59 protein-coding genes (1 of these 59 cut by a window edge) are annotated in these 55,285 nt (G+C 68.8%); 17 read left to right on the forward strand and 42 right to left on the reverse strand.

Going from position 1 to position 55,285, the window contains the following annotated elements; all coding sequences use genetic code 11:
- Nucleotides 1-73: 73 nt before the first annotated feature.
- Nucleotides 74-730, reverse strand: coding sequence for an O-methyltransferase (locus A5730_RS04085; protein WP_067896011.1), 657 nt, complete (start codon nt 728-730; stop codon nt 74-76).
- A 129-nt stretch (nt 731-859) separates the two neighbouring features.
- On the opposite strand from A5730_RS04085, the gene mymT reads away from it, so the two are divergent.
- The gene (gene mymT / locus A5730_RS24155) at nt 860-1,006 is read left to right on the forward strand and encodes a metallothionein MymT (protein ID WP_055401173.1); all 147 of its coding nucleotides are present in this window, start codon (nt 860-862) and stop codon (nt 1,004-1,006) included.
- Between the two features lie 128 nt (nt 1,007-1,134).
- Here the strand turns inward: mymT and A5730_RS04090 are convergent, their stop codons facing one another.
- From A5730_RS04090 to A5730_RS04105, 4 genes are read right to left on the reverse strand one after another with little or no spacing between them, the layout of a single operon-like run.
- Entirely contained in the window at nt 1,135-3,261 is a 2,127-nt protein-coding gene (locus A5730_RS04090; RefSeq protein ID WP_197506143.1) for a glycoside hydrolase family 3 protein, read from the reverse strand.
- Nucleotides 3,258-3,770, reverse strand: coding sequence for a TIGR04338 family metallohydrolase (locus tag A5730_RS04095; RefSeq protein WP_067896014.1), 513 nt, complete (start codon nt 3,768-3,770; stop codon nt 3,258-3,260). The genes A5730_RS04090 and A5730_RS04095 overlap by 4 nt, the downstream gene beginning before the upstream one ends.
- Nucleotides 3,767-4,516, reverse strand: a complete 750-nt coding sequence (locus A5730_RS04100) for a DUF2786 domain-containing protein (RefSeq protein ID WP_067896017.1) — start codon at nt 4,514-4,516, stop codon at nt 3,767-3,769. The genes A5730_RS04095 and A5730_RS04100 overlap by 4 nt, the downstream gene beginning before the upstream one ends.
- Before the next feature lie 36 nt (nt 4,517-4,552).
- A complete protein-coding gene (locus A5730_RS04105) occupies nt 4,553-5,386 on the reverse strand; it encodes an alpha/beta hydrolase (RefSeq protein ID WP_067896020.1) in 834 nt (277 codons plus the stop codon).
- A gap of 82 nt (nt 5,387-5,468) precedes the next feature.
- Here A5730_RS04105 and A5730_RS04110 point away from each other — a divergent pair, with 82 nt between their 5' ends.
- On the forward strand, nt 5,469-6,467 hold the full coding sequence (locus A5730_RS04110) for a sigma-70 family RNA polymerase sigma factor (protein ID WP_067896022.1): 999 nt from the start codon (nt 5,469-5,471) through the stop codon (nt 6,465-6,467).
- Complete coding sequence (locus A5730_RS04115; RefSeq protein ID WP_067896025.1) at nt 6,464-7,876, forward strand: alpha/beta hydrolase domain-containing protein; 1,413 nt, start codon at nt 6,464-6,466, stop codon at nt 7,874-7,876. Before A5730_RS04110 ends, A5730_RS04115 begins: the two co-directional genes overlap by 4 nt.
- On the opposite strand, the gene A5730_RS04120 is transcribed toward A5730_RS04115, so the two are convergent.
- Nucleotides 7,873-9,015, reverse strand: coding sequence for a dihydrodipicolinate reductase (locus A5730_RS04120; protein ID WP_082946707.1), 1,143 nt, complete (start codon nt 9,013-9,015; stop codon nt 7,873-7,875). The two genes, A5730_RS04115 and A5730_RS04120, sit on opposite strands and share 4 nt — an antisense overlap.
- 108 nt (nt 9,016-9,123) lie before the next feature.
- Here A5730_RS04120 and A5730_RS04125 point away from each other — a divergent pair, with 108 nt between their 5' ends.
- The 4 genes from A5730_RS04125 to A5730_RS04140 all read left to right on the forward strand — a co-directional run bounded on the left by A5730_RS04125 (nt 9,124) and on the right by A5730_RS04140 (nt 13,304).
- Nucleotides 9,124-9,948, forward strand: coding sequence for a MarR family transcriptional regulator (locus A5730_RS04125; protein ID WP_156745683.1), 825 nt, complete (start codon nt 9,124-9,126; stop codon nt 9,946-9,948).
- 20 nt (nt 9,949-9,968) lie between these two features.
- The gene (locus A5730_RS04130; RefSeq protein ID WP_067896032.1) at nt 9,969-10,703 is read left to right on the forward strand and encodes a pirin-like bicupin family protein; all 735 of its coding nucleotides are present in this window, start codon (nt 9,969-9,971) and stop codon (nt 10,701-10,703) included.
- A 26-nt stretch (nt 10,704-10,729) separates the two neighbouring features.
- The gene (locus A5730_RS04135) at nt 10,730-12,115 is read left to right on the forward strand and encodes a YhgE/Pip domain-containing protein (protein ID WP_067896034.1); all 1,386 of its coding nucleotides are present in this window, start codon (nt 10,730-10,732) and stop codon (nt 12,113-12,115) included.
- A gap of 79 nt (nt 12,116-12,194) precedes the next feature.
- Nucleotides 12,195-13,304 (forward strand): phosphodiester glycosidase family protein, encoded by a 1,110-nt coding sequence (locus A5730_RS04140; RefSeq protein WP_156745680.1) that lies wholly within the window; start codon nt 12,195-12,197, stop codon nt 13,302-13,304.
- Here the strand turns inward: A5730_RS04140 and A5730_RS04145 are convergent.
- The 14 genes from A5730_RS04145 to fadD5 form a co-directional block, all read right to left on the reverse strand.
- On the reverse strand, nt 13,297-13,971 hold the full coding sequence (locus A5730_RS04145; protein WP_067896042.1) for a YoaK family protein: 675 nt from the start codon (nt 13,969-13,971) through the stop codon (nt 13,297-13,299). The genes A5730_RS04140 and A5730_RS04145 overlap by 8 nt on opposite strands.
- Nucleotides 13,972-13,989: 18 nt before the next feature.
- Nucleotides 13,990-14,688 carry a mammalian cell entry protein gene (locus A5730_RS04150; RefSeq protein WP_067896045.1) on the reverse strand — a complete coding sequence of 233 codons (699 nt, stop codon included), beginning with the start codon at nt 14,686-14,688 and terminating at the stop codon, nt 13,990-13,992.
- Entirely contained in the window at nt 14,655-15,209 is a 555-nt protein-coding gene (locus tag A5730_RS04155) for a mammalian cell entry protein (protein WP_067896050.1), read from the reverse strand. The genes A5730_RS04150 and A5730_RS04155 overlap by 34 nt, the downstream gene beginning before the upstream one ends.
- On the reverse strand, nt 15,206-16,171 hold the full coding sequence (locus A5730_RS04160) for an RDD family protein (protein WP_067896053.1): 966 nt from the start codon (nt 16,169-16,171) through the stop codon (nt 15,206-15,208). Before A5730_RS04160 ends, A5730_RS04155 begins: the two co-directional genes overlap by 4 nt.
- Nucleotides 16,168-17,010 carry an Mce protein gene (locus A5730_RS24895; protein ID WP_197506147.1) on the reverse strand — a complete coding sequence of 281 codons (843 nt, stop codon included), beginning with the start codon at nt 17,008-17,010 and terminating at the stop codon, nt 16,168-16,170. The genes A5730_RS04160 and A5730_RS24895 overlap by 4 nt, the downstream gene beginning before the upstream one ends.
- Entirely contained in the window at nt 16,980-18,530 is a 1,551-nt protein-coding gene (locus A5730_RS04170; RefSeq protein WP_067896056.1) for a virulence factor Mce family protein, read from the reverse strand. The genes A5730_RS24895 and A5730_RS04170 overlap by 31 nt, the downstream gene beginning before the upstream one ends.
- On the reverse strand, nt 18,524-19,675 hold the full coding sequence (locus A5730_RS04175; RefSeq protein WP_067896059.1) for a virulence factor Mce family protein: 1,152 nt from the start codon (nt 19,673-19,675) through the stop codon (nt 18,524-18,526). The genes A5730_RS04170 and A5730_RS04175 overlap by 7 nt, the downstream gene beginning before the upstream one ends.
- A 26-nt stretch (nt 19,676-19,701) precedes the next feature.
- On the reverse strand, nt 19,702-21,315 hold the full coding sequence (locus A5730_RS04180) for a virulence factor Mce family protein (RefSeq protein ID WP_067896061.1): 1,614 nt from the start codon (nt 21,313-21,315) through the stop codon (nt 19,702-19,704).
- Nucleotides 21,312-22,904, reverse strand: a complete 1,593-nt coding sequence (locus A5730_RS04185) for a virulence factor Mce family protein (protein WP_067896064.1) — start codon at nt 22,902-22,904, stop codon at nt 21,312-21,314. The genes A5730_RS04180 and A5730_RS04185 overlap by 4 nt, the downstream gene beginning before the upstream one ends.
- Nucleotides 22,901-23,941: a virulence factor Mce family protein gene (locus tag A5730_RS04190; RefSeq protein ID WP_055405490.1), complete on the reverse strand. Its 1,041-nt coding sequence runs from the start codon at nt 23,939-23,941 to the stop codon at nt 22,901-22,903. The genes A5730_RS04185 and A5730_RS04190 overlap by 4 nt, the downstream gene beginning before the upstream one ends.
- Nucleotides 23,938-25,239: an MCE family protein gene (locus tag A5730_RS04195; protein WP_067896066.1), complete on the reverse strand. Its 1,302-nt coding sequence runs from the start codon at nt 25,237-25,239 to the stop codon at nt 23,938-23,940. The genes A5730_RS04190 and A5730_RS04195 overlap by 4 nt, the downstream gene beginning before the upstream one ends.
- 2 nt (nt 25,240-25,241) lie before the next feature.
- The gene (locus tag A5730_RS04200) at nt 25,242-26,111 is read right to left on the reverse strand and encodes an ABC transporter permease (protein ID WP_067896068.1); all 870 of its coding nucleotides are present in this window, start codon (nt 26,109-26,111) and stop codon (nt 25,242-25,244) included.
- A 1-nt stretch (nt 26,112) separates the two neighbouring features.
- Nucleotides 26,113-26,928, reverse strand: a complete 816-nt coding sequence (locus A5730_RS04205) for an ABC transporter permease (RefSeq protein ID WP_055405531.1) — start codon at nt 26,926-26,928, stop codon at nt 26,113-26,115.
- Between the two features lie 272 nt (nt 26,929-27,200).
- Entirely contained in the window at nt 27,201-28,817 is a 1,617-nt protein-coding gene (fadD5, locus tag A5730_RS04210) for a fatty-acid--CoA ligase FadD5 (RefSeq protein ID WP_067896071.1), read from the reverse strand.
- A gap of 161 nt (nt 28,818-28,978) precedes the next feature.
- Here fadD5 and A5730_RS04215 point away from each other — a divergent pair, with 161 nt between their 5' ends.
- Nucleotides 28,979-29,671 carry a GntR family transcriptional regulator gene (locus A5730_RS04215; protein ID WP_082946708.1) on the forward strand — a complete coding sequence of 231 codons (693 nt, stop codon included), beginning with the start codon at nt 28,979-28,981 and terminating at the stop codon, nt 29,669-29,671.
- A 34-nt stretch (nt 29,672-29,705) separates the two neighbouring features.
- On the opposite strand, the gene A5730_RS04220 is transcribed toward A5730_RS04215, so the two are convergent.
- Nucleotides 29,706-30,146, reverse strand: a complete 441-nt coding sequence (locus tag A5730_RS04220) for an SRPBCC family protein (RefSeq protein ID WP_055405533.1) — start codon at nt 30,144-30,146, stop codon at nt 29,706-29,708.
- A 94-nt stretch (nt 30,147-30,240) separates the two neighbouring features.
- Nucleotides 30,241-30,732: a thioesterase family protein gene (locus A5730_RS04225; protein ID WP_067896073.1), complete on the reverse strand. Its 492-nt coding sequence runs from the start codon at nt 30,730-30,732 to the stop codon at nt 30,241-30,243.
- Between the two features lie 14 nt (nt 30,733-30,746).
- On the opposite strand from A5730_RS04225, the gene A5730_RS04230 reads away from it, so the two are divergent.
- Nucleotides 30,747-31,856 (forward strand): alcohol dehydrogenase catalytic domain-containing protein, encoded by a 1,110-nt coding sequence (locus A5730_RS04230; RefSeq protein ID WP_067896187.1) that lies wholly within the window; start codon nt 30,747-30,749, stop codon nt 31,854-31,856.
- Between the two features lie 18 nt (nt 31,857-31,874).
- Here A5730_RS04230 and A5730_RS04235 read toward each other — a convergent pair whose 3' ends face one another.
- From A5730_RS04235 to A5730_RS04270, 8 genes are all read right to left on the reverse strand, one after another.
- Nucleotides 31,875-32,603 carry an SDR family NAD(P)-dependent oxidoreductase gene (locus tag A5730_RS04235; RefSeq protein WP_067896076.1) on the reverse strand — a complete coding sequence of 243 codons (729 nt, stop codon included), beginning with the start codon at nt 32,601-32,603 and terminating at the stop codon, nt 31,875-31,877.
- Nucleotides 32,600-32,998 (reverse strand): nuclear transport factor 2 family protein, encoded by a 399-nt coding sequence (locus A5730_RS04240; protein ID WP_067896079.1) that lies wholly within the window; start codon nt 32,996-32,998, stop codon nt 32,600-32,602. Before A5730_RS04240 ends, A5730_RS04235 begins: the two co-directional genes overlap by 4 nt.
- Nucleotides 32,995-33,759 carry an HpcH/HpaI aldolase/citrate lyase family protein gene (locus A5730_RS04245; RefSeq protein WP_067896081.1) on the reverse strand — a complete coding sequence of 255 codons (765 nt, stop codon included), beginning with the start codon at nt 33,757-33,759 and terminating at the stop codon, nt 32,995-32,997. The genes A5730_RS04240 and A5730_RS04245 overlap by 4 nt, the downstream gene beginning before the upstream one ends.
- Complete coding sequence (locus tag A5730_RS04250) at nt 33,756-34,724, reverse strand: zinc-binding dehydrogenase (protein ID WP_067896084.1); 969 nt, start codon at nt 34,722-34,724, stop codon at nt 33,756-33,758. The genes A5730_RS04245 and A5730_RS04250 overlap by 4 nt, the downstream gene beginning before the upstream one ends.
- Before the next feature lies 1 nt (nt 34,725).
- On the reverse strand, nt 34,726-35,937 hold the full coding sequence (locus A5730_RS04255; RefSeq protein WP_067896189.1) for a cytochrome P450: 1,212 nt from the start codon (nt 35,935-35,937) through the stop codon (nt 34,726-34,728).
- Nucleotides 35,938-35,954: 17 nt separating this feature from the next.
- Nucleotides 35,955-36,659, reverse strand: coding sequence for an NIPSNAP family protein (locus tag A5730_RS04260; protein WP_067896087.1), 705 nt, complete (start codon nt 36,657-36,659; stop codon nt 35,955-35,957).
- The gene (locus tag A5730_RS04265; protein ID WP_067896089.1) at nt 36,659-37,237 is read right to left on the reverse strand and encodes a hypothetical protein; all 579 of its coding nucleotides are present in this window, start codon (nt 37,235-37,237) and stop codon (nt 36,659-36,661) included. The genes A5730_RS04260 and A5730_RS04265 overlap by 1 nt, the downstream gene beginning before the upstream one ends.
- A gap of 131 nt (nt 37,238-37,368) precedes the next feature.
- Entirely contained in the window at nt 37,369-38,538 is a 1,170-nt protein-coding gene (locus A5730_RS04270) for a CaiB/BaiF CoA-transferase family protein (protein WP_067896092.1), read from the reverse strand.
- Between the two features lie 106 nt (nt 38,539-38,644).
- On the opposite strand from A5730_RS04270, the gene A5730_RS04275 reads away from it, so the two are divergent.
- Entirely contained in the window at nt 38,645-39,331 is a 687-nt protein-coding gene (locus A5730_RS04275; RefSeq protein ID WP_067896098.1) for a DUF427 domain-containing protein, read from the forward strand.
- Here A5730_RS04275 and A5730_RS04280 read toward each other — a convergent pair.
- Genes A5730_RS04280 through A5730_RS04290 form a run of 3 tightly spaced genes read right to left on the reverse strand, consistent with a single transcriptional unit; the run spans nt 39,315 to nt 42,283 of the window.
- Nucleotides 39,315-40,466 carry an acyl-CoA dehydrogenase family protein gene (locus tag A5730_RS04280; protein ID WP_067896101.1) on the reverse strand — a complete coding sequence of 384 codons (1,152 nt, stop codon included), beginning with the start codon at nt 40,464-40,466 and terminating at the stop codon, nt 39,315-39,317. The genes A5730_RS04275 and A5730_RS04280 overlap by 17 nt on opposite strands.
- Nucleotides 40,466-41,386: an LLM class F420-dependent oxidoreductase gene (locus tag A5730_RS04285; RefSeq protein ID WP_067896104.1), complete on the reverse strand. Its 921-nt coding sequence runs from the start codon at nt 41,384-41,386 to the stop codon at nt 40,466-40,468. The genes A5730_RS04280 and A5730_RS04285 overlap by 1 nt, the downstream gene beginning before the upstream one ends.
- Nucleotides 41,387-41,401: 15 nt before the next feature.
- Entirely contained in the window at nt 41,402-42,283 is an 882-nt protein-coding gene (locus A5730_RS04290) for an acyl-CoA thioesterase II (RefSeq protein ID WP_067896107.1), read from the reverse strand.
- A gap of 276 nt (nt 42,284-42,559) precedes the next feature.
- Here A5730_RS04290 and A5730_RS04295 point away from each other — a divergent pair, with 276 nt between their 5' ends.
- From A5730_RS04295 to A5730_RS04305, 3 genes are read left to right on the forward strand one after another with little or no spacing between them, the layout of a single operon-like run.
- Nucleotides 42,560-43,378: an SMP-30/gluconolactonase/LRE family protein gene (locus tag A5730_RS04295; protein ID WP_067896110.1), complete on the forward strand. Its 819-nt coding sequence runs from the start codon at nt 42,560-42,562 to the stop codon at nt 43,376-43,378.
- Between the two features lie 13 nt (nt 43,379-43,391).
- Nucleotides 43,392-44,228, forward strand: a complete 837-nt coding sequence (locus tag A5730_RS04300) for a thioesterase family protein (RefSeq protein WP_067896113.1) — start codon at nt 43,392-43,394, stop codon at nt 44,226-44,228.
- A gap of 28 nt (nt 44,229-44,256) precedes the next feature.
- Complete coding sequence (locus A5730_RS04305; protein WP_067896116.1) at nt 44,257-44,796, forward strand: TetR/AcrR family transcriptional regulator; 540 nt, start codon at nt 44,257-44,259, stop codon at nt 44,794-44,796.
- Here the strand turns inward: A5730_RS04305 and A5730_RS04310 are convergent, their stop codons facing one another.
- From A5730_RS04310 to A5730_RS04325, 4 genes are read right to left on the reverse strand one after another with little or no spacing between them, the layout of a single operon-like run.
- Nucleotides 44,797-45,147, reverse strand: a complete 351-nt coding sequence (locus tag A5730_RS04310; RefSeq protein WP_067896120.1) for a hypothetical protein — start codon at nt 45,145-45,147, stop codon at nt 44,797-44,799.
- A 34-nt stretch (nt 45,148-45,181) separates the two neighbouring features.
- The gene (locus A5730_RS04315) at nt 45,182-46,522 is read right to left on the reverse strand and encodes an FAD-binding oxidoreductase (RefSeq protein WP_067896192.1); all 1,341 of its coding nucleotides are present in this window, start codon (nt 46,520-46,522) and stop codon (nt 45,182-45,184) included.
- A gap of 39 nt (nt 46,523-46,561) precedes the next feature.
- Nucleotides 46,562-47,302, reverse strand: coding sequence for a glucose 1-dehydrogenase (locus tag A5730_RS04320; protein ID WP_067270071.1), 741 nt, complete (start codon nt 47,300-47,302; stop codon nt 46,562-46,564).
- A gap of 16 nt (nt 47,303-47,318) precedes the next feature.
- Nucleotides 47,319-48,419, reverse strand: a complete 1,101-nt coding sequence (locus tag A5730_RS04325) for a diacylglycerol kinase (RefSeq protein ID WP_067896123.1) — start codon at nt 48,417-48,419, stop codon at nt 47,319-47,321.
- A 109-nt stretch (nt 48,420-48,528) separates the two neighbouring features.
- Here A5730_RS04325 and A5730_RS04330 point away from each other — a divergent pair, with 109 nt between their 5' ends.
- A complete protein-coding gene (locus A5730_RS04330; RefSeq protein WP_067896126.1) occupies nt 48,529-49,416 on the forward strand; it encodes an alpha/beta hydrolase in 888 nt (295 codons plus the stop codon).
- Here A5730_RS04330 and A5730_RS04335 read toward each other — a convergent pair.
- On the reverse strand, nt 49,413-50,036 hold the full coding sequence (locus tag A5730_RS04335) for a TetR/AcrR family transcriptional regulator (RefSeq protein WP_055405132.1): 624 nt from the start codon (nt 50,034-50,036) through the stop codon (nt 49,413-49,415). The two genes, A5730_RS04330 and A5730_RS04335, sit on opposite strands and share 4 nt — an antisense overlap.
- Nucleotides 50,037-50,200: 164 nt before the next feature.
- Here A5730_RS04335 and A5730_RS24600 point away from each other — a divergent pair, with 164 nt between their 5' ends.
- A complete protein-coding gene (locus A5730_RS24600; RefSeq protein ID WP_156349705.1) occupies nt 50,201-50,326 on the forward strand; it encodes a hypothetical protein in 126 nt (41 codons plus the stop codon).
- A gap of 6 nt (nt 50,327-50,332) precedes the next feature.
- On the opposite strand, the gene A5730_RS04340 is transcribed toward A5730_RS24600, so the two are convergent.
- The 4 genes from A5730_RS04340 to A5730_RS04355 all read right to left on the reverse strand — a co-directional run bounded on the left by A5730_RS04340 (nt 50,333) and on the right by A5730_RS04355 (nt 53,863).
- A complete protein-coding gene (locus tag A5730_RS04340; protein ID WP_067896129.1) occupies nt 50,333-51,757 on the reverse strand; it encodes an NAD(P)(+) transhydrogenase (Re/Si-specific) subunit beta in 1,425 nt (474 codons plus the stop codon).
- Nucleotides 51,754-52,083, reverse strand: a complete 330-nt coding sequence (locus A5730_RS04345; protein ID WP_055405134.1) for an NAD(P) transhydrogenase subunit alpha — start codon at nt 52,081-52,083, stop codon at nt 51,754-51,756. The genes A5730_RS04340 and A5730_RS04345 overlap by 4 nt, the downstream gene beginning before the upstream one ends.
- A 2-nt stretch (nt 52,084-52,085) precedes the next feature.
- The gene (locus A5730_RS04350; protein WP_055405135.1) at nt 52,086-53,174 is read right to left on the reverse strand and encodes a Re/Si-specific NAD(P)(+) transhydrogenase subunit alpha; all 1,089 of its coding nucleotides are present in this window, start codon (nt 53,172-53,174) and stop codon (nt 52,086-52,088) included.
- Nucleotides 53,175-53,401: 227 nt separating this feature from the next.
- On the reverse strand, nt 53,402-53,863 hold the full coding sequence (locus tag A5730_RS04355; RefSeq protein ID WP_067896195.1) for a nuclear transport factor 2 family protein: 462 nt from the start codon (nt 53,861-53,863) through the stop codon (nt 53,402-53,404).
- Nucleotides 53,864-54,040: 177 nt separating this feature from the next.
- Here A5730_RS04355 and A5730_RS04360 point away from each other — a divergent pair, with 177 nt between their 5' ends.
- Together A5730_RS04360 and A5730_RS04365 are read left to right on the forward strand one after the other, a co-directional pair.
- Entirely contained in the window at nt 54,041-55,261 is a 1,221-nt protein-coding gene (locus tag A5730_RS04360; protein ID WP_067896198.1) for an acyl-CoA dehydrogenase family protein, read from the forward strand.
- Nucleotides 55,254-55,285: the 5' portion of a tyrosine-protein phosphatase gene (locus A5730_RS04365; protein WP_067896133.1), read on the forward strand. 793 nt of this gene lie beyond the right edge of the window; only the first 32 of its 825 coding nucleotides appear in the window; it begins with the start codon at nt 55,254-55,256; its stop codon lies off the right edge, out of view. Before A5730_RS04360 ends, A5730_RS04365 begins: the two co-directional genes overlap by 8 nt.

Raw genomic sequence — 55,285 nt, forward strand, 5'->3', positions numbered from 1 at the left:
CAACGCCGCCACAGCGCACTCGCCGGCCTACCACCCATCAGCCGACTGTGACCAACCTGTTGGCCGAGTACAGCTAGCGCACCGAGGCGAGCGCGAAGCCGTCCCAGCGCTTGGCCCCGACGGTTTGGATGACGGCCGTGTCCAGCCGCGGGTGCTCGCCCATCAGCTCCAGGGTCTGGCGCACGGCCGCCGCCTGGGCGTTGCCGTCCGGCTCCAGGATCCGCCCCTCCCGAACAACGTTGTCCGCCACGATGAGTGCGCCGGGGCGGGCCAGGCGGACCGCCCACTCGAGGTACGCGACGTAGTTCTCTTTGTCGGCGTCGATGAACACCAAGTCGAATGGGGCCCCGTCGAGAACCGGCAAGGTGTCCAGCGCCGCGCCGACGATCACCTCCACCCGGTCGGCCACGCCCGCCCGTTCCAGGTTGGCCCGCGCCACCTCGGCATGCCTGGGCTCGTATTCCAGCGTCACCACGCGGCCCTGCGGGCCCGCACCGCGGGCCAGCCAGATGGTGCTGTAGGCGCCCAGCGTGCCGATTTCGAGGATGCGCCGCGCCTGAATCGCACCGGCCAGCAGGCTCAGAAACTTGCCCTGCTGGGCCGACACCGCGATCTGCGGCAGCCCGGCCGCGTCGCTGGCCTCCAACGCGGTGCTCAGGGCCGGGTCGTCGCCGACCAGGGTGGCGTTCAGAAACTCGTCGACGTCTTGGGGGGTTGGTTCCCGGGTCATGCCACCAACGCTAGTCGCGGCGGTGTCGGAACGGCCACGACTGGTTGCATATACCCATGGGGGGTATATAGTGGGCGCTGTGGTCGATCACAGCCGCAAGAGTCCACGACAAAGAAATGGGTGAATGACATGGCAAATTACGAAGCAGGCACCGAACTGACCTGTGGCCACGAGGGTTGCGGGTGTCGCGTCCGGATCGAGGTGCCCTGCCACTGCTCCGGTTCGGGTGAGCCGTACCGCTGCACCTGCGGCGACGCGCTGACCCCGGTCAAGTAGTCCGCACGCTTTAGGCCCGCATCGAGTGTGCGTCCACCGGCGGCGACGCGCCGGGAACCCCACCTTCCCAGCGCACACCAAAACCGTGAACGCACACTCGATGCGGCCGGCGGCGGCAGCCCGCGGGATCAGCGCCCGAAGGAGCGGCCGGCGAGTTCGACCGTCGCGGTCAGCAGCGGCGTGACCGCCGACGTGCCGACCGCCACCCGGTATTCGCCCGGGCCGATACGCCAGCTTCCCCCGCGGCCGTCGTAGCGGGCGAGCAACCGCGGGTCGGCCTCGATCCGCACGCGGCGGGTGGCGCCCGGATCGAGCTCGACCCGCTCGAATCCCAGCAATCGCAGGCACCGCCCATCGGGGGTGCCGGTCACATACAGCTGCGGGACGTCGGCCCCGGCGCGGTCGCCGACGTTGGTGACGCCGAAGCTGGCGGTCACCGTTTGCCCGCCGCCCACTTCCAGGTCGCGGTATTCAAAAGCGCTGTAGGACAACCCATGTCCGAAGGCGAACATCGGGGTTTGGCCGGTGGCGGCGAACCACCGGTAGCCGACATCGGATCCCTCGGCGTAGGAGATCGTGGTCGGCGTCCCCCATGGTGCGCCCAGGCCCGGCAGCTCCGGTCGCGGCGTCTGGGCCAGATCGACCGGAAAGGTGATGGGCAGCCGGCCCGACGGATTGACCCGGCCGGCAAGGACTTCCGCGATGGCTTGGCCGCCGGCCTGTCCCGGGTACCACGCCTGCACAATGGCCCGCACCGAATCCCGCCACGGCATCGCCACCGGATTGCCGGTTTCCAGCACCACAATGGTGTCGGGGTTGGCGCCCGCTACCGCGGTGATCAGATCGTCCTGGCCCCACGGCAGCGACAGGTCGGCGATGTCGAAGCCTTCGCCTTCGGCGCGGATCGCGAACACGATGACGACGTCGGCGCGCCGCGCGGCCAGCACCGCCTCCGCGGGGGTCACCCCGGGGTCGAATTCGATTTGCGCGTACGGGAATTGCTTCCGCAGTTCGTCCAGCGGGCTCGACGGCAGCAGGTGCAGCTTGCGTATCCCGGCCTCCATCCCCGAGCCGCCGATCGGTATCACGGCGGCGTAGCCGCCGGCCGGGACGACCGCGCTCGAGCCGAAGCCGGCCGGCACCCCGACGTGCGCGTATCCGCCGATGACGGCGATCCGGGCGGTCGACTCCGGCGCCAGCGGCAGCATCCCGCGGTTGGTCAGCAGCACGATCCCCTGCCGGGCGGCTTGCAACGCAATGTCGTTGTGCGCGGCCATGTCCGGCGCGGGCGCGGCGTCGGCCCGGTCGATGCCGACGGCGAACATCGACCGCAGGATCCGCCGGACCATGTCCGAGAGGCGGTCGCCGGTCAGCCTGCCGTCGGCATGGGCGGCCCGCAGGGGCTCGCCGAAGGTCTCCGACTGCCACAGCAGCGCGTCGATCTGCGCCCCGCATTCCTGGTCGAGGCCGGCCAGCGCGCACTCCCAGGACGGCGTGGCGCCCCAGTCGGACATCACCCAGCCGCGGTATCCCCAGGCGCCCTTGAGCACCCGGTTGATCAGGACGTCGTTGGCGGCGGCGTAGGCGCCGTTGACCTTGTTGTAGGCCGTCATCACGGCGCCCGGCTGGGCGCGCTCGATGGCCATTTCGAAGGCCAGCAGGTCGGATTCGCGGTGCGCGTCGGGATCGATCACCGCGTCCAGCCAATGCCGGTTGGTCTCGTTGCAGTTCAGCGAGAAGTGCTTGACCGTCGAGATGACGCCTTGCCGCTGGATGCCGTCGATGGACTCGGCGGCGATCGTCGCGGTCAAAAGCGGGTCCTCGGAAAGGTATTCGAAGTTGCGGCCGTTGCGCGGGTCGCGCGCGAGGTTCATGGCGCCGGCGAGCTGCACGTTGAACCCGCGGCTGCGGGCTTCCCGGCCGATCACCTCCCCCGCGGCGCGCGCGAGCGACGGGTCGAAGCCGGCGGCCAGGGCGAGGCTCGCGGGCAGCGCGGTGGCGGTGTCACCCGGGCGGTAGCCGGGGTTGGTCACGCCCAGGCCGGCGTCGCTCATCAGCAGCGCCGGGATGCCGAGCCGGGGAACGCCCGGGACGTAGGCCGCGCTCATCGGCACGTTCGGCGGGATGCGTTCGTCGCGCACCGGCCACATCTCGCCGGCACCCATCACGCCCACCAGCAGCGAGAAGCGTTCGTCGTCGGTCAGCGCCGCTTCGACCTCGCGCGCCCGGGCGTCCGCGTCGCCGAAAGACGTCACCGCACACCCTCTTTCGCGTACACCACCCGCAGCACGTGCCCGAGCTCGGGACCCATCACCAGCTCCGCCAGCTCACAGAACGTCGCGACGAACTGCGGGCCGTGCGGCGGCCCGGCCTGGCACAGGTGGTGCGCGACCTCGTGGAGCACCACCAGTTCGCGCAGCGCCCAGTCGGCGGTGTCCCGGTCGGGGACGGCGATAACGCCTGCGCCGTCGCGGGATTCGTAGTGCGCCGCGGTGGCGGCCCGGCGCGGGCGCACCCGCAGCGGGGCGACGGAGGGCCAACGCCGGCGCACCGCCGGCAACGCAAGCACCTCGTCAACATAGCGCTGCGCCGCCGAAACCGAGCCGAATCGACCCTCCGGCGGCAGGGTGAGCTGCGCGCCGAAGAAGTCCACGGCGGGTGAGCCGTGCTCGGCGGCACGGTCGAACAGCGTCCGGACGAACTCCTCGGCCGCGTAAACCTTGGCTCGCTGCGAGTCCCGCTTGGCGGATCGCCCCGGGCTCACCGGCCCAGCGGGGTACGAGCGCCCGGCAGTTCCGGGCTGTTGCCCAGCCGCGCCCGCCGGCCGGCCCGGTCCCCCGCGCGCCGCGCCGCCGACGAATAGCCGGCCGTCGCCCGGCTCACCTGATAGGTGCCGCGCGCCTTCGACGCGCTGCGGTAGTAGTCGTGCAGCTCGAGGTCCTTGTCCCGCAGCGCAATAGCCGTGCCCGGGGGGCGGCGGCGGTCCTTGGTCGCCTCGCGGCGGGCCTCCTCGCGGGCCTCGGCCAGCCGTTGCCCCACGCGCGCCCCGAAGGCCAGCTGAAAGTTGAGCCGCGCGGTGATGGTCGGCGTCGGCCGGTGGGCGCCCGACGCGAGGTAGGCGTCCGACGCCCGCACCATCTGGACCACCAGGCTGGCGTACAGCGCGTGGGTGGCGTCGATGTCCTCGGCGAACCCGTAGGCGTAGACGAACGTCGAATTCGAGGCCACGTCACAGCGCACGTCGTTGGCCATGGCGATCAACACGAATAGCTGCACATACGTCCGCAGCCCCTTGGTGCCCGCGTTGCCGATCGTGATGGTCCGCTGGGTGGGGGCCTGCGCCGCCGAGCGGTTGGCCGAGTGCGACCGCGCCACCGCCAGGTCGATCGAGGCCGCCGTCGCCAACCGTTGCGCGGCGCTCATGAACGCGTCCGCCTCGTGCGGGTTGTCGGTGCCTTCGGCCTGACGCAACAGCGCCGCGATGCGGGCCAGCATCTTGTCGTCGCTCATATGCGCCAACCTACGGGAGCGATCCGACACCCGGCCTCAGAGCCGCGCGGTGATCCACGAGACCACGTCGCCCAGCACCTGGTCGCGCTCCGGCTCGTTGAACACCTCGTGGTAAAGCCCGGGGTAGACCTTCAACTCGACGTCGGTGGAACCCACGCACTCGACCAGGCGCCGGCTGCCCGCGACCGGGATCAGCCGGTCCTCGGAGCCGTGCACCACCAGCAGCGGCGCGGTCAGCGCCGCCGCGCGTTGCGGCATGGTCTCGCCGACCTGCAGGAGGGCGCGGCCGATGCCGGCCGGGACCTTCCCGTGGTAGACGAGGGGGTCGCTCTTGTAGGCCGCCACCACCGCGGGGTCCCGGGAGATGGCATCGACGTCCAGCTCCTGCACCGGCAGGCCCGGCACGAGGGCGCCGAGCACCCGGGCGGCCAGCACCATCAGCGGTGACACCTGCTCCTGGGCCGCCACCGCGGGGCCGGACAGGACCATCAGGTCGTAGTTGTCGGGGCGTTCGACGCCGTACGCGAACACGATGCCACCGCCCATGCTGTGCCCCAGCACGATGCACTTCAGGCCGGGATGCTCCCGGGTGGCGATCCGGACCAGGCTGTCGAAGTCGGCGGTGTACTCGGAGATGTCGCGCACCAGGACCCGCTTGCCGCCGGAGCGGCCGTGCCCGCGATGGTCCAGCGCGTAGGTGGCCAGGCCCGCCGCACCGAAACATTGCGCGACGTGGTCGTACCGGCGGGCGTACTCGCCCAGACCGTGCGACAGCACCACCACCGCCCGTGGCGGGGTGTCCGGGGTCCAGACGTCGTAAACGATGCGCACGCCACCGAATCCGTCGAAGCTCCGTTCGGATCGGTTCACTGCGCGGTCCTAGTCATTACGGGCAGCGTAATGGCTCCCGGCGCAGGTCGCCCCGCCGGACACTGTCGTAGGCTCTGTCGTTGTGGGGCTACTCGCACAAAACGCCGCAAACTCCGATCTTGGCGAGGTCGGCGGGGACTTCTCGGCGCATGCCGAGCCGTACCGTCGCGAGTTGCTCGCCCATTGCTACCGGATGACCGGCTCGCTGCACGACGCGGAGGATCTGGTTCAGGAAACGTTGCTGCGGGCGTGGAAGGCCTACGACCGCTTCGAGGGCAAGTCGTCGATGCGGACGTGGCTGCACCGCATCGCCACCAACACCTGCCTGAGCGCGCTGGAGGGCCGCCAGCGCCGGCCGTTGCCGACCGGCCTGGGCGCCCCCAGTTCCGACCCGACCGCCGAGCTGGCGGAGCTCCGCGAGGTGCCCTGGCTCGAGCCCATCCCGGACCTGACGAATGACCCGGCCGACCCGTCGGTCATCGTCGGGTCGCGCGAGTCGATCCGGCTGGCGTTTGTGGCTGCGCTGCAACACCTTTCACCTCGGCAGCGGGCGGTGCTGCTGCTGCGCGACGTGCTGCAGTGGAAGGCCGCCGAGGTGGCCGAAGCGATCGGCACCACCACGACCGCGGTCAACAGCCTGCTGCAGCGGGCCCGCTCGCAGCTGGACGCCGTCGGGCCCAGCTCCAGCGAACGCCTGACGCCGCCGGATTCGCCGGAGGTGCAGGACCTGCTGGACCGTTACATCGCCGCCTTCGAGAGCTACGACATCGACCGCCTGGTGGAGCTGTTCACCGCCGAGGCGATCTGGGAAATGCCGCCGTACACCGGCTGGTACCGGGGGGCGCGCGACATCGTCACCCTCATACATCAGCACTGCCCCGCCGAGTCCGCCGGCGACATGCGCCTGGTGCCGGTGCTCGCCAACGGCCAGCCGGGCGCGGCCATGTACATGCGTGCCGGCGATCGGCACGTGCCCTTCCAGTTGCACGTGCTCGATGTGCGCGACGACGGGGTGTCGCACGTGGTGGCGTTCCTCGACGAGCGGTTGTTCGCGAAGTTCGGGCTGCCGGAGGCGCTATGACCGAGCCGCTCGACGTCAGGCCGGTGCCCGGAAAGGCGCTGCTGCTGTTGGGCGCCTTCGACATCGGCAGCGTCGGCTACCGCGCCGAGGAGTTCTTCGTATCCGGCACGGCCTCGTCCTACGCCCCCCCAGCGTCGTTGGGTCCCGACAGCCGATGGGACGTAAAGCCCTCGGGCACCGCCGATTACACCACGCGCATCGTGGCGCTGACACCCACGGATCCGGCCCGGTTCAACGGCACCGTGCTGGTCGAATGGCTCAACGTCAGCGGCGGCATCGACGCACCGGCCGTGTGGATGATGGCGCACCGCGAGATCGTCCGCTCCGGCTACGCCTACGTCGCCGTCTCGGCGCAGAAGGTGGGCGTCGACGGCGGCGCGAGCCTGCTCGGGATGGACATGTCGCTCAAGACCCAGGACCCGGCGCGCTACGCGAGCCTGAAGCATCCGGGCGACGCCTTCGCCTTCGACATCTTCTCGCAGACCGCCGGCCTGACCCGGGACGGGGCCGTGCTGGGCGGCCTGCGCCCGCAACGGGTCGTCGGCATCGGCGAGTCGCAATCGGCGATGTTCCTCACCACCTACGTCAACGCCGTCGACCCGCTCGCCCGGGTCTACGACGGCTTCCTCGTGCATTCGCGGTTCGGGCCGGCCGCCCCACTGGACGGCGGCTCGTTGATCGAGGGCATGGAGGCGTCCAGCGGTTGGCAGCAGGCGGTGAAGTTTCGGCCGGACCTGCGCGTCCCGCTGATCACCATCATCACCGAGACCGACCTCGTCGGCCATGTGCCGCTGGGTTATTACCTGGCCCGGCAACCCGATAACGCGCGGTTACGGGTCTGGGAGATACCCGGCGCCGCTCATGCCGACAACTACACCATCCAGGTGGCGCCGATCGACTCCGGGGCGGCGCCGATCGCCGACATCGTCGCCGCCTACGCGCCCACCAACATGCTGATGGGCCAACAGCTTTCGCACAACATCAACTTCGCCCCCCAACACCACTATGTGGTGCAGGCGTCGATCGCCGCGCTCGAGGGCTGGGTCCGCACGGGCGAGCCGGCGCCGGCGGCGTCGCCGATCGACGTGCGCGAGACCGAACCCGTGCAGTTGCTGCTGGACGCCAACGGCCTTGCCCGGGGCGGCATCCGGACGCCCTGGGTCGACGTGCCGATCGCCCGGACGTCGGGCGTCACCGCGGACGAGAACATCATGGCCGCGATCTTCGGGTCCGGCGAAACCTTCGACACCGCCACGCTGGACCGCCTGTATCCCGGCGGCGCCGCCGAGTATCTGGAGCGCTTCACCGCCGCGCTCGACGCGTCGATCAAATCGGGCTTCATCCTGCCGGCCGACCGGGCCGAGATCCTGGAACTCGCCGCCGCGACCTATCCCGACGGCCGGCCCTAGAACAGGCGGCTGTCCGGCGGCGGTCCCGGCACCGGGCGGATGAGACCCCTGCCCGGGATCAGCGGCAGGTCCAGCGCGCAGAGCAGCCCCGGCGGTGCCGCGCACACCGCCGGGATCGCGTTGACCATTCGCGACGCGCCCGCGATGCGCGCGCCCAGGTCGTGGTCGTGGTCCTGCGCCATCTCGAATTCGCACCGCACGCTTGGCGATCCCTCGATCTCCACCCGATAGAGGCCGCGGCCGGAGGCCGGCCCGTAGCCCAGGTCCTTGGGCGGGATCGCGATGTTCGGCTGCGGCCAGTCGGGCGCGATGTCGTCGCGCATGCGGGTGACGTGGTCGAGGACGAAAGTCGGCTTGCCGCCGACGTATCCGGTCAGCGTGGAGCGCATGGCCGCGACCGTCCCGGCGGCGATGTGACCGGTCGGAGTGTCGAACGACTCCGCGGCGGGCAGCCGCTCGTTGGTTTCCTCGATGTCGTCGATCACCACGCCGAGGCCGGCGGCCAGCTGATGCAGCACGGGTCCCCACCCGAACGTGAACATTCCCGGCTGGGCGGCGAACGCCTGGTATTCCGGCGGCTTGCCGAACCCGAGGATCTCGTAGACCGCGGCCCGGTCCGGGTAGGTGGCGTAGTTGAACATCTCGGTCACCCGCACCGAGTCGATGACCCGCGATACCCCGGTAAGCGCCAGCGGCAGAACGTCATTGGCGAATCCGGAGTCGATGCCCGTGGTGAAGAATGACGCACCGCCGTCGAGCGCGGCCCGTCGCAGCGGGTCGGTGAGCGTCGCGCCCGCCGGGCCCAGGCCGTCGGGAAACACCAGCGGCACCACCGAGCACGACACCACGTTTTTGCCGGCCCGCAGGACGGCGGCCATGTCCTCGACGGCCTCCAGCGGCCGCAGGTTGGCCCCGGCGGCGTACACCACCGCGTCGGCGTCCCCTGCGAGCAGCGCCGCCGGGGCCTGGGTGGCCGCCACCCCGACCGGTGCGATGCCGCACAGCTCACCCGCGTCGCGCCCCGCCTTGGCGTCGCTGTGCACCACCAGGTCCACCAGCTGCAATTCCGGGTGGTCGATGACGCCGCGCAGGGCGATCACCCCCATCGAACCCGGCCCCCACACTCCCACCTTGATCACGACAAACTATCTCCTAATATTAGGACGGATATGATTACAATTTGGACGGATCGTAGGGAGCTGGACATTAGTACGTCAACCGGCAAATCGCCGCCCACTAGCCGCGTGATGGATGTACTTGCCGCGCTTGCGGATTCCCGCGCGGGGCTGACCTCGGCCGAGCTGGCGAAGGACTGCGCGATCAGCACTTCCACGTGCGCCCTGGTGCTCGCCGAGCTCGAGGGGCGCGCCTGGGTGTCCCGCCGCGAAGATCGCCGCTACGTGTTGGGCAGCGGGCTGTTCGGGCTGGTGCACGGGCTGCGGGTGCAGTTCCCGCTGCTGGACCGGGGGCGCGATGCGCTGCAATTCCTGCACGAGACGCTCGGCGCGGGGTGCTCGATGTCGAAGATCGGCGGCCGGCACCTGATCACCGTCGACGCGGTCGGCCACGGAACCGACGGCGGGCGCGCCGTCGGTCAGCGCTTCCCCATCGACCCGCCGTTCGGATTGGTCGCGATGGCCTGGCGCGACGACGATTTAGTCCGGGCCTGGCTGCACGGGGTGATGCCGCGGCTGACCCGGGCGGAAATCGCGGAGCACCAGCGGGTGCTCGCCGACATCCGCGAGCGCGGGTACGGTGCGTGGCGGTTCGACGACACGCACCAGTCGCTGCACAACCGGCTGGCGGAGGTGCTGGCCTCCCTGGAGCCGACGGCGCGCGTCACCCGCCAGCTCACCACCCTGATGACGATGGTAACGCTGCAGTCGGTCACCGCTGAGCTCGAAACCGGTTTGGCTGCAGCCGAATTCGTGGTGCTGCCCATCTTCGGGCCGGACGGCCAGCCCGAGTACCAGATCGAGATCCACCTCGCGCGCCCGGACGCGCTGGCCCTGCCGGAGCTCGACGCCGCGCTTCGGCACGCGCAGGGGCTGCTCGCCGCGACGGTGGCCTGACCCCCGATTAGGCTGAACACATGTCTGCCCACGCGGAAGTCCGGCGTGCGGCGACGCGGGCCGTCACCAGGACTCCGTGGCTGACGTCGCGGCACTCGTTCTCGTTCGGCGACCATTACGATCCGGACAACACCCACCACGGGCTGCTGCTGGTGAACAACGACGACATCGTGGCGCCCGGAACCGGATTCGACACCCACCCGCACCGCGACATGGAAATCGTGACGTGGGTGCTGCGCGGTCAACTGGCGCATCAGGACTCCATCGGCAATCGCGGCGTGATCTATCCGGGCCTGGCCCAGCGCATGTCGGCGGGCAGCGGGATCCTGCACTCCGAGAAGAACGACTCGTCCACGGAGCCAGTGCATTTCGTTCAGATGTGGGTGGTGCCCGATGAGACCGGAATCAGCCCGGGCTACCAACAGCACCAGATCGACGCCCAGGAGCTGGACGGCACGCTTGTGCCGATCGCCTCGGGGATCGCCGGCCGCGACGGGGCGATCGCCCTGCACAACCGCAAGGCCGCGCTGCACGCCGCGCGGTTGGGAGCCGGCGACGCGGTCGGCCTGCCGGACGCGCCCTTCTTGCACCTATTCGTCACCCGGGGCGAAGTCGAGTGCGAGGGAGCCGGCGCGCTGCGCGAGGGCGACGCCGTCCGCTTCACCGACGGCGGCGGAGCGCGGGTCACGGCGAACGAGTCGTCGGAGCTGTTGGTCTGGGAGATGCACGCGAAACTGAGCGGCGCAAGCCCATAGAGTGTGCGTGACAGACAGGAGCCGGCATGTCTCAATCGCGGCCGCAGCACGCGGCGCCCAACCCGAACCGGAACATCAAGGCGGTCCGGACCGTGCGGTTCTGGGCGGCGCCCCTGGTCATCACGCTGGCCCTGATGTCGGCGTTGTGCGCGCTCTATCTCGGCGGCATCTTGAACCCGATGACCAACCTGCGGCACTTCCCCATCGCCGTGGTCAACGAGGATGCGGGGCCGGCGGGTGCGGAACTGACCGGTCGATTGGTCAACGGCCTGGACAAGAACAAGTTCGACGTCCGCGTGCTCACCCGCGACGCCGCCAAGCATCAGCTCGACACGGGCCATGTGTACGGCTCGGTGCTGATACCGCCGAGCTTCTCGTCGAAGCTGCGCGATCTGGGCGCCAGCGCGGTGCAACCCGGCCCCGCCGAACGGCCCGTGATCACCATTTCGACCAACCCGCGCGCCGGCACGCTCGGCTCCAGCATCGCCGCCCAGACGCTGAACATGGCGATGGGCCAGGCGAATGGTGAAGTGGGCGAACGGCTTCTGGCACAGGTCAAGGCGCAGACCGGCGGCGCCCCGCTCGCCGGGGCCGCGGAGGAGGGGCTTTCCACGCCGATCGAGATCGAGTCGACGGTGTACAGCCCGCTGCCCAACGGCACCGGCAACGGGCTGTCGGCCTTCTACTACGCGCTGCTGCTCCTGCTCGCGGGGTTCACCGGCAGCATCGTGGTCAGCACCCTCGTCGACGCGTTGCTTGGCTACGTACCGGCCGAATTCGGGCCGGTGTATCGCTTCGCCGAGCAGGTGCGAATCTCGCGCTTCCAGACGCTGCTGCTCAAGTGGGCCATCATGGTCCTGCTGGGGCTGCTCACGTCCGCGGTCTACCTGGCGATCGCGCACGGGCTCGGCATGCCGATCGACCTCGGCTGGCAGCTCTGGGCGTTCGGTGCCTTCGCGATCGCCGCGGTGGGGATCACGTCCAGTTCGTTGCTCTCGGTGCTGGGCACGGGCGGGCTGCTGGTCAGCATGCTGATCTTCGTGATCCTCGGGTTGCCGTCGGCCGGGGCCACCGTGCCGCTGGAGGCGACCCCGCCCTTCTTCCGCTGGCTGGCCGAGTTCGAGCCCATGCACCAGGTCTTCCTGGGCACCCGGTCGCTGCTGTACTTCAAGGGGCACGCGGATACCGGGATATCGCAGGCGCTGCTGATGACGACGCTCGGCCTGGTCATCGGGCTGCTGCTGGGCGGCATCATCACCCACCTGTACGACCGCAAGGGTTTCCACCGCATCCCCGGGGCGGTCGAGATGGCGATCGCCATGGAACACCAGGCGCAGCACAAGGCGCGCCAGGGCGGCAAGCACGGACAGGCCGACCTGACCGAGCCCGAAAGCGCAAGCGACGAAACGTAATTCGAACGCCGCCCGACCGTCATGGGCCCGTTATCAAGTTTGACGGTGTGACGGATGTGACAGATGATGTTTAGGTTGCATCCCGCTCAGGACGGAAAGGGCGATCGTGCTGACCCGACGCGCCAGCTTGCGCCGGCTGGTGGCCGGCTGCACCGCGGTGCTCGCATGCGTCGCCCTGGCCAGCACCGCGGGCCAGCCGGTCGCGCACGCCGCCGACGGCCGCGACCTGCTGGCCAACGCCATCAACACCACCAAGGGCTCTTACCTGGTCTACAACTTCGGGCCCGGCCACCCCGCACCCATGCTCAACGCCGGCGGCAGCTGGTACGAGATGAACAACGGCGGCCACCTGATGATCATCAAGAACGCTGCGGGACGGCTCTCGCCGCACCTGCTGGTCGACACCCACCAAGGCGATCAGGCGCGCTGCGAGAACAACCCCGGGGCCCGCACCGGTGAGGGACTCTGGCAGGCGTCGGAACTCTATGCGCCCCTTCAGGCGTGGCAGCGGATGGGCCAACCGACGATCGCGATCAACGCCAACTTCTTCGACGTGCGGGGGCAGAAGGCCGGCTCATGGCGCCAGACCGGCTGCAGCTCACCGCTGGGCGCCTTCGTGGACAACACCCACGGCCAGGGCCGCGCCAACCAGGCCGTCACGGGCACCGTCGCCTATCCCGGAAAGCAGGGCCTCTCGGGCGGCGGCGAAAGCTGGAGCGTCCTGACGACGATGATCCTGCCCTCCGGCGGCGCGCCGTATGTGGTGTGGCCGAAGACCAAGAGCGACTACGACTCCGCCACTCCGGTGGTCGAGGATCTGCTGAACAAGAACGAGCGGTTCGTCGCGGTGTCCGGCATCGGGCTGCTGGCACCCGGCAACACCGGGCAGCTGCGCGACGGCGGACCCAGCGCCGCGCGAACGGCTTTGGCGTACTCGAGGCAGAAAGACGAGATGTACGTCTTCGAGGGCGGCAGCTACACGCCGGACAACATGCAGGACCTGTTCCGCGGCCTGGGCAGCGACAACGCGATCCTGCTCGACGGCGGGGGGTCGTCGGCCATCGTGCTGCGCCGCGACACCGGCGGCATGTGGGCCGGCGCGGGCTCGCCGCGGGGATCGTGCGACACCCGGCAGGTGCTCTGCGATTCGCACGAACGGGCGCTGCCCAGCTGGCTGGCCTTCAACTAGCCGGCCCGAAGCGGAAGATCAGCAGGCTGGCCGCCACCACCGCCGCGGTCACCGCGAACACCGGCGCGACGACGAACCGTGACATCGTCGCCCCCAGGAAGGCGCCGGCGCACATCGTCAACACGACGCCGATGCGCAACGCCTGACGGTCGCCGGAGCCGCCGGCGAGCCGGCTGTCCAGGCCGAGGCTGACGATCGTCGACGTCAGCACCGTGGTGGACAGTTCCTGGATGCCGAACTGGCGGGCGCTCGAATGCTGCAGGCCGAACGTGACCGCGAGGATGCCGATCATGATCAGCTTGGTGTTGCTGTGGTAGTGCAGCGCTCCCGTGCCGCCCAGGATCGCCAGGGTCACCAAAAGGGTTATCTCCGTTGCCAATACGGTGGTGATCCAGTCCCGTGTCCGGTCCGCGAAATGCCGTGAGATGCGGCCGCTGACGATCGTGGTGCACACGAAGGTCGGCAGGGCCACCACGACCGCGGTCATGTCGATACTGGTCCGCGGCGCAAGCCAAAAGCCCAGGAAGATCACGTTTCCGGTCATGTTGGCGACGAACACATGGCCGAGCACCAGGATGCTGATCGAGTCCGCCAGCCCGGTCGCGAAGGTCAGCAACAACAGCGCAGCGACCGTCGATCGCTCCGACACCGGGGACGTAACGGCCATGGGTCGCAGCAGACCGCGCTAGACGTGCGGCGTCAAATCCAGCGACGTGATCGTCGTCATCCTGGTCACCAGCCAGCGGTTCTGCGCGCGCTTCAGGAACAGCCGGTAGGACAGGTACTTCAGCGACGGCACGTTCTTGGTCAACGGGCTGGTGGACGTGGTGTTGGTGTACACGATGACGACGGCGTTGGCGTCGTCGATCGATTCGACCGCCGCTCCGGTGACCTCGGTGTGGTTGGTGATCTTGGCCTGCTTGTTGGGGGCCACGATGGCGTCGACGAACTTGCGGTACTGGGCCTCGAAGTCGCCGCTGAGGTAGCCCGAGGCCCGGTCCGCGAGGGTGTCCATGTTCTCGGGCGTGTAGGTCCACAGCGTGGTGATGGCGCTGGCCGCGGTGCGCGCCACTTTGAGTTTCGTTGCGGCGGCGGCACGATCGCTCAGGTACGGCTGTACCGTCGCGCCGGCGAACGCGGCCGAACCGACGAACACCGCGGCGGCCACCACGACCGTGATGGCCAGCCGCTTGCCGGCCAGCCATTTGCGCCTCTTGCGGCCCGCGGGTTTCGCCTCGGCGTCGCCGGCCTCGGATTCCTCGGCGGCGGAAGCGGTTTCGTCGCCGGCCGGCGAGTCCGCGCGCTCCTCGGCCGCCACCTCCTCGGAGGCGTCGGTGCCCGCGTCGGCGGTCAGATCACCTGTTGCAGGTTGCTGATCTTCCACTGATTTCCTTCCTGCGTGGCGGTCGCCGTCCACCGATTGGCGTTCTCCCAAACCTGTTTGCCGTCAGGGGATTTGCTGCTGACCGCGGTGGCCACGATGACGGTCGCGCTGCCGTCGTCGTTCCAGCGCTCCACCCCGGCGTCCAGGACGGTGCCGGTGGCCGGTTCGGCCCGGGCCACCTGCAGCAAGATTTCGTTCGCCTTGTCGCGGTACTCCTTGGCGAAGTCGCCGGTCGCCTGGCCCAGCACCCGCGTCACGTAGTCGTTGGCGTGGAATGGATCGATGGAGGTGAACTGCGTCATGAAGCCGGTCACGTAGCTGAGCACCTCGCGATTCTTCGACTCGGCGCGCTCGCGGGATTCATGGTTGATCAGCATCAGCGTGCACACCGTGATGGCCGCCGCCATCAGGATCGCCGCGACCGCGCTGGCCAGCGGCAGGCCCCACGGACGCCCCGGCGGCACCCCGCTCGGGACCAGCAGCGGTCCCTCACCGGGCTGAAACTTGCGGCGTGGGCTCACTTTCCGCCCCCCGGCTTGGGCTTGGTCAGCACCGTGAGGTCATCGACCAACCAGCGGTCCCCGTCCTTGACGAACGTCACCCGCACGGTGGCGGAGATGTAGCGCTGGTCGGGCCCCGCCCCGCGTTGGCCCTGCATGAACATCAGCATCGTCGCGCGGTCCGGCGCCGCGGACTGGATCCCGCTGTCGGTCACTCGATACTCGTTGATGACCGGGTTGCCCTTCTGCACCATGTCCTGCTGGGCGGCCAGCTGGGGCCGGTATTTGGCGGTCGTCAACCCCAGGGCGCGCGTGAAATCGTCGTGCAGGGACTTGGGGTCGTAGGTCAGCATCTGCGCGACGATCTTCGGGCCCTGCGTGCCGAGCTCCGCCCGCGTATGGTCGGTCTCCCGGTCCGGTCCGAACACCACCGCATAGCTGATCGCCGCGCCGGCGAGGCACACGGCGGTCGCGCCCAGCACCACGGCCACCGCCGACCGCCGCACGGGGAACCCCGGGTCTGCCGGCTCGTGACGCCGCACTTCGGTGCCGACCAGCATGTCGGCGAAGGTGCGTCGGTCCGAATCCCACAGCGGCCAAAACCATCCCACCACTGACAGGGTGTCGAGCAGGTGCGCCAGGTCGCGCAACAGCAGTCCCCATGGCCCGATGGGTTTGCCGTCGCGGCGCCCCACCGCGATGCCGAAGAGCGCCCTGCCCACGCTGAAGCCGGTGACGGTCGGCAGCAACGACCGGTTCGCCAACATCAACAGGATCGCCACGCCGCCGACCGAAATGCACACCCACGACCAGATCGATTGGTGGCGCACGTTGACCGACACCAGCGCCATGGTCGCCACGACCGCAACGCCCGGCAGCACGTCGACGGTCAGGGCGCCGGCGCGAAGATGCCAGGACCCCAAGGCATTCCGTGGGGACTCCTGGGCGGCCGCGGCCGGTGGCTTCTCGACCACCACCGTCACTTCGTCACCTGGTCGAGCTTGGCAATCTTGTATTGCCCTTCGGCCATCGCCATTTTCACCCGCAGGCGGTAGCCGGTTTCGTTCTGCGTCTGGTCGTTGGCGACCTTGACCCGAACGGCGACAAGCACGTCGACCGAACCGTCAGGGTTGTTGCGCTCGACCGCCGCCCGCATGTCGGACACCTGGACGTGGACGTTGGCCGCCTGATAGGCCTGAACGAGCATGCTGGTGTAGAGCAGGGCCTGCGAGCGGAAAGCGTCTGTGCCGCAGTCGATGATCTTCTGCTCGCTCGCCGCCATCGCGTTGGTGTCGGGCGCCTGGGTCGCGGAAACGCAGTCGACGGCCGCCTTGAGCGCCGCGGCGTTATTGCGGGCGATCGCCTGGCTTTCGTGGTGGTAGCGCAGCGCCAAGTACCCGCCGGCGCCGACAGCGGCGGCGCAGAGCACGAGCACCGCGGCGATGCCGGCCAGCCAGCCGCGACCCATTCGCGACGGACGGCGCTCGACGCCCTCGTCCGGCACGGCCTGCGCGTCCGACGGCTCCTCGGCGGCGGCCTCGGGGCCGCTTTCCTCGGCGGCGGCGGCGGGCTCCGACGGCTCCGCCGTGGCCTCTTCGGCCGCACTGGCTTCCTCGGCCGGCGCGGTCTCCTCGGCCGAGGGCTCCTCGGCCGTCGCGGCCGGCTCGATCGAGGGTTCGGCGGACTCCTCGGCCGTCACTTCCGGGTTGGCCGATTCGGCGGTGGGCTCCGGGTCCTGGTTCTTCGGACGCCGTCCGCGCAGACGACGAAACTTCGGCATCGGTGGGGGGTTCAGCCGGCTGGCGCCAGCATCTCCTTCCATCCGTCGTCTCCTGTTCTGGCCGAGTTTTCGACGGAGTACTTAACTCCGTCTGGCCCTACCAGTTCACCGCTTTGGGGACTGTAGACCGCCGCGGGCGGCCCGCCGGGAGTATAGACACACGGGTTGGGCTGCTGGCCGTTGCACTGCACGGTACCCGACCCCGGCCGCGACAAGGGGTCGCTGGTCGGCGGTGGGGTCCCCGCCACCCGGTCGGAGGGGGCCGGGTTCAGGCCGGTGTCGATCGACGGCGCCGGTATCACCTGGCCCGGTTTCACCGGCTGGTCGCAGCGCGCCGCCGGCGCGGGGCAGGTCACGATCTGGTTGGGGTCGCCATACCAGGGGTTGGTGCCCGCCGGCACGTACGGCCTGGGGTCACGGCACTCCCGCGGCGTGGCCGCCCGCTTGCCCTCGACGTCGGTACACGGGATGTTGCGCGAGCCGCGCACGCTGTTGGCCGGGGTTTCCATCGGGATCTTGCAATAGGTGCCCGACGGCAGCGGCTGAATGCTGGTGTCGGCCGGGGACCGCCACTCGGACGCCGGGATGAACCCGGTGAGGCAGGGCGGCGGCTGGTTGATCGACAACGCCAGGTCCAGGGCCGCCATGTTCGGGAACGGCGCGGCCACCGTCTGGGCGATCGACGCGCCCTGCGGCAGGAACACCAGCACCTGCTCGACGCCGGTGTGGTACCGCTTGAGCAGGTCGAAGACCACCTCGAGGTTCGCCAGCGTCTGCGGCAGCGAGTCCCGCACGTCGTTGAACACGTCATTGACCTGGTCGGCCGTCGGCGCCGCCTGGCGCAGGATGCTCTTGACGTGCTGGTCTTCCTGCGCGGACTGCGCGCCCAGCCTGTTCAGGTTGCGGGCCCAACGTTCGATGGCGTCACCGGACTTGACCTGGCTGTCCAGCACCGGGCCCGAGTTCTGGATGATGTCGTTGACGTCGTTGATGTTGGTCTTGAAGTCCCCGACGATCGCCTGTGTCGAGTCGACCAACCGCTGCAGCGCGGGGCCCAGCCCGCCCACGGATTGCGCCGTCTCGTCGAGCAATTGAGCGATCTTGTCCTTGGGCAGCACGGCCAGCCCGCGGTTGGCCGTGTCCAACGCCGGCCCGATCTCGGCGGGCACCGTGCCCTTCGTGATCGTCTGGCCCTCCGACAGGAACTTGCCCGGATTACCGGTCGACTCCAGGTCCAGGTACTGCTCACCGACCGCCGACACCGAATGCACGTTGGCCGTCGCGTCGATGGGGATCTTGTAGCGGCTGTCGATGCTCATCGTCGCTTGGGCGCCGCGCTCCGTCGGCTCGACGTCGGTGACCTTGCCGATGGTGATGCCTCGATAGGTCACGTTCGCCGTCGGGTACAGGCCGCCCGACGCGGGCAGGTCGGCCTTCAGCGTGTATCGACCGATTCCCACCAGGCTCGGAATCTGCAGGTAATAGATGCCGAGCACCGACAGCGCAATCACCGTGATGATCCCAAACGCGATCAGCTGGCGCCGGACAAAGGGAGTCAGCAATTCCTGTCCCCCCTTTCCACCAGTGGCCCACCGGGCGCGTCGTTCGGGTTCGGCGTGTAGCGCACGTCCGGGATCATCGTCTCGGGGTCACGCCCGAACGACTGCTCGAGCGCGCGCAGCGCCCCCGACAATCCGGTGCCGGTGAGGAACGCGTTGTCCACGGAGCTGTACGTCACGTCGAGCGTCAGCGAGATGTTGATGTAGTCACCGCGGAAGATCTTCGGCACCGTGTCGATGTCGAACGGCTGCGTCAGGATCAGCTTCAGCGCGCCGATCAGGTACGGCGAGGCGCGGCCCAACTCCTTCAACGGGCATTGCAGCGCCTGCAGGTCGGTGTGCAGCGGCCCGCGCGCCTCCGACAGGTACTGGTCGGCGGCCTGGCTGAGCCGTCCCACCGCGTCGACGGCGTTGATCAGCAGGTTCTTGGTGTCGGCGAAATGCTTGACCAGCGGCGGGATGTCGGTGAGCACCCGGTCCAGGACGTCGGCCCGCGCACCCACGTAGGTGAGCAGCCGGTTGGTCGAGTCGATCGCGTGCGTGATGTCATCGCGCTGCTGGTTCAGCTGGTTGGTAAAGGTGTCCAGCTTGCCGAGGAACGACCGGATCTGATCGCCCCGCCCGTTGAAGATGTTGTAGACCTCGTTCTGCAGCACCTCCAGGTTGGGGATGCCGCCGCCGCGCAGGATCAGCGACAGGCTGGCCAGCGTCTGCTCGGTGGTCGGATAGGACGACGAGTTCTTCAGCGGGATCGTGTCGCCGCTCTTGAGCAGCTCCTGCGACGGGTTCGGTGGCGCGGCGAGCTCGATGTGCTGGGAACCCAGCAGCGAGGTCTGGCCGATCCTGGCGATGGCATTCTTCGGCAGCTTGGTGTTCTTGTCGACACCCAGCGTCAGGGTGGCGACCCAGTTCTTCAACTCGATCTTCTTGATCGCCCCGACGAAGACGTCGGCGACCATCACCTTGCTGTTGCCGTTGATCGCCAGGGTGTCGGGCACCTGGACGTAGATCGTCATGGCGCCCGAGCCGCTGCCCGGCCCGCCCGGGATCGCAACGTTGGAGATGCCTCGCCAGCCGCACGAACTCAACACCAGCGCGGCCACCAACAGCACCAGCGCCTGCCAGGCCCCGCGGCGGAACAGCCTCATAGCGCGTACCGCGCTCGTCCCGCGCCTCACTGGCCACCCCCGATGTCAGCGGGCACCGCGGGCCCACCGGCGTTCGGCGCGGGCGCCGCGACCGGCGCCGGCGTCGGGGCGACCGGGCCCGGGGCCACGTTCGGCCCGGGCGGCGGCGGCTGGATCGGAACCGGCGCGTTCAAACCGATGGGCGGCACGATCGGGTTCTCGTCGTAGGCGTTCGGCGGTCCCGGCGGCGTCTGCAGGTTCGATTGCACGGGCGCGATGTTGGGGCCTCCCATGAGCTCGGCCAGCGAGTCCGGGGTCATCAGACCCGCGGTGATCGGCCCGACCTGCTGCCCCTGCATACCGGGCGCGACGATCCAGCCGGGCTGGGTGTTGCGGTGCGACGTCGGTGTGTCCGGAACCCAGATGCCGGGCACGGTGGTGTCCTTGTATCCGTTCGGCGGATGCAACCGATCTTCCGAATACGCCACTTCCTTGGGCAGGGTCTCGGCCGTGCTGAACAGGTTCGCCCCGAACGGCAGGTAGTTGAACTTGATGGCGTCGAGGATCGGCGCCAGATACTGCGCGCACAGTTCCGCCGACTCTTGGTAACCGAGCCGGCTGCCCGCCTGGATCGAGCTGCAGATGAACTGCATCGGGTTGGCGAAGTTGGTGATCGCCGGGATGGCGACCACGGAACCGTGCGACGGGTGATAGATCTGGTTGATGTTCGCCGCGGCCGTGGGCAACACGTGCAGCGCGGTCTCCAACCCGTTCAGCGGGTCCGGCTGCAGGATCGTGTTCGTCACGGTCGCCAGGTTGTTGATGTCGTAGGTCAGGACCTCGCGGTTCTTGTCCAGGAACGGACGGACCGTGGACAGCAACCCGTCGAACTGCTCGATCGCGTTCGACAGGTCACTGTCGTTGTGCGCCAGCCGGGTGGTGAAGTCCGCCAGGTTCTGATTCAGCGCGACGAACTGCTGGTCGTCCTTGTGCAACGCGTTGACGAACAGCGCCAGGCTCTTGACCACCGCGAAGAAGTCGCCGCGGCCCTCGTTCAGCGCGTTCAGCGCCTGCGAGAGGTTGCTCAGCGTCGTGTTGATCTCTTTGCCCTTGCCGGCCAACCCGTTGGCGTAGGACTCGATGACCTCACCGAACGGGCCCGTCGGCTGCTCCGGCGTCGGCCCCAGCTTGGAGATGATGTTGGTGATGCTGTTGCGCAGCTGGTCCCACTCCACCGGGACCTGGGTGCGCTCCTCGGGGATCACCGCGTTGTCCGACAGCACCGGCCCGCCCTTGTACGGCGGCTCCAACTGGATCGCCCGCGACGCCACCAGCGTCGGGTTCAGGATCACCGCGTTGGCATTCGCGGGCACCCGGTACTTGTTCTGGTAGTGGAAGGTGACCTTCATCTTGTCGCCGGCCGGCTCGATCTTGTCGATCGCGCCCACCCGCAACCCCATGATCTGGACCTTGTCGCCCGGGTACAGGGCGTTGGCCGCCGGGAAGTAGGCCACCACGGTGTTGTTGGTCATCTTCTCGTAGAGCTTCCAGCCCACGAACCCGACGACGAGGGCGAGCACGATCACCAGCGAGCCGATGATCACCGTCGCGCGGGTCAGCCTCGGCAGCCGGATGTTGCGGATGTCAAAGGCGGTGCTCAATTCTGGCTACCTCCCCCCGCAGCGCCGCTGCCTCCGGTTCCGCCCGGGTTGATGAACGGCGCGGGCAATTGGTTACCAGGTCCGGGTGGCGCGGCCGGTCCCGGCGGGAAACCAGGCGCGAACGTCGACGGTGGCGGCGTCGGTCCGGCGGGCGCCAGGTTCTCGGTGCGCGCGCCCGGCGGGGCCTGCGCGGGCAGCGGCACGGGCGTCCCCGGAACGTCCGGCGGCGGGTCGCCCGGGCGCCCGGCGATCGGGATGCCCGGCGTCGGCGGCAGGCCGTTGGGGTTCGGCGGGGAGGTCATCACGTCGACCGGCGCGGGGAAGCCCGGGCCGCCGAACGGTCCGATGGCACCACCGGCGCACGGCAGCGGGTTCCACGGCCGCGGCAGCCCCTCGTCGCCGACGGTGACGTTGCCGCCCGGGTTCGCCGGCGTGTACGAGCACGGCGATCCGGGTGGGACGGCCGGGCCGGGGTGCTCCGGCGTGCCCTCCAGCACCGGGGGTGCGGGCGGCGGCGCGCCGTTGGGCAGACGGGTGCCGTTGGGGTCGGGCCACCGGAACTCGGGCAGGCCGGCACTGCGCCAGAAGTTCTCCGGGTCGATGCCGCGCTTCTTGAAGGCGGCGTCCACCCACGGCTGGATGATCTGGTAGAGCGCGAGGTTGTGCAGGACCACCTTGAAGAACGGTCCCGACGCGATCGCCTCGTTCAGCGACGGCAAGAACTTGCCGACCTCGGTGAGGCCCGCGGCGACGTCGTCCTTGCGCTCCTTGAGGATGTCGCTGACGGTGCGCAGCTGCTCGAGGACGTGATTCAGGTTGGGGTTGTCGTTGATGAAGCCCTTGACCTGTTCGGAGAAGGCGGCGACGTTCGACAGCAGCGCGTTGATGGCCTGGCCGCGTTCGTTGAAGGCGACCAGCAGCGTCTTGGTGTTGACCAGCAGGCGGTCGATCTGGTCGCTGCGGTCACCGAGGATGCTGGCCACCTGATTGGCCTGGGCGAGCAGATGCTTGACCTGCTCGTCGCGCTTGCCGATCGTGTCGGAGAACTTGGCCACGCCGTCCAGCGCCGCGCTCAGGTGCGGGTAGGTCTGGTCGATGGTCTGCGACAGCACGTGCAGCGATTCTTTGACCGTGTCGATGTTCCAGCCCTGGGCGGCCTTGGTGACGTCGAAGAACGCGTCGTAGATCTGATAGGGCGTGGTGCTCTGGCCAATCGGCAACGAGTCTCCGGGCCGCAGTTGCTTGGTGCCCCGGTTCTCGACCTCGAGGATCTTCTTGCCCAGGATCGTGTCGGTCTTGATCGCCAGGCGGCTCTCCGTGCCGATGGTCGCGGTGCCGAGGTTGAACTTGACCAGGATGTGGTCGTTCTCGATGTTGATGGCCTCGACCTTGCCGACGTCCACGCCGGCGATGCGCACCTTGTCGCCGACGCCGACGCCCCCGGTGTCGCTGAACTGGCCGTAGTAGTGCGGCTTGGCCATCAGCATGGGCACGCTGGTGAAGCTTTGACCGACGCCGATGACGAGCAGCGTCACGATGATGCCCATCAACCCGATGCGAACCCGGTTGGGTGGCTCCAGTGTTCTCATTGCGGCGTGCACCTACCCGTCGGCTGCTGGAATAGCCGGACCGTGCGGACCGGGCCACCGGCCTGCAAACCGTTGATCTTGAGCGTGATGTCGCAGGCGTAGAAGTTCACGAAGTCGCCGTAGGAACCGATGGCGCGCCCGATCATGTTCAAGGCGGTGGGCACCTTCTTGAGGTAGTCGTTCAGCTGGTCGCGCTGGTCGATGAGCGGCTGTTGGATGGCGTCCAGATAGTTGAGCGTGCTGTGCAGCAGGCCGCGGTCCTCGGCGAGCAGGTCGGCGACCGTCCCGGCGGCGTTGCTGATGTGCGCTGTCCCGCCCGCCAACTGGTCCCCGTGGTCCTTCAGCCCGGTGATCAGCACCTCGAGGTTGTTGACCGTCTGATCGAACTGCTGGCGGTGGCGAACCGTGGTGTCCAGCACGATGTTCAGGTTCTTGATGACCTCGCCGATCGCCTGGTCGCGCTCACCGAGCTGGTTGGTCAGCTGCGCGGTCTGGTCGAGGATGTCGTTGATGGTGCCGCCCTGGCCCTGGAACACCGTGATCAGGGCCGTCGCGATGGTGTTCACCTTCTGCGGGTCCAGCGCCCGGAACAGCGGTTTGAACCCGCCGATCAGGGCATCCAGGTCCAGCGCCGGCGAGGTGCGCGACATCGGGATGAAGCCGCCCGGCGGCAACACCTTCTGGGCGCCCTCACCCTCGCCGCGCTTGAGCTCCAGGTACCGGTTGCCGATCAGGTCGAGGTAGCGGATCTGCGCGGTCGTCGACTGATACAGCGGAACCGAGCGGTCGACGTTGAACTTCACCCGCGCCCGCTTGCCGCCGTCGGCCAGCTCGACCGTGTCGACCTTGCCGATCTCCACGCCGGAGGCGCGGACGAACTGGCCCGCCCGCAGGCCGCTGGCGTTGGCGAACTCGGCCGAGTACGACTGCGTGCTGTCGAAACGCATCTGACCGAAGACGACGACGATCATCACAGTGAAGATCAGCAGCACCAACGAGAAGATGCTGAGCTTGACGATGGTTCCGGAGATTTTCATGGGTTGATCGTGTTATCCCCTACTTGGCGGCCCCAGACGTACTCGATCGCATATGGCGATCCGGTGTCGACGTGGTTGTACGGCGCGATGCTGTTGCCGCTGTCTATCACCAATTCCGGTGCGGGCCAGAGGTCGTGGGTGATCTGCTGCCAGCAGCCCGGGGCACCTCCCGGCCCGCCGCGCGCGTTCACCCGCGGCAGGTTCTCCGGATAGGTGTACGGGTTGGGCGCGCCGCCGACCACCCCGGCGAGCCCGCCGAACAGGCTGGCGAGGGCCGCCACCGCCGACACCGGGTTGGCCAGCAACCCCAACCCGGACAGCGCCTCGGTGTGGGCGACCAGCGAGTAACCGTTGCCGCCCAGGAACGAGGACGCCTTCGGCTCGATGTCGTGGTAGTTGCGCACCGTGCAGAAGAGCTCCGGGCTGTAGGTATCCAGCAGCTGCGCCGTGGGCACCAGGTCTTGCGCCCCGCGCGCCAGGTACGGGCCGCCCCGGTTGAAGATGTCGGCGCCGGTGTTGCCGAACCCGGCCGCCGACAACAGCGCCTGGTCCAAATCCTTCTGCTGCGCGTTGATGGTGCGCGAGGTGACCACCGCGTTGTTCAGGAAATCGATCAGGTCGGGTGCGGCGTTGGCGTAGGTGTCGCCCAGCCCGGCGAGCTGCTGAATGTCGTGGCGCGCCTGCGGCATCTGCGGATTGACGTCATCGAGGATCGCGTTGGCGTTGACCACCGACTGTCCGAACCTGTCGCCCAGCCCGGTCAGTGCCTGGGCCGCCGCGCTCAGCGTCAGGTTCAGCTTGACCGGATCCACCTTCTCCGCGATCGAGGTGACGGTCTGGAACAGCGTGTTGATCTCAGTGGTCACCGACCGCGCGTCGATCACGGTGTGCGAGTTGAGCTTCTGCGGCGACGGGTTCTTCGGCGTCGTCAACGACACGTACTTGCCGCCGAACACCGTGGTCGCCTTGATGTCGGCGTTCACGTTCGACGGGATCAGATTGAGATACCGGGGATACACGTCCAGGGTGAATTTGGCGGCGGGCTTGCCGTCGCGCACCGTCTCGGAGATGTCGGCCACCCGGCCGATCTCCACGCCGTTGTAGGTGACCTTCGAGCCCGGGTCCATCACCAGGCCCGCCCGCGACGCCAGCATCGTCAGCTTGGTCTTGGGAGTGAAGTTGCCGCGGAACTGCCCGTAGACCAGGACCAGAGCCACGAGGGCGATGATCAGCGATGCGACGCCCGCCAGTTTGTAGGGCGGGTTCCTGGGCTTGTTGACCTTCACTGGGGATGACATGGCTACACCGTCAGCGCGAAGTTGGGGTTGACGCCGTAGAGCGCCAACGCGGCGGCCAGAACGACGACCTGCACCGACACCAGCGAGAAACGCATCGATCGGCCGACGGCCTCTCCGACGCCGACGGGTCCGCCGCCGGCGTTGTATCCGTAGAAGCAGTGGGTGATCATCACGACCGCCGTGATGATGATGGCCTCGAGGAACGACCAGAACACGTCGTCGGGGCGCAGGAACGTCCGGAAGTAGTGCTCGTAGGTTCCGTTGGATTGCCCGTAGAGCACCGTGGTGGTGATCTGCGGGGACAGGAACGACATGATCATCGCCAGCGAGTACAGCGGAATGATGACGACCAGGCCGGCCATGATCCGGGTGGTCGCCAGGAACGAGATCGACTTGATGCCCATGACTTCCAGGGCGTCGATCTCTTCGCTGATGCGCATGGCGCCCAACTCCGCCGTGGCGCCGGCGCCGACGGTGGCGGCCATCGCGATTCCGGTGACGACCGGGGCGGCGATGCGCACGTTGATCAGCGCGGCGAAGAAGCCGGTGAACGCCTCGACGCCGATGTTGCCCAGCGAGGCGAAGCCCTGGATGGCGACCAGGGAGCTACCCGACAGGGTCACGAAGCCGACGATCGCGACGGTGCCGCCGATGACGGCCATGGCGCCGGTGCCCATGCCGATCTGCGCGATCAGCCGCAGGGTCTCCTTGCGGTAGTTGCGCAGCGCGTGCGGGATTTGCCCGAGGGCCACCACCCCGAACCAGGCCATCTGGCCGACGTCGTCGATCCCGCGGGCGGCGGCACCGCCGTAGCGGTTGAGGTTTTCGGCTGCCCGTGGGAAGCGGGCGCGCAAGACGGCAGCGGTCGACATGTCAGTGGCCCGTTCCGAATCGGACGCCGATGGTGGTCAGCACCACGTTGACCGCGTACAGCGCGACGACGCAGAGCACGACGGTCTCGTTGACCGCCGTGCCCAGCCCCTTCGAGCCGCCGCGCACGGTCAGCCCGCGGTAGCAGCCGACCAGCCCGGCGATCAGGCCGAAGGTCGCGGCCTTGACGGTCGCGATGACCACCTCGGGCAGGCCGGTGATCGTGGTCAGCGTGGCCAGGTACGCACCACCCGAGACGTTTTGCAGGTAGACGCCGAACAGGTAGCCGCCGACCAGGCCCACGGTGATCACCAGGCCATTGAGCAGCGTGGCCACCAGGGTCGCGGCGACCACCCGGGGAACCACCAGCCGGTGGATCGGGTCGATGCCGAGCACCTCCATGGCGTCGATCTCCTCGCGGATGGTGCGCGCGCCGAGGTCCGCGCAGATCGCCGTCGAGCCGGCGCCGGCGACCACCAGCACCGTGGTCAGCGGGCCGAGCTGGGTGACGGCGCCGATCGCCGCGCCCGCGCCGGACAGGTCGGCGGCGCCGAACTGGGCGAGCAGCACGTTGAGGGTGAAGATCAGCAGCACGGTCAGCGGAATCGAAACCATGATGGTCGGCAGGAATGCCACCCGCATGATGAACCAGCACTGCAGGACGAATTCGCGCCACTGGAACGGCCAGCGGAACAGCGCCCGCCCGGTCAGCACGCACATCCGGAAGAATCCCCCGATGAGCGTCAGGGGGGTGTCCAGTTGGTCGCGCAGGTAATTGACGAGGTAGGGGCCCTGCCGACCGGTCGACGTTGACGTCACCGCTGCCCCCTCCAGCTGGTGCCGCGCGCCTGTCGGCGACCCGGCAGATCGTGTAGCAAGCCTCGCCCCCTCGCCGCAACGCGGCTGGGGATGCCCCCGCCTCGCCCCAACCCAACGTGTGTGACCATCGGCTCCCTACTGACAAGTAGTAACGGAGACCACAGGAATGTACCCGATGGCCTTGCACGTGTGAACTGCATCTGCACAATTAACCCTTCGCCAACAGCGGGCAAACGTTACAGTTTCCGTCAGCCTTCCTCTCACCCCGTGAATCATGTTGCCCTAGAACGGTTCTCGTCGATATTTGCGCTTCCGTAACGGATCCGTAGCTCAGTCTTGAGCACCTTGCCGGCCGGATTGCGCGGCAGGGCATCGACGATCTCGAGCGCCTTGGGATGCTTGTAGCGGGCCAACCGCTCGGTGAGGAATTCGTCCAATTCGTCCAGCAGCAGCTGATCGCCGGCGATGGCCGCGACCGCGATCGGCACCTCGCCCCACTTCTCGTGGGCCCGTCCGATGACCGCGACCTCGACGATGTTGGGGTGGCCGGCCAGAACGTTTTCCACCTCGGCGCAATAGATGTTCTCGCCGCCCGAGATGATCATGTCCTTCTTACGATCCACCACCCAGACGTAGCCCTCCTCGTCCATCCGGACGAGGTCGCCGGAGTGGAACCATCCCCCCGCGAACGCCTCCGCCGTGGCCTCCGGGTTGTTCCAGTACCCGCTCATCAAAGTCGGTGCGCGGTAGACGATTTCGCCCACCTCGCCGATCGGTACGTCGTTCATGTTCTCGTCGACCACGCGGGCAGCAACGGTCGGGATCACCTTGCCCACCGAGCCACGTTTGCGGATCGCGTCTTCGCCCAGCAGCATGCAGGTGACCGGCGACATCTCGGTCTGGCCGAACGCCGCGAGGATCTGGGTCCCGGGGAAGACCACCGACATCTCGCGCAGCAGCGCGTCGGGCGCCGGCGCGGCCCCCCACGACATCACCCGCAACCTCAGGTCGCGCGGACGCGCCTGTTGCTCGCCGCACACCGCCTGCCATTGCGCGGGAACCAGGAAGATGCCGGTGACCTTCTCCTCGGCCAGCACGTCGAGCAGCTGGCCCGGCTCGAACGCGCCCAGCGGGTAGATCACCGTGGGGATGCCGAGCAGCAGCGACGTCAGCATGTTGCCGATGCCGGCGATGTGAAAGAACGGGACGCCGACGAAGCCGACGTCGCTGTTGATGTCGGCGCCGTTGGTGTACAGGCCCGTCATGGTCTGACCGGTCAGGTTGGTGTGGGTCAGTACGGCGCCCTTGGGGCGGCCGGTGGTGCCCGAGGTGTACATGATCAGCGCCGGCGAATCGTTCGGGACGTCGACGGGCTCGTGCGCGCGGCCGGTCTCGTCGATCAGGTCCTCGTAGCCGAGCACGCTGTCGTCGTCGGCGCCGCCGGCCACCACGATCGTTTCCAGCAGTGGCTCGACGTCGCGAACCCCGGTGGCCACCGGGGCGAGCACCGATTCGGTGATGAGCACGCGGGCTTCGCAGTCCTGTACCAGGAACGCGATTTCGGCGGCGGTGAGCCGGAAGTTGAGCGGGACCGCGATGCCGCCGAGCATGTTGATTGCCAGCACCGACTCCATGAATTCGGGGCGGTTGAGCATCAGCACCATGACCCGATCGCCGAAGCCGACTCCCCGACGGCTCAACGCATCGGCCAGCGCCGAAACCCGGCCGTGCAATTCACCCCACGTCGTGGTCTTCCCCAGGAAACGCAGTGCTGCCGCGCCCGGCTGCATGAGGGCATGCCGTTCGAGCTGGTTCACCCAGTTCTGGCGCCGGGCCAGATACGGCTGCTCGGTCGCCTGCGCCAGATGGCTCGCTAATTGCGCGGTCAACTCAAGCCTTTCCCTTCACTCGCGCACCGCTTGCGCCAGGTTGATATTTGATAAAACATGGTGTTGTCTGGGTCACATTATGGCCTTAACGCCCAGCTGACAAGCCCCGACCGAAGTTTCAAACCAACCTCCGCGACGCCCCGAAAGCCCTGGCAGCCCACGTGAACGCACCGATATCCACGCGACTGAGGAGCCGACGGCCACTGCGCCGGGCGCAGCTGTCCGATGAGGTCGCGGGCCACCTTCGGGCGGCGATCATGTCCGGGGCGTTGCGGCCGGGAACGTTCATCCGCCTCGACGAGACCGCGGCCGAGCTCGGCGTGAGCGTCACGCCGGTGCGCGAAGCGCTGCTGAAGCTGCGCGGCGAGGGGATGGTGCAGCTCGAACCGCACCGGGGTCACGTGGTGCTGCCGCTGACGCGCCAGGACATCGAGGACATCTTCTGGCTGCAGGCCACCATCGCCAAGGAGCTGGCGGCCGCGGCCACCGATCACATCACCGACGCCGAGATCGCCGAGCTCGAGCGCATCAACGAGGCGCTCGCCGCGGCGGTGGGGTCCGGCGACGCCGAGACGATCGCAGGCATCGAGTTCGCGTTCCATCGGGTCTTCAACCAGGCGAGCGGGCGGATCAAGCTGGCCTGGTTCCTGCTCAACGCCGCCCGCTACATGCCGGTGCTGGTGTATGCCGCCGACGAGCACTGGGGCGCGGCCGCCGTCGACAATCACCGGCAGCTGATCGCCGCGCTGCGCCGGCGCGACGCCGCCGCGGTGATCGAGCACACCGTGTGGCAGTTCACCGACGCGGCGACCCGGCTGACCGAGCTGCGCGACCGGACGGGAATCTTCGACTAAGGCGACTCTCCGTCCAACGTCGCCGTGCGAACGATCAGCCGGAGGCAAGCTGCTCGGCGCGCCGCTTCAGGGCTTCGGCGAGGTGGTCCAGCACGTTGCCGACGAGCTGCTTGACCATCGGCGCGGGAACCGGCATCGAGGTCTCGACGTCTAAGTCCACGGTCAGCAGGCTGGAGTTGCCCATCTCCACCACGCTGAACAGCTGCTCCTGCTTGGTGAACAGGTCGCCCTGCTGCAGGACGGTCTGGATCTGGTTCTCCCCCGGGTAGTACACGGCCTGGATGAACATGCTCTGCATGCCCTGGTAGTCGGTGTCGAGCCGCAGCTGGCTGGGGCGCCCGTCGTCGTAGCGGGCGAGCACCCAGAGCCCCTTGATCTCCTCGTTCCACTGCGGGTAGGCCTCGAAGTCGGCGACGATCGCCATGATCGAGGCGGCGTCGGCGTTGACCTCGACGGTCTTGCTCATAACGGGCATTGGCGAAGCATAGCCGGGCGCTCGACGCGTCCCGAGTGCGCAGGTAGCGCGGCGGTTTCGCGCGAAAGCCCCGGTGCCGCGGGCGATCTCGGGATTACCGGTCCACCTTCGCCGTCGACAGCAACGAGCGGATGGCGTCGGGAATCTCGACCGGCTTGCGACTGGTCCGGTCGACGTAGACGTGCACCCAGTGGCCCAGCGCGGTGATGGGCTGGGCCGGCCCGCCCTGAGCCGACCGGAAGACGGCGAGCCGGTAGGTCACGCTGCTGCGGCCCAGCCGGGTCACCGCCAGGCCCACAGCGAGGTTTTCCGGGAAATGCAGCTCGGAGAAGTACCGGCAGCCGGACTCGGCGACGATGCCCAGCGCGGGCGTGGTGAGCGGGTCCAGCCCGGTGCTGGTGTTGATCCAGGCGTTGATGGCGGTGTCGAACAACTGGTAGTACACGGCGTTGTTGAGGTGGCCGAACATGTCGTTGTCGGCCCACCGGGTTCCGACCGGCCAGATGACCGGGAAGTCGTCGCTGGTGAGCCCGTCCGGCGCCGGCGGTACCACCGGAGCCGGCGAGGCCGGCGGTTGGCGAACCATGGTTGTATTCCAGCATGGTTCGGATTCGGGGTGCCGTGCTGGACCGGATCGGTCTGGCCCGCCCCTACGCCGAGTCCCGGCCCATCCGCGTCGTCGATCTCGAGCTGGACCCGCCGGGCAGCGGCGAGGTGATGGTCCGCATCGAGGCGGCCGGCGTGTGCCACTCGGACTTGTCGGTGGTCGACGGCAACCGGGTGCGCCCGGTGCCGATGCTGCTCGGTCACGAGGCGGCCGGGATCGTCGAGCAGGTCGGCGACGGTGTCGCCGACCTCGCGATCGGTCAGCGGGTGGTGTTGGTCTTCCTGCCGCGGTGCGGTCATTGCGCCGCCTGCGCGACCGGGGGCCTGACGCCGTGCGAACCGGGCAGCGCGGCCAACGGCGCCGGGACGCTGCTCGGCGGGGACATCCGGCTCAGCCAGGCCGGACACCGGGTCTACCACCACCTCGGCGTCTCGGGTTTCGCGACGCACGCGGTGGTCAACCGGGCCAGCGTGGTGCCGGTGCCGCCCGACGTGCCGCCCGAAGTCGCCGCGCTGCTGGGCTGCGCGGTGCTGACCGGTGGCGGTGCCGTGCTCAACGTCGGCGACCCGCGGCCGGGGCAGACGGTCGCCGTGGTCGGCCTCGGCGGTGTCGGCATGGCCGCGGTGCTCACGGCGCTCACCTACGACGGCGTGCGCGTCGTCGCCGTCGACCAATTGCCCGAAAAGCTGGCTGCCGCAAGGGCCCGGGGCGCGCACGAGGCATACACCTCGCAGCAGGCCCTCGACGTCGGCGTCAAGGCCGCCGTGGTCATCGAGGCCGCCGGCCATCCCGCCGCGCTCGAGACGGCCATCGCCCTGACCGCGCCTGGCGGCCGCACCATCACGGTCGGGCTGCCGCCACCGGCCGCGCGAATCACTGTGTCGCCGTTGGGTTTCGTGGCCGAAGGCCGATCGCTGATCGGCAGTTACCTGGGTTCGGCGGTGCCCAGTCGCGACATTCCCCGGTTCGTCGCACTGTGGCAGTCGGGCCGGCTGCCGGTGGAGGCGCTGGTGTCCTCGTCGATCCGGCTGGAGGCGATCAACGAGGCGATGGACAACCTCGCTGACGGCACCGCCGTGCGCCAGCTCATCAGGTTCGACTAGCGCCACCGCGGGCGCCGCTCAGCGGATCTGCACGCATTGGCCGCCGTCGACGACCAGTTCGGCGCCGGTGATGAACGACGCCGCCTCGGAGACCAGGAACGCGACCGCGTCGGCGATCTCGCGGGGCTGGCCGATCCGCCCGAAGGCCGACGACGCGGCCAGTCGTAGTTGGGTGGCGTCGTCGAGCATCGGCGTCGCGATCGGCCCGGGGAAGACGGCGTTGACGCGAATGCCGAGGGGCGCCAGTTCGGCGGCGGCGTTCTGGGTCAGGCCGCGAAGCGCCCACTTCGCCGAACCGTAGGCCGCGTGGTGCGGGAAGGGGCGGATGGCGCCGGTGCTGCAGATGTTGACGATCGCGGCGTTGGTCGCCGCGCGGAGGTGCTCCAGTGCCGTGTGGATCCCCAGGAAGGCACCGAAACAGTTGACCCGCCAGGAGGTTTCGAAGGCATCCGCGGTCTCGTCCGCCAGCGACGCCCGGTGCAACACGCCGGCGTTGTTGACCAGCGTGGTCAGCGCCCCGAACCGGCCGACCACGGTGCGCACGGCCTGCTCCCACACCGATTCGGACCTGACGTCGAGTTCGACGGCGATCACCTCGTCGTCGCTCAATTCAGCGACCAGGGCGGTCAGGTCGCCTGCGCGCCGATCACACGCGGCCACCGAATAACCCTCCGCCCGGAGCCTTTTCGCGATGGCCCAGCCCTGTCCCCCGGCCGCCCCGGTCACCAGTGCGACGCGTTCATTCACGACGATGTGACCTCGGGGGTGTCGGAAAGGCCTCGGCTGGTGACGAATTGGCATCGGCGCCGGCGGAAAAGCCACCGCCCGTCGATGCGGACGAGGTCGTCGTCGTACAGCGCGGGTCGGAGGTGCTGGTCGACCGCCCGGACGAACAGCACCTGCGACCGGGCCGTTGCCGTGTCGTCGTGGACGTCGATGCGGGACACCCCGGTCAGGTGCAGGCCCCGCGGGGCATCCCGGAACATCTTGCCGATGCCGTCGTGCCCGGCGAACGAGCGCCCGTAGACAAGGAATTCGGCGTCCGGGGTGAACAGGCGCAGGCACGCGTCGATGTCGCCGGAGTCCAGCGCCAGGGCGTAAGCGTCTACCACCTCACGGATCGCGGTCCGGTCATCCGTCATGTTTTCGCCTCGCGCAGGTGCTCCGCGGCTCCCCGCCGCAGCGCAACCGATTCGGCCGCCAGGGTGATCATCGAAAACCCCAGCTTCGCCATGGCGCGGCCGGTCGGGCCGTCCCCCGCGTGCACCCCGGTCACCAGACCGGCCGCTCCTGCCGCTCGGTGAACTCGCACGATGGCATCCAGGACAGCCGGATCCTTGTGCGCCGCATGCACATCCACGCCCAGCGAAAGGGCGAGGTCGGCGGGGCCGACGTAGAGGCCGCCGAGCCCGTCGACGGCGCAGATCTCGTCGATGGCGCCCAGCGCAGCGGCCGTCTCAATCATCGCGAACACGCTGACCCGGGCTTGCAGCGCCGCGGTGTCGCGGCCCAGGTCGGCGCGCAGCGGGCCGAAGCTGCGGATGCCCGCCGGCTGGTAGCGGGTGGCGGCCACGGCCGCGGCGGCCTGGTCCGCGGACTCGATCATGGCGATGACGACGGCGTCGGCGCCGGCGTCCAGCACGCGCCCGATCGGTGCCGCATCAGGGTTGGGCAGCCGCACCACTGTGCCGATCGGCAGGTGTTCGGTTCGGCGCAGCATGCCGGCGATGTCGGCGTCGTCGAGGTAGCTGTGCTGGGCGTCGAAGCCCACGTAATCATAACCGGCCCTGGCGAATTCCTCCGCCCCGAGCAGCGTGGGCGCGGTGATCCAGCCGCCCCAAATAGGGGTGCCCCGGTCCAGGGCCCGCTGCAAGGGGCTCCGCGAATCGTCGACCACGCTCATTGCGCGATCGCGATCTTGACGCGGTCCGGAACGGGCCGGCAGGCGAGGTCGAACGCGCCCTGCACGTCGTCGACGCCGAACGTGTGGGTCAGGTAGGTGGCGAGCAGCCCGGGATGTTCGGCGGCGAACTTGCCGGCGAGCTCCAGCATGCGACGCCGGTCCAGCGTCACACCGGATTTCAGCGTCAGGTTGTTGCGCAGCATGCTGCGCATGTCGATCGGGTAGGCGTCGTCGTTGGCGACGCCGAAATAGAACACCGTGCCGCCGGGCGCCGCGGCGGCGATGGCGTGGCCGAGCGTCGCGACCTGGTGACCGACCGCCTCGATGACGATGTCGGCGCGGTCGACGGCCGCCAGCCGGCTCACCCACCGGTCGCTGGTGGCGCGCACCGGGTCGTCGACGCCGAAAGTGCTCGCGACACTTGACCGGTCGATGGGATCCACTCCCGTGACGCGCCGCGCGCCGGCCGCCTTTGCTACGTAGGAGAACAGCAGGCCGATCGAACCCTGGCCGATGATCGCCACCTGCCTGCCGGTGAGGTCGGGCAGCTGCTCGAGGGCGTAGAGGACGCAGGCCAGCGGTTGCAGGCCGACGGCTTGCGCGGGGGTCAGCGCCGGGTCGTACGGCGCCAGGCCGTCGCCGCTGCTGACCACGCGTTCCATCATGCCGTCGAACCCCGAGGCCCAGCCGACCACGTGATCGCCGGGGCGGTGGTCGGGATGCCGGCTGGCGATCACCTCCCCGGCGATCTCGTGGATCGGGAAGCCGTCCTTTTCGGCCGCGCTGGCCCCGTCGTCACCGGGTAGCCGCCCGCGCGCGCCGCGGAAGGCCGGCAGGTCGCTGCCGCAGACACCGGCCGCCATGAACCGCAACAGCACCTGCCCGTCGGCCAGGGACTCCGGCGTCTTGTCGGCGATCGTTGTGCGCTCGAACGCATACGGCGCGACGATCCGGTAGGACCACACGTCAGACCTCCACCGGAATGTTGTTCCATCCCCATTGGAAGCTCGACGGCAGCCGCCGGGCGGCTTCGGTTTGGATCGCGAACTCGGGCACCCTACGTAGCCATTCCTGCAGCAGCACAGCGACTTCCAGCCTGGCCAGGTGGTAGCCGATGCAGAAGTGTTGGCCGCGGCCGAACGCCAGTGAGCGGTGAATCGGCCTGTCCCAGATGAATTCGTCGGGTTCGGGGTATTCGCGTTCGTCGCGGTTGGCCGACGCGAGCAGGGTGATGACCCGCTGGCCGGGCCGGATGGTCTCGCCGTGAATCGTGAAGGGTTTCCGCGCGGTGCGCGCGAACCACTGGGCGGGTGCGCAGAACCGGATCATCTCCTCACGTGCGACCGGCACGGTGTTGGTGGGGTCGGCACGCACCGCGGCCATCTGCTCCGGCCGCCGGCCGAGCTCCCACAGCCCGTGGGCGACGATCTTGGGCACCGTCTCGGTGCCGCCGATGAAGATGCAGAGCATCTGGGTCGCGACCTCGACGTCGTCGAGCGGGCTGCCGTCGGGCAGCCGGTAGCCGAGCAGGCCGTCGACCACCGGCAGCGTGTCACCGGCCCGGTCGGCGCGGCGGCGCCGAACCGATGGCAGCAGGTAGTCGAAATAGTTGGGCCGCGCTTCGGCGGTGTCCACGCCGACACCCGGCTCGGCGAGGCTGCCCGCGTTGACCGCCGCCAGCACCTGCGGGGCGAGACCGGTTGAAATACCCAACAATTCGCAGACGACGGACGCCACGACGATGCCGCCGTAGTCCTGGGTCAGGTCGAACGAACCGCGCGGCAGCAGCTCGTCGAGACGCTCGTTGGCCAGCTCGCGGATTCGCGGCTCCCAGCCGGTCACGGCGCGGGGGCGCAACGGCTGGGAGTGCGCGCGGCGGATCTCGGCGTACAGGTCCGTGTCGAACACCGCGTGAAACGGCAACGGGTGCAGCGGTGGATCGTCAACCGGTCCGGTGTTGTGCTTGGCCAGCACCGAGGCCGCCGGCAGGGTGCCTTCCGACGCGACGAACGTTCCGTCGTTCACCTCCAGCACCTGCCAGATGTCCTCGAATCGGGACAGGGCGAAGGTGTCCCACTGTGGCATGTAGTAGACGGGGTGGCGGTCGCGCAGGATCCGGTAGTACGGCAGCGGATTGGCCATCACCTGCGCGTCGAAGGGGTCGTAGGCGAAGTCCACGTCTTCCGACTGGTTCGTCACTGCAGCGGCGACGGCGGTAGGGCCTGCAGGATCGAGTCCTCCCAGCCATCGCGCAGGGCGGGCGCCACGCTCATCCACGTGACGATCTCGGGAGGCGGGCTCTCCTTCCACGAGGGGTAGTGGTTGGCGAAGCATTCCCAGCCGCCGTCGAGCGCCCAGTAGTGGATGACCTCGTTGTAGCGGAAGGTCGTGGTGAACGAGCCCAGCCAGCGTTTGCCGGTCCGTTCCGACCATGGAACGTAGAGGCGCTCCAGTTCGCGGATGTAGTCGTCCTGACGCCCGGGCTTGGTCTGCATGATCTCCTGAATCACCAGCGGCGCCGTGAAATTCGCGTCGCGCAGCTGGGCGAGGGTCTTGTTGCTGGGCCCGGGGTACATGATGCGGCCCTCCCCCGCCGCGCCGGCGTCAGCCAGGAACGCCGACCATTTTCCGGCCGCGGCCTCGTGGCTGCCGCCGCGGGCCTGCGCCGCGCCGATGCGCGCGTAATCGGCGAATCCGTCGATCTCCCAGATGATCGTCACCTGCGGCCAGTGGCCGTTGTACGGCGTCGTCTCCCAAATCGCGAACAGCCGCGCGCCGAGGTCCTCCATCATCGGCCGGTAGGTGTCGGAGAAGACCTCGGTGAAGCGATCGCTTCGGCCGGTGCCCAGCGAGATGGTCTCGTGCAGGTAGAGAAGCGTGTGCCGGTAGTACTTCTTCATCAGTCGAGCCGGACCAGCCCCGAGTCGCCGCGCCCACAGGTCGCCAGGTCACAGAGCAAGGTCTCGGTGGAATAGACGGTGGGACAAGCCATCCCGGCCGCGGCCAGCGCGTGGCCCTTGAATCGGCGCGCGGCCGCGCTGAGCGCGTACTGTGCCCGGGCCACCCCGCGATCCACCCGCAGGGGCCAACCGGACGGCGCGTGGCCCCACAGCGTGACTTCGGTCAGCCGGTCGTCCAGCGACGCGAGCACCCTGTCGCGCACGCGCGCATCCGCGGTGAAGGCGTCGGCGCTGACCGCGAGGCTCTGGCTCGCCGGGCCGAGCATCGCGAATTGCTCCTCGAGATCCAGCGCCCGCACACCGAGGATGCGTAGGCATCGGTCGTCACCCCCGTCGGGCAGCAACACCGTCACCTGCCATCCGGCCATGGCGCGGTCGTACAGCCAACCCCCGGCCGATTGGACGACGTCGAGGGCGCTCACCGCGATGACGTCGAGCCGGTATCCCAAACGTTCCCGGCTGGCTCCGGCGGCATCGACCCGGGCGCCTTGGCTGATGTCGAACGTTGACGTGACCATTCAATCCGTTCCTCACCGCCGCGCGGGGATTGGCGCTTACGGCAACGCTTGTCCTGGGCTGGGTGCCGCCTTGCGCGGCTCACCGGACAGCGTGACACTTAGGACGATATTTGTAAAGGAGCGACCGGTGGTCACAAGCCGCGGCGAGCCTTGAGCTCCGCGAGCACTTCCTCGGTGTGCTGCCCGAGTTCCGGTGCCGCAGAACGGGGTGCCCATGGGGTGCCGTGGAAATCGGCCGGGGTGGCCACCATCGGAACGATGGATTCACCGTCCGGCACGTCGACGATGCCGCCCGCGGCGTGGAATTGCTCGTCGGCCACGACGTCCTCGAGCGAGTTGACCGGTGACCAGAAGAAGTCCGGTTCACCGGAAAACGCCTGCGCCCATTCGTCGAGTGTGCGGGTGGCGAAGATGGCGTCGAGTTCGGCGATCAGCTCCGCCGCGTTGACGAAGCGCGCGTACGCGTCGCCGAACCGGGGATCGGTCAGCCACTCCGGATGGCCGACGACGCGACACAGCGGGGGCCAGTGCCGGTCGCCTTCGAGCCCGACGATCCAGAATCGGCGCCCGTCGGCGGTCGCGTAATTGTTCATGCACGGGTTGCCCATCGACTCGCGTTGCCCGACCGCGATCGGCTGACCGGTCAGCAGATAGGTGTTCAGGTCGAAGCTCACGGTGTAGGCGCCCTGGCGGTACAGCGAGGTGCTGACCAGTTGGCCGGTTCCGGTGCGGGCGCGGGCGACCAGCGCCGCGCAGATCGCCGCGGCCAGCGTCATGCCGGCCGAATGATCGCCCATGCCGCCGCGCTGGAACGGCGGCGTGTCGCCGGGCCGGGTGAGCAGATGCGCCACCCCGGCCCGCGACCAGAACGCGGCGACGTCGTATGCGGCGCGGTCGGCATCGGGCCCGGTCTCGCCGTACCCGGTGATCAGCCCGTAGACCAGGCGGGGATTGCGCGCCGACACCGACTCGAAGTCCAGTCCGAGGCGCGACAGCGCGCCGGGCCGCACGTTCGTCACGAAAACGTCGGCGTCGGCGAGCAATTCGAACGCGGTCTCGCGGCCCGACTCCTGCGCGAGGTCCAGCACGACGCTGCGCTTGGAGCGGTTGTCCATCTCGAAAGGCGGGTTGACGCCGAGGTCGCAGCCCAACATCCTGCCGAACAACCGCCCCGGGTCCCCGCGCGGCGGTTCGATCTTGACGACGTCGGCGCCCCAGTCGGCCAGGATGCCGCCGGCGGCCGGCCCGGCCACCCATACCCCGAGCTCGACGACCTTGACGCCCTCCATTGGTCCCGCCATGGCTAAGTCCTACTCCGCGCTCTTCGAATGTCACGCCGGCGTGACCGTCCATTGCCAGTGCCACGCTAGCGTGACGGTCGAAGGCGTGGGCGATGGAAGGAGCACCATGAGCCTCGTTGCCGGACGTGGTCCGCTCAGCAGTGATCCGGCCGGGCGGTTCTCGCCCGCCATACCGGACGGCGTCGTGTTCGTCGAGCCGCACCCACGGCGCGTGCAGGCGATCCAGGACGGGCGCCTGGTGATCGACACCGAGCGGGCTTTGCTGGTGCACCGGCGGGGCCGGCCGCTCAGCTACGTCTTCCGCGCCGAGGATGTCGGTGACCTGCCCACCGAACCCGAGCCGGAGGCGCCGGGCTTCGTGCACGTGCCGTGGGACGCCGTCGACACCTGGCTGGAGGAGGGCCGCGAGCTCGTGCACTATCCGCCGAATCCCTACCACCGCGTCGACTGCCGGCCGACGAGGCGCCGCCTGCGCGCCAGCGTCGCGGGCGTCACGCTGGTGGACACCGATGACACCGTGATCGTGTTCGAGACCGCTTTGGAGCCAAGGCTTTACGTCGGCCCGACGCACGTGCGCACTGACCTGCTGCGCCGCACCGACACGGTGACGTATTGCAACTACAAGGGCTTTGCCACCTACTGGTCGGCCGTCGTGGGAGATCACGTGATCGACGACATCGCCTGGAGCTATCCGGATCCGCCACCGGAAAGCCTGCCCATCAAGGGCTTTTTCAGCTTCGACCTGGCCCGGGCCGACGTCGTGACCGACCTGCCGCTCACCCGCCGTAGCTAGGGCGTCCCAGGTTCAGCTCGTGCTGGGCGATCATGTTGCGGAACACCTCGAGGGTGCCGCCATAGATGCCGAGCGGCAACGAGAGCCGGTAAAGGTGTTCCGCCGCACCGTCGGTGGCGGAGCCTTCGGTTTCGGTCGGCAACGCCGAGGCCGAACCCATGATGTCCATCAGGTCCGGGGTGATGTCGCGCATCGTCTGCGCGACCGCGACCCGCCCGAACATTCCGGGCGTGGACAGCGCCGCCTCCATGCGCGCGACGGCGCGGCCGAGCCGGTACTTCACCGACTCGTCGTCCGTCGCCGAAGCGACGGCCGCGACGGCGTCGACCACTTCGGCCATCAGGTCGCCGTGCGCCGCCATCGCCGCGACGTATTGCAGCCCATGGTCTTCCGGGTCCACGATGCCGTGCTCGGAGTCCAGCGCCGCGCGCATCACCGTCCAGCCGCCGTTCACCTCGCCGATGCGGTAGAGGTCTTCGACGCGGACGTCGCTGTAGTAGACGATGTTGGTGCGGTCGCCGTCCAGCGTCCGGATGCCCTGGATCTGGATGCCCGGCGTGTCGAGGGGCACCAGGAACATCGTCAGGTTCCTGTGCTTGGGGCCCTGGGGGTCGGTGTTGGTGAGCAGGAAGACGTACCTGGCGTTCTGCGCGTTCGACGTGAACATCTTGGAGCCGTTGATAATCCACGCGTCGCCGTCGCGTACCGCGCGCGTCTTGCAGGTGGCGACGTCCGAGCCGCCCTCGGGCTCGGTGTAGCCCAGACACAGCCGGATCTCGCCGGCCAGCACGCCCGGAATGACCTTGTCGGCCAGCTCGGGCGCCCCGAATTGCCGCACCAGCTTGGCGACGACGGACGTGGTGCCCCAGTGATACCAGGGGGTGTGGGCGCGGGCGATCTCGAGCTGGAATATGCGTCGGCGCACCGGGCTGAAGCCGCCCTCGGACTCCAGCTTCCAATCGGATGCCAGGTAGCCGGCCTCGCCGAGCGCCAGATGCACGTCCTCGTCGAAGTTTTCGCCGAACTTCAGCTGCCGGTGCAGCACCTCGTCGGTGACGTGCTTGGCGATGAACGCCCGCGTCTCGTCGCGGAAGGCCTGGTCCTCCGGCGAGAGTTGGACGCGGGAGAAGTCCATCAGGCCGCGTCGATCACGAGGGTGCGGAATCGGTCGAGGGTCTCGAGCGCGTGGGTGATGCTGTCCCCGGGCAGGTGCACGCTCACCCAGGTAACCCCCACGCCCGCAAGCCTTTCCAAGCCGGCGAGATAGGCGTCGGGGTTGAATGAGTCGTCGGCGGGGCTGCCGCCCTCGAAGTTGGCGAAGGTGATGTCGATGGTGGACCAGTCGCGGCCCGCGGCATCGCACCGGCGCCGCAGATCGTCGATGCCTTCGGTGAGCCGCGCCACGGAGTCGATCACCGCGGTGCCCGCCGTCTGGGCCAACTGGGGAGGGGCCGGGAATGGGCACCAGCCGTCGCCGTATTGCGCCACGCGCTGGCGCGCCGACGAGGTGTTGCCGCCGATCCAGATCGGCGGGTGCGGGTCGCTCAGCGGGCGGGGGTGCGCGGTGATCCCCCGCGCGCTGAAATGCTTACCCTCGAAGGTGATGTCGTCGCCGGTCCACACCGCCCGGATCACCTGCAGTGCTTCCTCGAACAGCTCGGCTCGCTCGTCGTAGCTGACACCGAGCGCGGCGAATTCCCGCTTCAGATAACCCACACCGACCGCGAGCGTGAAGCGGCCGCCGGAGAGCAGGTCCAGCGTCGCGCCGGACTTGGCCACTACGAACGGGTTTCGATACGGCAGCACCACGATGTTCGGGATCAGCCGCAGCGTCGTCGTCGTGGCCGCCGCGAAACCCAGCGCGACAAAGGGATCCAACGCGTCATGCCCACCGGCTTGTAGCCACCGCTGCGACGGCGCCGGGTGGTCGGTGAAGCCGAACCCGTGAATGCCGGCCGCCTCGGTGGCCGCGGCCACCTTCGCGATGCCGTCCCCGCTGACCAACTCCGGGTTGTACGGGTGACTGTGCATGGGATGGGTGATGGTGAAGTGCATGACCGCGGCCCGCCGTCAGAACCGCGCGCGGGAATCGATCGCCGTGTCCGTGGTGCGCAGCGGCCGGATCAGCGCCTCCTGGGCGAACGAGCACAGCAGCTCGCCCGCCTCGGAGTGCACGGTGCCGCGCACGTACGACATCCCCGCGCCGACCTGGGTGCTCTCGTGGGTGTAAAGCAGCCAGCCGTCCCAGCGCACCGGTTCGTGGAACGCCACCGAGATGCTCATCGGTGCGGTGGACACGGTCAGGTGCGCCTGGGCGGTGCCGATGCCCTCGTGCGGTCGCATCGTCGTGGAGATGCCCAGGTGGCCGGTGAAGTACGCGAGCAGCGCCTTGGCCAGGTCGTCCCGTTCCGGGATCGGGTCGTAGTGCAGCCACGCGTACAGCTCGGGTGGCCCGACCTCGTCGGGGCTGTTCACGTCGACGACGTCGACCAGGCGCAGTTCGCGGCCCACCATCGGCATCGGCGAGGGAATGGCGTCCGCGGGCCCGGTCACGTCGGGGCGCGGCAGATGGTGGCGGATGACGTCGCCGGTCGGCACGTCGGCCAGCACCGTGATGCTCAGGCAGCGCCGCCCGTTCTGGTGGACGGCGACCACCGCCGTGGCGGTGGACCGGCCCTCGGCCACGACGTCGAGGACGAGTTCGATCGGCGGGCCGACGGTCACCGCGCGGGAGAACACCGCGTGTGCCGAACGCACCGACTTGTCGCCGAACCGTTTGGCCACCGCCACAATCGCCTGGGCGAGCACCTGGGTTCCCTCCACCACCTGACGTTCGTCGCCGCCGACGATGCCGGTGTCGCCGGTGAACCGGTCCTGCCCGTCGGCCCGCACGTCGAACAGGTCCAGCAGGCCCTGCACGGTCCACTCGGTCTGCTCAGATTCCGTGGTCAAGTCGGGTCCACCTCTCGCGCTAGCAGCTCACGGCTCAGCGTGACACTTTGCGTAGGATTTGTAAAGCCTGGCTAACAAGGTGCCGGCTCGGTGGTCCGCCGGATCGATGGGACATCCAGGGGCGGAACACAATTGGGCGACGCCTCCCGCGCTTGCGCATCCGCCTTCATCGGGTCCGCGGGGACCGGCCGTCGCGAGATTGACACCGGCACCCACGGTGCATGACACTTTGGCGGTGTTTTGTAAAGCGGAAGCCGTGGTCAAAGGCGTGACCGGATGATTCCCGAACCGCTGGCCAACAGCTTCTGCTTCGGCGAGGGGCCACGCTGGTTCGAGGGGCTGCTGTGGTTCTCCGACATGCTGGGCGAGGCGGTCCACACCTCGACCATGGGTGGCTCGCTCACGACCTTGCCACTGCCCGGGCACGCGCCCTCCGGCCTGGGCTTCCGGCCGGACGGATCGCTGCTGATCGTCTCGGCCGACGACCGCAAGGTGCTGCGCTACGACGGTGAAACCGTGGACACCATCGCCGATCTCACCGAACTCGCGCCGGAAAACCTCGGGGACATGGTGATCGACGACGCGGGGCGCGCCTACATCGGGTGCCAGGCGTGGCACGGCGGGCGCATCATCCGCCTCGATCCCGACGACAGCGCGACCGTCGTCGCCGAGGACCTCGACTTTCCCAACGGCATGGTGATCACCCCGGACCGCGCCACCCTGATCGTCGCGGAATCGATCGGCCGCCGGCTGACCGCGTTCAGGATCGACCCGGACGGCGGCCTGGCCGACCGGCGTGTCTTCGCCGAGGGCCTGGACGGGCCGCCCGACGGCATCGCGCTCGACGCCGACGGCGCGGTGTGGGCGTCGATGACGCTGGCCCACCAATTCGAGCGGATTGTCGAGGGCGGGGCGGTGACCGACCGCATCGACATGGGTGAGCGCGTAGCGATCGCCTGCGCGCTCGGCGGCCCAGAGCGGCGGACGCTGTTCCTGTTATCGAGTACGGACGCCTATCCCCAGCGGCTGGTCGGCACCCGGCTGTCCCGGCTGGATGCGGTCACGGTGACGACTCCCGGTGCCGGCCTGCCCTGACGAAAGGTTGACGATGTCCGACTCCTACTACGAGCTCGTCGACGGCGCCGATCCGCTGGGCGAGAAATTTCGGGCCACCGATTTGGCGCGGGGCACGTGGTCGGCCGCGATTCAGCACGGCGGGCCGGTGTCCGCGCTGCTGGTGCGGGCGCTCGAGCGGTGCGAGCAGCGCGACGACACCCGCCTGTCGCGCGTCGTCATCGACCTGTTGGGCGGGGTGCCGGCCGAGGGGGACCTGTGGGTCGGCTCGCAGGTGCAGCGGGGCGGCAAGCAGATCGAACTGGTCACCGCCGAGATGCTGGCCCCCGGCCCCGATGGCGAGCCCCGGCCGGTGGCGCGCGCCAGCGGCTGGCGGTTACAGACGCTGGACACGAGCGCCGTGGCCCACGCCGCGCCCGAAATGCCGCGGCCGCGCAGCGAGGCGCGCAACCGCAACCTGAAGGCGCGGGATTGGGACCGCAACTACGTGCACAGCCTGGACTGGCTGTGGCTGACCGAACCGCTGAGCGAGGGGCCGGGCGAATCGTGGATCCACCCGACCGTAGACCTGGTCACCGGCGAGAGCATGACACCGCTGGAGCGGCTGTTCGCGGTGGCCGACTGCGCCAACGGCATCGGCAGCAAGTTGGACATCACCCGGTGGACCTTCCTCAACACCGACCTGGCCGTGCACGTGTTCCGGGTTCCCGACGGGGAGTGGATCGGGATCCGCGCCGAGACGAACTACGGCCCGGACGGCATCGGGACCACGGTCGGCACGTTGTTCGACGAGCAGGGGGCGGTGGGCGCCATCCAGCAGTCCGTGTTGGTGCGGCCGCGGCCGCCCAAGCCTGGCCGGGAAGCGAAATGACGGTGAACGACTTCGTAGAGTTGCACTTATGAGCAGTCCGGCCCAGACCGCAGAGCCCGACACCTCGACGCGGCAGCGCATCCTCGATGCCACCGCCGAGGTGCTGGGCCGCAACGGCAAGACCAAGCTCAGCCTGTCCGACGTCGCCGCGCAGGCCGGGGTCTCGCGCCCGACGCTGTACCGCTGGTTCGCGTCGAAAGAGGAGTTGCTGTCGGCCTTTTCGAGCTACGAGCGGCAGATCTTCGAGAGCGGGCTGGTGCGGGCCACCGCGGGGTTGAAGGGCGTCGACAAGCTCGACGCCGTGCTGCGGTTCATCGTGGAGTACCAGCACTCCTACTCCGGGGTGCGCATGGTCGACGTCGAGCCCGAACACACCATCGCCCAGTTCGGCGGGGTCATCCCGCAGATGCGGGAGGGCCTGCAGCGCCACCTGCCGGGCCCCAACGCCGCGGTGAAGGCGGCGACCGTCATTCGGATCGCGATCTCGCACTACATCGTGCCCAGCGACGACGCCGACCAATTCCTCGCGCAGCTGCGGCACGCGGTCGGCATCAAGGGCAGTTCCTGATCAGTCGAGGTGCACCGCGACCTTGACGCGGCCCTTCTCGTCTCGGCTGGCGATCGCGTGTCCGGTGTGGTCGGCGCCGTCGAAGTTGAGCAGCGTGATCGGACCGCCCTCGCCGAGGAAGTTTCGCCACCAGGTCTTGCTGTCGGGCGACATGACGTTGATGACGACGCCGTCGCCGGAGCGGCGATACCCGACCGGGGTCTCGATCGTCTTGCCCGAACGCCTGCCGACGTAGCGGATCTTGATCAGCCCGCGTCGTACCAGTCGCCCGACGACGGGCGCGTCGATCATCCCGTTGAAGAGACTGTTGATGATTCCGACGATGGGCGTGTCGAAGATCCCGGATGCCATGGACCCCAGCGTATGTCAGACGGCGCTAGAACGATCAGTCGAACAGCACCGCGGCGTTGAGGTAGCCGGTCGGGTCCAGCGCGGCCTTGATGGTCCGCATCGCCGCGATGTCCGCCGGCTCGCGGGACATGCCCAGGTAGTGCCGCTTGCGGGTGCCGACGCCGTGCTCGGAGCTGACGTTGCCGCCGGATCGCGCGATGAGTTCCATCATCGGCTCGTAGAGCGCGCGCTCCCGATCGACCGGGCAGCGCAGCACGTTGAGATGCAGGTTGCCCTCGCCGATGTGGCCGAACAGCACGGGTAGCGCCTCCGGCGCGTGCGTCCCGACCAAAGCGACTGCGGCTGGGGCGAATTCGTCGATCGACGACAGTGGCAACGAAACATCGAACTTCAGCGGCGGCCCGTACACGCCGAGCACCTCGGCGAGCGACTCACGCACCTGCCACAACCGTTGCTGCGCAGCCACATCCACGCCGACCGCGGGCTCGGAGCACATCCGCGCTCCGTCGAGCAGGTCGGCGAGTCGGTCCGTCTGGTCCTGGTCGGCGGCGAGTTCGATCAGTAGCAGCCAGTCGCCGTCGACCGGGGCACCCACGCCCAGGTGTTCGCCCGTCAGCGCGGCGGCCCGGCCGTCGATCAATTCCAGCGCCGCGATGCCGTCGGTGTCCCGGAACGTCCGGCCCGCGTCCACCAGCGCCGCCAGGTCGTCGAACCCGCACACCGCCGTCACCCGCCGCGCGGGGGTGGGGTGCAAGCGCAGATCCAGCGAGGTGATCGCGCCGAGGGTGCCCTCGGCGCCGACGAACAACGCCGACAGGTCGTAGCCGGTGTTGTCAAGGCGCACCCGGCTGTGGCGGCGCAGCAGCGACCCGTCGGGCAGCGCGACCTCGAGGCCGAGGACCTGTTCGCCCATGTTGCCGTAGCGGACCGTGCGCAGCCCGCCGGCGTTCGTCGACGCCATCCCCCCGACGGTCGCCGTGTCCCGGGCGGCCAGGTCCACCCCGAACAGCAGGCCCGCGGCGCCCGCGGCCCGCTGCACCGCGGCCAGTGTGGCGCCGGCGGCCGCCCGGACGCGGCGCTCGACGGTGTCGACGTCATCGAGGGCGTGCAGTCGCTCGGTGGACAGCAGCACGTCGTCGTGTTCCGGAACGGTGCCGGCCACCAGCGAGGTGCGGCCCCCCTGGACGGTGACGTGCGCGCCCGCGTCCCGGCAGACCCGCAGCGCCTCGGCGACCTGCTCGGGCGAACCCGGGCGCACCAGCGCGCTGGCCCGGCCCCGATACCGGCCGGTGTGGTCGACGCTGCGGCCCGCGAGGACGTCGGGATCGGTGACGACGTGGTTCGGTCCCACGACGTCGGCCAGGCTACGCAGCATCGACACCATCCCCTACGCCGAACGTGCGACGAACCGAGCCTAGAACTCCTTGTGCGGCACGTCGGTCACGAGCCCGCCGTCCATGACGAACTCGCTGCCCGTCGAGTAGGACGACTCGTCGCTGGCCAAAAACAGGATGAACGTCGAGACCTCGCGCGACTCGGCCGGGCGGCCGAGCGGAATCGTCACCATGTCCTCGGGCAGATGCTGGGTCATCGGGGTGCGGATGAAGCCGGGGTGCACGGAGTTGACGCGGATGTTGTGCGGCGCCAGCTCCAGCGCCGCGGACTTCGCCAGCCCGCGCACCCCCCACTTCGAGGCGACGTACGGGTGCACCATGGGCGCGCCGCGCAGGCCCTCGATCGAGGACACGTTGATGATCGAGCCGCCGCCCGCCGCGATCATCGGCTCGACCGCCGCGCGCATGCCCAGGAAGGTTCCGGTCAGGTTGACGTCAATCACCTTCTGCCACTTGGCCAGATCGAAACTCTTCAGCGGCCCCAGCGCGACGGTCCCGGCGTTGTTGACCAACACGTTGAGCTTGCCGAATTCGCTGACCGCGGTCTCGACGGCGGCGTCCCACTGGTCGGGCTGGGTGACGTCGAGATGGACGTAGCGGACCGAATCACCGATCTCGTCGGCGACGGCCTTGCCCTCGTCGTCGAGGATGTCGCCGATCACCACCTTGGCGCCCTCGGACGCCAGCAGCCGCGCATGCTCGGCGCCCATCCCCCGGGCGCCCCCGCTGATCAGCGCAACCTTGCCTTCTACCCGTCCCACAGGGACTCCTTTCGATTTAGGTGCTCACCAAAGTGGTTGGTGCGTATAGGCCTTTGCCGGTCACCAGCGGCAGGTCCAGCGTCGTGCGGATGCCGGGCGGTGCGGCGATGACGGCGGGAATGGCGTTGACGATGCGACCCGCGGCGCCGGCGATCGCGGCGTGGTTGTGGTCGCCCTTGCGGCTGCTCGGGATGATGTCGACGGCATAGGACGGCTCGCCGGTGATCTCGATGCGGTAGGAGCCGTCGCCGGACGCGGGCTGGGGCAGATCGGGTCGCAGGTCCGGCCGCAGCCGGGTGACGTGCTCGATGACGATGGCGGGGTGGCCGTCGACCATGCCGCGGATCTCGAACTGCAGCACGGCCACGGTGCCCTTGGCGACGCGTCCCACCGCGATGTCGAAATCCTCCGGCGCCGGCTCGCGCTGATAGGACTCGGTGATCTCGTCGACCTCGATGCCCAGGCCGGCCGCCAGCTGGCGGATCGCGGTGCCCCACGCGATGGACAGGATGCCCGGCTGCAGCAGCATCGGGATTTCGTCCATGGGTCGGCCGAATCCCATGTAGTGCATCACCTCTGCGCCGGCGTAACTGGCGTAGTCGTGAATCTCCATGCAGCGCACCTGCTCGACGCGCTGGCAGGTCCCCGCGAGCGCGAACGGGATCAGGTCGTTCGCGAATCCGGGGTCGACACCGCTGATGAAGATGCTCGAATTCCCTTGCCGGGCAGCGTCTTCGACCCGGTCGATGTACTTGTCGGGCATCACGCCCCACGGGTATTGCAACAGCCCGGGCGAAGAGCCGACGACGTTGACGCCGGCGGCCAGGATGCGCATGACGTCGGCCATCGCGTCGGGCAGTCGGGTATCGCCCATGGCGCAGTAGACGACACACTCGGGCTGGGTGGCGAGCAGCGCGTCGAGGTCGGAGACGGCCGTGACACCGGTGACGGCACCGGGCTCCAAACCGACGCCGCACAGTTCGCCGGCGTCCTTGCCCACCTTCTCGGGGGCGGAGACACACACCGCGGTCAACTCGAACTGGGGGTTGGTGATGAGTTCGGCGAGCGCCAACCCTCCGACGTTTCCGGTACCGACGTGCGCGACGCGGATCGCCATGAGAGTCTCCGTTCGTTGAGCGCTCAAAACTTTTCTAGACAGTAGTCCATTAAATTCGTGGCGGATACCGGCGGACCGGTCGCGGTGACGCGGGCAGAATGACTGGCTGATGACACAACGCGAAGACGTCCAGTTCCCGTCCGGGGGCGATCTGATCAGTGCCTGGCTCTACCGGCCGCCGGGCAGCGGGCCCGCGCCGCTGCTGGTGATGGCGCACGGCCTCGCCGGGGTGCGGACCATGCGACTGGACGCCTACGCCGAACGCTTCAGCGCGGCCGGCTACGCCTGCCTGGTGTTCGACTACCGCAACTTCGGCGACAGCGAGGGCCGCCCACGCCAACTGCTCGACATCGGGCTGCAACTCGCCGACTGGGCCGCGGCCGTCGCCTACGCCCGCACCATCCCCGGAATCGACACCTCTCGAATCGCGTTGTGGGGCACGTCTTTTAGCGGCGGCCATGTGATCGCCACGGCGGCCTCCTACCCCGACATCGCCGCCGCCGTGGTGCAATGCCCCTTCACCGACGCCAGGGCGTCGATAGGAACGCTGAACCCGCTGATCTTCATGCGCGTAGGCGTGCTGGCCGCCCGCGACCTGCTCGCCGCGCGGCGCGGGAAAGCACCGGTGATGATTCCCGCGGTGGGGCGACCGGGCGAGGTGGCGCTGATGACCACACCCGACGCGTACCCGGGCTTTTTGCGACTGGTGCCCGACGGCGCGGACATCCCTTCGGACGTGGCGGCCCGGATCGCGTTGAAGATCATGACCTATCGGCCCGGGCGCCGCACCCCCGACATCGGCTGTCCGATCCTGTTCTGCGTGTGCGAGGCCGACTCGGTGGCCCCCGCGGCGGCGACGCTGCGGCACGCTGCCAAGGCCCCGCACGGGGAGATCAAGCTATATCCCGAGGGACATTTCGCGATCTACGTCGACGAGGCCTTCGACCGCGTGGTGGCCGACCAGCTCGCCTTCCTGGACAAGCACCTGAAAATCTAGGGCCCGAGCGGTGAACTCGTGCGGATCCCCTCATCCCGGATCAGGCCGCGCAGTAGCGCGGTGCTGAATTCGGCGGCGATCTCCTTGGCGCTGCGACGGCCACTCGGCCGCAACCACCGGTAGGCGCCGAGCGTCATGCCGATGTAGCCGAGCGCCAGGACGTGCGAATCGCACTGGTAGAACTCGCCGCTGGCGATGCCGCGATCGATGAGCCCGTGGACGTGCTCGTAGACCTGGGTTTCCTTCTCCCGGACCGCGGCGACCTGCTCCTCGGTGAACCACTCGGTGATGTAGGGCGCCTCCTGGAAGTAGACGGCGGCCCGCTCCGGGTTGGCCGCGATGCCGGTGAGCAGGCGGACCGTGTACTGGTAGAGCGCCTCACGGGCCGTCCAGGAGGGATCGTCGTGAACGGCGGCCAGCGTGCCCTCGGCGGCCTGCTGATAGATGTCGTAGAGGATCAGCGACTTGCTGGCGTAGTAATGGTAGACGGTCGCCTTGTTCAGGCCGATCACGTCGGCGACGTCATCCATCCGGGTGCCGTGGTAGCCGCGGGCGGCGAAGAGCTTGGTGGCAACGGCCAGCAATTCCTCGCGCCGGGTCAGTCCGTTCTCGGATGGCATTTGTACTCGCAATCGTCACTGCCGGGCGGACGCTGGGGTGCCGGGCAAGCCCAATTATCAATCAACTGGTTGGACAGTTTAGGCAAACGCCGGGTGTCACCCCGACGAGGATGGGATTAGACTCGCCTGAAGAAAGCTCAAGTCGCGACTGGAGGGGTGTCTTCATGGATCCGAGCCCGGACTATGACATGAGCGACGAGATCGAGTTCTTCTTCCGCTACGTCCCGTGGGGCCTGCGCGGCGTCGTCGACGGCAACGGCTACCCGCCGCCGGCGTACCCGCCGGTCTAGGCCCTTTTAAAGCGCCTTGAGTTCCTCGGCGACCTCGGTCACCGACTTCTTCGCGTCCCCGAACAGCATCGTCGTCCCGTCGGCGTAGAACAGCGGGTTGTCGATCCCCGCGAACCCCGAGTTCATCGACCGCTTGAGCACGATCACCGACTTGGCCTTGTCCACGTTCAGGATGGGCATGCCGTAGATCGGGCTGGATTGCTCGTTGCGGGCCGCCGGGTTGGTGACGTCGTTGGCGCCGATGACGATCGCGACGTCGGTGCGCGCGAACTCGTCGTTGATGTCGTCCATGTCCTTCATCGCGTCGTAATCCACCTCGGCCTCGGCCAGCAGCACGTTCATGTGCCCGGGCATCCGGCCGGCGACCGGGTGGATCGCGTATTTCACCGGCACGCCCTTGTCCTCCAGCAGCGACGCCATGTCCTTGACCGCATGCTGCGCCTGCGCGACGGCCAGCCCATAGCCGGGCACCACGATCACCTGGTTGGCGTAGGCCATCTGGATGGCCGCGTCGGCGGCCGACGTCGCCTTGACGTGCTTGTCGCCGCCCCCGTCGGCGCTGGGCGCCACCCCTCCGCCGCCGAAGCCGCCGGCGACGATCGCGGGAATCGAGCGGTTCATCGCCTTGGCCATCAGGTTGGTCAGGATCGAGCCGGACGCGCCGACGATCATGCCGGCCACGATCATCGCGGTGTTGTTCAGCGCCAGGCCGGCCGCCGCGGCCGACAACCCGGTCATCGCGTTGAGCAGCGAGATCACCACCGGCATGTCGGCGCCGCCGATGGGCAGCACCACCATCAGGCCGAGCACACCGGCGGCGGCCAGCAGGCCGACCATCCACCACAGCGACACCCCACCCGTGCCGGGATGCGCGCCCAGGCCGATGACCACCGCCGCCGCCACCGCCGCGACGAGCAGCAGCACGTTGATCGGTTGCTGGGCCTTGCCGAAGCCGATCGGTGATCCCGAGATGATCTCCTGCAGCTTGCCGAACGCGATGATCGAACCCCAGAACGAGATCGACCCGATGATCGCGGCGAACAGCGAGGCCACCACGATGTGCACGGTCGGCGACTCGCCGTGCTGGAACGCCGAAAAGCCGCTCGTCTCAATGAATTCCGCCAGCGCGATCAGTGCCACCGTGCCGCCGCCCACGCCGTTGAAGAACGCCACCAGCTGCGGCATCGCGGTCATCTTGGTCAACCGCGCCGGCGGGACGCCGAGCAGCACGCCCACCACCAGGCCGGCGATGATCAGCACCCACGACTCGGTGTGCCGGATCTTGATCAGCGTCGCCGTCACGGCCAGCGCCATGCCGACCGCGGCGATCAGGTTGCCCCGCACCGCGGTCTTGGGCCCGGTCAGGCCCATCAAGCCGTAGATGAAAAGGGCGAACGAAACGATGTAGAGGACGGTGACGAGGTAGTTCATTTCGCCGCCAGATCCTCGGTCTTGACGGGCGCCACCTTCTTCTTGCCCTTGAACATGCCGAGCATCCGGTCGGTGACGATGAAACCGCCGATGACGTTCAGCGTGCCGAACACCACCGCGACGAACAGGATGATCTGAACCGCAAGCGACGGGTGCTCGACCTCGCCGAACACCACCAGGGCGCCGAGCACCACGATGCCGTGAATGGCGTTGGTGCCCGACATCAGCGGGGTGTGCAGCGTGTTGGGCACTTTGGAGATGACCGCGAACCCGACGAACCCGGACAGCACCAGGATCGCCAGATTGGCCAACAGCTCGTCGTACATGTCTAGGTTCCTTCTCGAGTGACGCAGGACGCCGCGATCACTTCGTCGTCGAAGTCGGGGGCCAGTTTGCCGTCGGTGATCAACAGGTCCAGGAGCGCCGTGATGTTCTTGCTGTAGAGCTCGCTGGCGTGCTCGGGCATGGTCGCCGGCAGGTTCAGCGGCGAGGCGATGGTCACGTCGTGCTTGACGACGGTCTGTCCGGGTTCGGTGAGTTCGCAGTTGCCCCCGGTCTCCCCCGCCAGGTCGACCACCACGCTGCCGGGCTTCATCGACTCCACCGCCGCGGCGGTCACCAGGCGCGGCGCGGGCCGCCCGGGCACCAGCGCGGTGGTGATCACCACGTCGAATCCGGCGATCGCCTTCTCCAGCGACTCCTGCTGCTGGGCGCGCTCGGCTTCGGTGAGTTCGCGGGCGTAGCCGCCCTCGCCGGCCGCGTCGATCCCGAGGTCCAGCCACTGCGCGCCCACCGAGCGGACCTGGTCGGCGACCTCCGGGCGCACGTCGTACCCGGAGGTGCGCGCGCCCAGCCGCTTGGCCGTGGCCAGCGCCTGCAGGCCGGCCACGCCGACGCCCAGGACCAGCACGCTGGCCGGCTTCACGGTGCCCGCCGCGGTCGTCAGCATGGGGAAGAACCGGGTCGACTCGGACGCGGCCAGCAGCACGGCCTTATAGCCGGCGACGTTGGCCTGCGACGACAGCGCGTCCATGACCTGGGCGCGCGAGATCCGCGGGATGGCCTCCAGCGCGAACGCCTGCACGCCGGCCTCGGTGAGCGCGCCGATCGAGTTGTCGGCGTTGCGCGGGGCCAGGAACCCGATCAGGGTCTGGCCGTTGCGCAGCTTGGCGACCTCTTCCTTGGTCGGCGGCGCCACCTTCACGACGATGTCCGCCGACCAGGCGTCCCCGATGCTGGCGCCGGCCTCGGTGTAGAGCTGGTCGGGAAGCAACGCGCCTTCGCCCGCTCCCGACTCGACCACCACCGCGACTCCGCTGCTGATCAGCGACGCGACCGCCTTGGGCACCAGCGCGACGCGCCGTTCGTCGGCCGCGGACTCGGCGACCACCCCTACCGTCGTCTGCGCATCTGTCATGGCGCGTACATCTGCTTTCCCGCACTTTCCTGCCGTTTGACTGTGCCGCTGGCTGGCCGCACGCTTCGCTACCTTAACGCCTGCCGGATTTCGGCCCGGCCGTGCGATGGACCGGGGCCCGATACCCCCGGCGCGGCCGTCCAACTCATCGATGGTTCGCTACCCGCGGCGCGCGCAGTACCGCCCGCCGAGTTGTGGAGTCACACGCCGGCGTTGTGGCCGTGCCGCTACCAGAGCGGGATGTCCCGGCCGTGCTCCGCCGGCGGGCGGGGCCCGAAGTAGCGGCGCTCGGACTCGTCGATGCGCACGTCGTTGATGCTGGCCTCGCGGCGGGCCATCAAGCCCGACGGGGTGAACTCCCACAGCTCGTTGCCGTAGCTGCGGTACCACTGGCCGGCCTCGTCGCGGCATTCGTATTGAAAGCGCACGGCGATGACGTTGTCGTGGAAGTCCCACAAGCTTTTTCGCAACGCGTAGTCGAGCTCGCGCTGCCATTTGCGGGTCAGAAACGCCACGATCTCCTCGCGCCCGACGACGTGTTCGTCGCGGTTGCGCCATTGGGAGTCGGGCGTGTACGCCAGGCTCACCTGGTGCGGGTCGCGGGTGTTCCAGGCGTCCTCGGCGGCCTGCACCTTCTGCAGCGCCGTCTCGCGGGTGAACGGGGGGAAGGGCGGGCGGGATTCGCTCATGGCTTCCATGGTGCGCGACGGGAATCGCGACCGCCCGCCACACCGCGAGACTGAAACCACGCCCACCCTTCACGGCGTGTCATGTGCGAGGTTTCAGTGTCGCGAAGGTGAACCATTGAGCCTCGCCATGTGGGCCGTCCTGACACGTGTCCTATCGTGACGGTCATGGACTTCGCGATGTCGGCCAAAGCCAACGACTACCACAAGCGACTGTCCGACTTCATGACCGAGTACGTCTTTCCGGCCGAGGCCGAATACGACAAGTACCGGCACGAGGCCGGCGCAGACGATCACACCGTCCCGCCGGTCATCGAGCGGCTGAAGGCCAAGGCCAAAGAGCAAGGCCTGTGGAACCTGTTCCTGCCCGCCGAGTCCGGCCTGACCAACCTCGAGTACGCACCGCTGGCCGAGCTCACCGGCTGGAGCCTGGAGATCGCGCCCGAGGCGCTCAACTGCGCGGCGCCCGACACCGGCAACATGGAGACGTTGCACCTGTTCGCCACCGAGGAGCAGCGCAAGCAGTGGCTGGAGCCGTTGCTGAACGGCGAAATTCGCAGCGCCTTCTCCATGACCGAGCCGGCGGTCGCCAGCAGCGACGCGCGCAACATCGAGACCTCCATCGTGCGCGACGGCGGCGACTACGTGATCAACGGCCGCAAGTGGTGGACCTCGGGCGCGGCGGACCCCCGCTGCAAGATCCTGATCGTGATGGGCCGCACCAACCCCGAGGCGGCCAGCCACCAGCAGCAGTCGATGGTGCTGGTGCCCATCGACACCCCGGGCGTGACCGTGGTTCGGTCGACGACCGTCTTCGGCTACCAGGACCAGCCCGGACACTGCGAGATCATCTACGACAACGTCCGGGTACCGGTCACCAACCTGCTCGGCGAAGAGGGCGGGGGCTTCGCGATCGCCCAGGCCCGGCTCGGTCCCGGCCGAATCCACCACTGCATGCGCGCGCTCGGCGGCGCCGAGCGCGCGCTGGCCCTGATGGTGGACCGGGCCCGCAACCGGGTTGCATTCGGCCGGCCGCTGGCCGAGCAGGGCGTGGTGCGCGAGGCAATCGCCAAGTCGCGCAACGAGATCGACCAGGCCCGGCTGCTGTGCGAGAAGGCGGCGTGGACCATCGACCAGCACGGCAACCGCGCCGCTCACCTGCTGGTCTCGCAGATCAAGGCGGTGGCGCCCCAGGTGGCCTGCGATGTCATCGACCGCGCGATCCAGGTGCACGGCGCCGCCGGCGTCAGCGAGGACACCGTGCTGGCCCGGTCCTACGGCTGGCATCGGGCCATGCGCCTGTTCGACGGCCCCGACGAGGTGCACATGCGGACCATCGCGCGCGCCGAGATCGGCCGGGAGAAATCCCCGCTCGCCGCGGCGGTCACCGCACATGACTGAAACCCTGCGGGAGCTGTCCGGCGC

The organism is Mycobacterium sp. ACS4054 (assembly GCF_001667275.1).
Lineage (GTDB): Bacteria > Actinomycetota > Actinomycetes > Mycobacteriales > Mycobacteriaceae > Mycobacterium.

What these genes read in the sequence shown, in the direction of transcription:
- A5730_RS04085 (WP_067896011.1), bottom strand. Translation starts at nt 730, where the DNA reads ATGACCCGGGAACCAACCCCCCAAGACGTCGACGAGTTTCTGAACGCC.
- mymT (WP_055401173.1), top strand. Translation starts at nt 860, where the DNA reads ATGGCAAATTACGAAGCAGGCACCGAACTGACCTGTGGCCACGAGGGT.
- A5730_RS04100 (WP_067896017.1), bottom strand. Translation starts at nt 4,516, where the DNA reads ATGAGCGACGACAAGATGCTGGCCCGCATCGCGGCGCTGTTGCGTCAG.
- A5730_RS04115 (WP_067896025.1), top strand. Translation starts at nt 6,464, where the DNA reads ATGACCGAGCCGCTCGACGTCAGGCCGGTGCCCGGAAAGGCGCTGCTG.
- A5730_RS04125 (WP_156745683.1), top strand. Translation starts at nt 9,124, where the DNA reads ATGGATGTACTTGCCGCGCTTGCGGATTCCCGCGCGGGGCTGACCTCG.
- A5730_RS04130 (WP_067896032.1), top strand. Translation starts at nt 9,969, where the DNA reads ATGTCTGCCCACGCGGAAGTCCGGCGTGCGGCGACGCGGGCCGTCACC.
- A5730_RS04135 (WP_067896034.1), top strand. Translation starts at nt 10,730, where the DNA reads ATGTCTCAATCGCGGCCGCAGCACGCGGCGCCCAACCCGAACCGGAAC.
- A5730_RS04145 (WP_067896042.1), bottom strand. Translation starts at nt 13,971, where the DNA reads ATGGCCGTTACGTCCCCGGTGTCGGAGCGATCGACGGTCGCTGCGCTG.
- A5730_RS24895 (WP_197506147.1), bottom strand. Translation starts at nt 17,010, where the DNA reads ATGGAAGGAGATGCTGGCGCCAGCCGGCTGAACCCCCCACCGATGCCG.
- A5730_RS04175 (WP_067896059.1), bottom strand. Translation starts at nt 19,675, where the DNA reads ATGAGGCTGTTCCGCCGCGGGGCCTGGCAGGCGCTGGTGCTGTTGGTG.
- A5730_RS04185 (WP_067896064.1), bottom strand. Translation starts at nt 22,904, where the DNA reads ATGAGAACACTGGAGCCACCCAACCGGGTTCGCATCGGGTTGATGGGC.
- A5730_RS04190 (WP_055405490.1), bottom strand. Translation starts at nt 23,941, where the DNA reads ATGAAAATCTCCGGAACCATCGTCAAGCTCAGCATCTTCTCGTTGGTG.
- A5730_RS04195 (WP_067896066.1), bottom strand. Translation starts at nt 25,239, where the DNA reads ATGTCATCCCCAGTGAAGGTCAACAAGCCCAGGAACCCGCCCTACAAA.
- A5730_RS04200 (WP_067896068.1), bottom strand. Translation starts at nt 26,111, where the DNA reads ATGTCGACCGCTGCCGTCTTGCGCGCCCGCTTCCCACGGGCAGCCGAA.
- A5730_RS04220 (WP_055405533.1), bottom strand. Translation starts at nt 30,146, where the DNA reads ATGCCCGTTATGAGCAAGACCGTCGAGGTCAACGCCGACGCCGCCTCG.
- A5730_RS04225 (WP_067896073.1), bottom strand. Translation starts at nt 30,732, where the DNA reads ATGGTTCGCCAACCGCCGGCCTCGCCGGCTCCGGTGGTACCGCCGGCG.
- A5730_RS04230 (WP_067896187.1), top strand. Translation starts at nt 30,747, where the DNA reads ATGGTTCGGATTCGGGGTGCCGTGCTGGACCGGATCGGTCTGGCCCGC.
- A5730_RS04240 (WP_067896079.1), bottom strand. Translation starts at nt 32,998, where the DNA reads ATGACGGATGACCGGACCGCGATCCGTGAGGTGGTAGACGCTTACGCC.
- A5730_RS04245 (WP_067896081.1), bottom strand. Translation starts at nt 33,759, where the DNA reads ATGAGCGTGGTCGACGATTCGCGGAGCCCCTTGCAGCGGGCCCTGGAC.
- A5730_RS04260 (WP_067896087.1), bottom strand. Translation starts at nt 36,659, where the DNA reads ATGAAGAAGTACTACCGGCACACGCTTCTCTACCTGCACGAGACCATC.
- A5730_RS04265 (WP_067896089.1), bottom strand. Translation starts at nt 37,237, where the DNA reads ATGGTCACGTCAACGTTCGACATCAGCCAAGGCGCCCGGGTCGATGCC.
- A5730_RS04270 (WP_067896092.1), bottom strand. Translation starts at nt 38,538, where the DNA reads ATGGCGGGACCAATGGAGGGCGTCAAGGTCGTCGAGCTCGGGGTATGG.
- A5730_RS04275 (WP_067896098.1), top strand. Translation starts at nt 38,645, where the DNA reads ATGAGCCTCGTTGCCGGACGTGGTCCGCTCAGCAGTGATCCGGCCGGG.
- A5730_RS04280 (WP_067896101.1), bottom strand. Translation starts at nt 40,466, where the DNA reads ATGGACTTCTCCCGCGTCCAACTCTCGCCGGAGGACCAGGCCTTCCGC.
- A5730_RS04285 (WP_067896104.1), bottom strand. Translation starts at nt 41,386, where the DNA reads ATGCACTTCACCATCACCCATCCCATGCACAGTCACCCGTACAACCCG.
- A5730_RS04295 (WP_067896110.1), top strand. Translation starts at nt 42,560, where the DNA reads ATGATTCCCGAACCGCTGGCCAACAGCTTCTGCTTCGGCGAGGGGCCA.
- A5730_RS04300 (WP_067896113.1), top strand. Translation starts at nt 43,392, where the DNA reads ATGTCCGACTCCTACTACGAGCTCGTCGACGGCGCCGATCCGCTGGGC.
- A5730_RS04305 (WP_067896116.1), top strand. Translation starts at nt 44,257, where the DNA reads ATGAGCAGTCCGGCCCAGACCGCAGAGCCCGACACCTCGACGCGGCAG.
- A5730_RS04310 (WP_067896120.1), bottom strand. Translation starts at nt 45,147, where the DNA reads ATGGCATCCGGGATCTTCGACACGCCCATCGTCGGAATCATCAACAGT.
- A5730_RS04315 (WP_067896192.1), bottom strand. Translation starts at nt 46,522, where the DNA reads ATGCTGCGTAGCCTGGCCGACGTCGTGGGACCGAACCACGTCGTCACC.
- A5730_RS04325 (WP_067896123.1), bottom strand. Translation starts at nt 48,419, where the DNA reads ATGGCGATCCGCGTCGCGCACGTCGGTACCGGAAACGTCGGAGGGTTG.
- A5730_RS04330 (WP_067896126.1), top strand. Translation starts at nt 48,529, where the DNA reads ATGACACAACGCGAAGACGTCCAGTTCCCGTCCGGGGGCGATCTGATC.
- A5730_RS04335 (WP_055405132.1), bottom strand. Translation starts at nt 50,036, where the DNA reads ATGCCATCCGAGAACGGACTGACCCGGCGCGAGGAATTGCTGGCCGTT.
- A5730_RS24600 (WP_156349705.1), top strand. Translation starts at nt 50,201, where the DNA reads ATGGATCCGAGCCCGGACTATGACATGAGCGACGAGATCGAGTTCTTC.
- A5730_RS04340 (WP_067896129.1), bottom strand. Translation starts at nt 51,757, where the DNA reads ATGAACTACCTCGTCACCGTCCTCTACATCGTTTCGTTCGCCCTTTTC.
- A5730_RS04345 (WP_055405134.1), bottom strand. Translation starts at nt 52,083, where the DNA reads ATGTACGACGAGCTGTTGGCCAATCTGGCGATCCTGGTGCTGTCCGGG.
- A5730_RS04350 (WP_055405135.1), bottom strand. Translation starts at nt 53,174, where the DNA reads ATGACAGATGCGCAGACGACGGTAGGGGTGGTCGCCGAGTCCGCGGCC.
- A5730_RS04355 (WP_067896195.1), bottom strand. Translation starts at nt 53,863, where the DNA reads ATGAGCGAATCCCGCCCGCCCTTCCCCCCGTTCACCCGCGAGACGGCG.
- A5730_RS04360 (WP_067896198.1), top strand. Translation starts at nt 54,041, where the DNA reads ATGTCGGCCAAAGCCAACGACTACCACAAGCGACTGTCCGACTTCATG.